Below are 57,671 nucleotides of genomic sequence, written 5' to 3' on the forward strand. Positions count from 1 at the left end.
GAGCCTTCAGCCGGTGAATCGCTTGGCGATCAGGGTGATGTTTTGCCCGCCGAAGCCGAAGCTGTTGGAAAGGGCGATGTCGCAGCGTGCCTCGCGGGCTTGGTTGGGAACGTAGTCCAGATCGCAGTCGGGGTCCGGCTCTTCGTAGTTGATCGTCGGCGGAAGGACGTTGTCCCGGATCGCCAGCAGGCAGATCACCAGTTCGGTTGCGCCCGCGGCGGCGATCAGGTGGCCCATCATGCTCTTCGTGCTCGACACCGGCACCTTGTAGGCGTAGTCGCCGAACACCCGCTTGATGGCCAACGTTTCGACCTTGTCGTTGACCGAGGTGCTCGTACCGTGCGCGTTGATGTAGTCGATGTCTTCGGGGTTCAGGCCGGCATCTTGTAACGCCATTTGCATGCAACTGATCGCGCCGCGGCCTTCCGGGTGGGTGTCGGTGATCCGGAAGGCGTCGGCGGTCGAGCCGTACCCGACGATTTCGCCGTAGATGCGGGCGCCGCGTTTTTGCGCGTGTTCCAGCTCTTCCAGGACAACCATCCCCGCACCTTCACCGAGCACGAAACCGTCGCGCAGGCGATCGAAGGGCCGCGAGGCCTTGTGCGGCGGATCGTTCTGCGTACTCAGCGCGGTCAATAGGTTGAAACCGGTCACGCCGAACGGATGGATCATCGTGTGCGTTCCGCCGGAAAGCATCACGTCGGCCTCGCCGCGACGGATGATTTCGACGGCCTCGCCGATGGCCTGGCTGCTGGCGGCGCAGGCGGTCAGGCAGTTGATGTTGGGGCCTTGCGCGTTGAACAACCCGGCGAGATGCCCCGCAGGCATGTTGGGCTCTTGTTCGAGTTCGGCCACCGGGTGGAGGATTTCAAGGCCCTTTTTGGTGAACTTGACGATGTCGAGTTCACCGTCTTCCAGCGCGGCGACCATCATTTGGGTGAAGCGGTCGAAGTCCTGTTGGCCCTCACCGCTGCCGGTGTACACGCCGAATCGCGTCGGGTCGACGTCGCTTTCCTGAAGCCCCGAATCGGCCCATGCTTTCTTGGCCGCGCCGACGGCGAAATGGGTATGCCGCCCCTGGTATTTCCAGTCGTCCGGGTTCTCGCCCACGTCCGAGAGATCCCAGTCTTTGACCTCGGCCGAGATCTTCGTGGGGAAGTTGCTGGCATCGAACAGGGTCGTGTAGCCGATACCGGATTCACCCGCCAATAGGCGACGCCACACGGTTTCGAGGTCCGCCCCCAACGGTGTGACGAATCCCATTCCGGTGACGACAACTCGGCGTCTCATGTGTGCGACTCCCGCGATCATCCGTTACGTGTCAACGCTGATAGTTCGCGTGCAAGTTAGCTTATCCGCAAATCCGTCGATTGCCCAAGAGGGATCTTGCCTTTTTTGCCCTGCTTTTCGATTTTCCGGCCGTGATCGGGCGGCCCTCAGCTTGTTTGTGGTTCTTCGGTCAGCGGGCTACCATCGGGCTTGTGCCCCACGTCGTACGCCCGCAAGATGCGCATCATGTGCGTCAGGTCGCCTGGGTCGAACAGTTCGCGATCGGCTTCGCCGTTGAGGCACGCGAAGACGAGTTCCAGTTCGGCCTGAAGCTCCTCGCCGCGGTGGCTGGTTGCCGAAACGATGGCGCCGTCGTCGTGAAGACTTTCGATCTGGACCGTGTAGGTCAGCGTGTCGCCGGGACGGGCTTCGAAGTAGAACTTTGCCCGCGGTACTTTTGCCAGCACTACCTTTTGCCGGAACGCATGGTATTCACACACCAGCAGTCCCCCGGTTTGCGCTACGCCTTCGATGATCAACGCCGCGGGCATCAGGGGATAGCTGGGAAAGTGGTCGTGCAGGTGGTCTTCGGCCAACGAAATGTTTTTCACGGCCTTTGCCCGCACACCGCTTTCGAATTCCAGGAAACGATCGATCCAATACCAGCGCATCGAACAGCCCGTATCCAATTGTTGAACGGCGCCCGGAGAGGCTCCCTCACCGGACGATGACCAACGGTATGCCCTTGCGAACCGGAATTCGTGTCGCAAAGGCGCGAATCGGCCGTCGGTCCGCGCACGGGCGGACCGACGGTCCGTGGTGTGTTTGCGATGGCCCGACTACTCGGCCGTATTGAGCTTGCTTTCCACGAAACGGCACATGTCGGCCACGGTCAACAAGTTGGCGAAGTCTTGCACCAACGGATTTTGGGCGAACTGCTCGAGATCGGCAAACGGCATTCGCTTGCGGAGTTCTTCCAAGCCTTTTTCGGTGACTTTGCCGTCTTGCACGTATTCGGGGTTGGTGAGTACGTCTTCGGGGAACAGCTCGCCGCGCGGGATCTTGATATCGAACGCCTTTTCGAGCTTGAACACGATGTCCAGGAAGTCGATGGACTCGGCGCCCAAATCGCCGACCAGGGTGGCCTCGGGCGTGACTTCGTCCTCGTCCACCGCCAGGGCATCGACCAGAACCTCGCGGACTTTTTCGAACACTTCCTCCTTACTCGGCATGTTCTCTTCTCCCTGTGAGTTTGATGGATTGTTCGCGAACTGCCCGTCGGCAATCCGGTTTGTTTGGAACGGCACGATTATCAATCACATTGGAACGATCGATGCCCCCGGGCCTCGAATCGTTACGCAGTTTTCTGTAATTGCCCCGTTTTGCCGATTTAACTTGTTGCGGTGCGGCGGCAGCGAGCAGCTCAGTAACCGCCGAGACTCAGGCCGCCGTCCACGCGGATTACTTGTCCGGTGATGTAGCTTGCCTCGTCGGAAACCAAAAAGGCGACGACCGAGGCGACCTCTTCCGGCACACCGATCCGCTTCAGCGGGATGATCTTCTTGATCTGATCACCGGCGAGCCCGCGGACGGCCTTGCTCATGTCGGTTTCGATCATGCCGGGAGCGACGGCGTTCACGCGCACTTTGCGGGCGGCCAACTCTTTGGCCAACGCCCGCGTCATTCCGTTGATTCCGCCTTTGCTCGCGGCGTAGTTGACTTGACCGCGGGAGGAAAACTCGGCTGCCGTACTCGACAGGTTCACGATGGCCCCGCTGCGCTGTGAGATCATCAAGGGAGCGACCGCCCGGCACCATTGATACGTACCGGTCAGGTTCGTTTGGATGACCTCGTCCCACTGTTCGGGCAACATGGCGCCGAACAGGCCGTCGCGGACGATTCCCGCCGAGTTGACCAAGATGTCGATGCGGCCGTGCTTTTCGCTCAATTCGTCGACGATCTTTTGGGTTTGCTCGGCATCGCGGACATCGGCCTGTCGGGCGTCGACGGTCAGGCCCTTCTCCGCCAGCTCGTCGACCAGCGATTGAGCCGCTTCTTGGTTGCTTTGGTAGGTGAACGTAACGACGGCGCCTTCTTCAGCCAGACGGGCGACGCATGCACGTCCGATGCCGCGGCTGCCGCCGGTGACGATTGCAATCTTGCCTTTGAGGTCCATGACTTCGATTTGCGGTCGTGGGATTCGTGAACAAGCAAACTGGAAACGTAAAGTGTATGGCCCACCCGTGCTCGGGCACACGTGTTCGGAACGGCGGCCTCAGTTCACGGCCACCCCGGCGGCTTCGGCCACATCTTGCGGGCACAAAATGTGAAAAAGCTCGAGGATGTCGTTTTTCAACGAGGCGTCGAGGGCCCGGTTACCGGGCGTGTCGTCGAGGTCGGCCAGGTTGTACCGTTCCAGCGTGAGTCGGGCGCCGACAGTCGTGCGATCGCCGAGGCGGCCATGGGCACGCACCGTGGTGAACCGGTCGTCGTGATCGGTCACTTTGACGGTGACGGTGAGTGTTTGTCCCGGCTCGACGAACTGTCCGTACTTGACGCCACGGGTTTCCCGCAACACCACCATCGTGTGCTGGAAATCGTCGGTGATGCGGACCAGCCATGCGGCGGCCTGGGTCATGGCCTCGAGCATCAGCACGCCCGGCATGACGGGGAAACGGGGGAAGTGATCGCCGAGATACTCCTCGGCCAACGTCAGGGCCTTGATTGCGACCAGCTCCTCGCCGGGACGCACGCTCACGATTCGATCGATCAGGGAAAACCGCATGGATGGCTCGGTGGACTGCTGGAAATGGGCAATCTCTGTCAATGTCGGCGATGCCGACGATCGTGTCGATTTCGTGGAAAATCAAACAACTCAGTATAGTGGGGGCCGGGCCGGGCCACAACCTCGCCCGGCCGGCGTCGGCTGTTGCACGCAGGCTGCGAACGCACAAGGCCGATTGTCAGTCTGATCGGCATCTTTTCCTTGTCCGCTCGAATCGGAGCATCCGCTTTGCGGTGAAACGACGCCGAATCACCGTTCCAATGTTTGAGACAGGGAAGGATGGGGGGGATAAAACGGGTGGTGTCGAATTTTTGAATCCATCGCGGGGCGGTATTCGTGTACCTCTCTGGTCTTCTGTCATTTTGGCAGGTTGGAGCGAATGACCCGGATAGGGGGATTTGCGTCTTAAGTGCTGATCGGTTGGTGGGTTATGTCTATTTTTCGGATGCGGCACGGGCTTTGCACTTTCCGCTTTGACGGTGGACGAGCGAGTCGCCACCTTCGGGGTGATCCGCCGTGATCGTGTCGTGAAAAAAGGCCGATTCGGCGGTGTCGAATAAACGGCGGCGGATTCATTCGCCGAGATACCGCCATCGACGGGTACTTGCGGCTTTCGTAACGGGGACAATGAATAGGGGGAACCGATCATGACTTTCTACGCTTTTCCGAATCGACGGGCTCTCAATGACTTGCGACGCGAAATGGAACGCGTCTTCGCGAACGTCATGCAGGATCTGCCCGATACGCCGTGGGCGGCGCTGCGGCGTGAACGTCTGCCGGTCAATGTGATCGAAACCGACGAGGCCTTTTTGATCGAGTCCGAAATCCCGGGCGTCGCGCCCGAGGGCGTCGACATCTCGGTCGTCGGACGTGAGTTGACGTTGAAGGTCGAGCGTCCCGACGAGGCGGACGAGAAGACCACCTATCATCGTCGCGAACGGCCGGTCGGAACGGTCACCCGCATCGTCCGGCTACCGGCGGATATCGACGCCGACGGTGTCGAGGCCGACCTGAAGCAGGGAGTTCTGACGATCATGGTGCCCAAGGCCAAAGAGGCCAAGCCCAAGAAGATCCGCGTGACGACCCCGGCCGAATGACGGCGGCCGGCCGCACTTTGCGGATCGACGGTGTAAGCGGAACCTCGATCTTTGTGAAAGGAGCCCGAACCATGAAAACGACCGAAAGCAAAACGCCTGCGGAAAATACGCCCGTGGCCGAACATACCCGAAGCGGAGTCTTCTTCCGTCCTGCGGTCGACATCATCGAGCTGGAAGACGAGCTGTTGGTCGTTGCCGATGTTCCCGGTGCCGACCCGAAGAACATCGACGTGAGTTTCGAGGATCACACGCTCACGTTGCACGCCAAGGTCGAACCGCGATGGGGAGAAGACGTGAAATTCGTCGCCCAAGAATACGACGTGGGTGATTTCTACCGCGTGTTCCAGGTGGGCGAGTCGATCGACGCGCAGAAGATTTCGGCCGAGTATCGCAACGGCGTGCTGACGCTGCATTTGCCGAAGGCCGATCTCGCCAAACCGCGGAAGATTCAAGTGAAAACCGAATAACGGCAGATATTCGGCGGCAGGCGCGATCGTCTCGCCGCACGTGGTACCAACCGATTACGGGAGGATCAAGCCATGGGTCTGATTCCGTGGAAAGGCAAACGGGAACCGGTGCGGGTCGACGAGAACCCGTTCGAACAGATTCGCGCCGAGATGGACCGTCTCTTCGAATCCTTTTTTGAGGCACCTGGTCGGATCGGTTGGCCCGAATTGCCGGCCGTTTGGGGCGGCGGGGCCTTCCAGCCGGCACTCGACGTCGCCGAAACCGATCGCGAGGTCGTCGTGCGCGCCGAATTGCCGGGGCTCGACAGTGACGATTTCGAAATCGACATCACCGGCAATCAACTGGTGATCAGCGGCGAGAAACGGGAATCGCACGAAACGCACGACGCCGAACATTGTTACAGCGAGTGTCGGTACGGCCGTTTCGAGCGATCGGTCGCGCTGCCCGAAGGCGTCGATACCGATCGCGCCGAGGCCGAATTTGCCAACGGTGTGCTCACCTTGCGGATTCCGAAACTCAAGTCGGTCCAAGCACGCAAGATCAAAGTGAAGGTGAAGAAGTCGTAAACTGCCGGATCGGCAGTCGTGCATCGTGTTTTCGATTTGAACGCACGTAACAATTCGCCGGACGCCCATTTCGAGGCTATGGAACACCCCCGAGCGATGCCCGGGGGTTTTTTTGTCGAAGTGTCGCCATCTTCGAAGGGGTGAAGCGCCGCTCGAGCGGTCGCCTTGGCGGCGTGGGGGAATCGAAGTATCCTGCGAGAAATACGCTACGCATGCCGTCTTCCCCGGAAGGAGTTCGATGTGGGCGATCCTCTCGCATGGTTGAACGCGGCGCTGGAGGAACGCAAAGCGCAGGATTTGTATCGCAGCCTGCGCGATCGCGGCTCGGCCCAGCGGGCGCAAATCGTGCTCGACGGTCGGCAGCTCGTGAACTTCGGTTCGAACGACTACCTGGGGTTGGCGTGCGACGAACGGGTTTGTCGGGCGGTCGTCGAAGCCGTCGAACGATTCGGTTGGGGGGCGGGAGCCAGCCCGCTGGTCACCGGCCACAGTACGCTTCATCGCCGGTTGGAAGAGAAGCTGGCCGACTTTGAAGATACCGAGGCCGCGTTGGTGTTTCCGTCGGGCTTCGCGGCCAACTGCGGGACGTTGGCTTCGTTGGCATCGCAGGGCGATGTCATCTTCAACGACCGCAAGAACCATGCCTCGCTATGGGACGGCTCCCGGTTGTCGAGGGCGGACGTGCGCGTCTATCCGCACAACGACGTGCGCGCGCTGGCGAAACTGTTGGAGCGGTACGCGGCACGCTATCGGCGGCGGGTGATCGTCACCGACACCGTTTTCAGTATGGACGGCGACTTGGCACCGCTTCCCGAGTTGGCCGAGCTGGCCGAGAAGTACGAAGCGATCTTGGTCGTCGACGAGGCGCACGCGACGGGCGTATTCGGCGAGAAAGGAACCGGCGTCGTCGAACATTTCGGGTTGAAAACCCGCGTTCCCGTACGCATCGGCACGTTGAGTAAGGCGCTCGGATCGCAAGGCGGGTTTGTGGCGGGCGATCGTTGCTTGATCGAGTGGCTCGTGAATCACGCGCGGTCGTACATTTACTCGACGGCCTCACCGGCGGCGGTAGCGGCGGGATCGCTCGCGGCGCTGGAGATCGTTCGCACCGAGCCGCATCGTCGACGTGAATTGCTGGAGTGTGCCGAGGGCTTGCGTCGTGCGCTGCGCGCGCAAGGGTGGCGGTTGGGGCCGAGCGAGAGTCAGATCGTGCCGGTGATCGTGGGGACGCCGGATCGGGCCGTGCGCTTGTCGGCCGCGCTGTACGAACGCGGCTTCTTCGTGCCCGCGATTCGACCTCCGACCGTGCCCGAGGGCGAAGCGTGCCTGCGGATCAGCGTGATTCAACCGCATTGCGAAGAGGCTGTTGCGCGACTGATCGACGCGATGGCATCGCTGCGAAAGACGTTCGGCGATTGACGAGGCGACGGTGCCTTCGGCTCGGCGACGTGTGCAACGGGGGTGTTTCCGGCGAGTGCAGACATGAACTACCTGGCCCACGCGATTTCATTGCTCGATCGGCCCTATTTGGCGGCGGGGACGGCCGTTCCCGATTGGCTGTCGGTGGTCGATCGTCGCGTGCGCCTGCGCCGCCGACATCTGGAGCATGCGATACACGATGAGGATCCCGTCGTTGCCGACATCGCCCGCGGAGTACGCCTGCACCTCGATGAAGATGCCCTCTTTCACCGCACCGAAGCCTTCTCCCAAACCTTGGCCGAAATGACGCGGTTGATTCGCCGGACGCTCGACGGAACGGGAAACGGCGACGGCCGCCTGCCGGCCCAATTCTTGGCGCACTTGTTGACCGAGGTGTTGCTCGATGCGACGCTCGTCGAACGGTTTCCTGAGAAGGTTGAGGCGTACTATCGGCTGCTGGACGAGTTGGACGTGATCCGGTTGGAAGCGGTGGTGACGGATTTGGCACCGCGTCCGCCGCGGGGATTGGGGGCGTTCGTTTCACATTTCTCGCGGGCGCGCATCTTGTGGGACTATCTCGAAGATGCCAAACTGTTATCGCGGATGAATCAAGTGATGGGAAGAGTCGGATTGCCGAAGCTGGCCACGCAGTTTCAAGCGGTGTTTCCCGTGGCCCGGTCGTTGGTGGCCGATCACGCCGGGGCATTGCTCGAAGGGACACTGGCCGCCGATATCCTGGACGGGGTTTGGTGATCCGAGACTCGAACCGCCTTGCCGGTCGTTCGAGGCGATGTGCAACCCGACGAACGACGTTCCCCCCTAACCGAAGGAGACGTGCCATGCGATTCGGAATCAATCTGCTGTTGTGGACCGATACTCTGAACGACGCGTGCCTTCCGTTGTTGGACGACGTGAAGGAATTGGGATTCGACGTGGTCGAGCTGCCGGTGTTCGATCTCGACAACGACGAGAACTACAAAAAATGGGCGGCGAGGATCGAAGAGTTGGGGCTCGGCTGCACGGCGACCGCCGTCCGCGGACCGGAAGAAAACATGATCAGTGCCGACCCCGAGGTCCGCAAGCGGGGCATCGAAGCCAACAAGCGAAACCTCGATTGTTGTGCAATGTTGGGCGCCGAGGTCATGGCCGGACCGTTCCATTCGGCATTGGGGGTATTCAGCGGAAAAGGTCCCACCGAGGACGAATTCAAATGGGGCGTCGATGCCATGCGCGAAGTCGCCGAGCATGCCGAGAAGGTGGGCGTGACGTTGGGCGTCGAGTATCTCAACCGCTTCGAATGCTATTTCCTGAACACGGCGGCCCAAGGGGCGAAGTTCTGCGATGCGGTGGGGCATCCCCGGTGCAAGATGATGTACGACACCTTCCACGCCCACATCGAAGAGAAAAACATTCCCGAGGCGATTCGCACACTCAAGGATCACCTCGTACACGTGCACATTTCGGAGAACGACCGCAGCACGCCCGGCTCGGGGAACGTGCGCTGGGATGCGAATTTCGACACGCTGCACGAGATCGGCTACGACGGCACGATGGTCGTCGAGGCCTTCGGACTGGCACTCGAAAAGCTCGTGCCCGCCACGAAGATTTGGCGGCGGATGTACGAATCGGAAAAACAGTTGGCCGGCGACGCCTTGAACTTCATGAAGGCCGAAGTCGCCAAGCGGTGGGGCTGATCGCATCTCGGGGAACGTTATGATTCGGCGGTGGTTTGTTCCCGCCGAACGCGTTCCACGATCGCCGCAATCTCGCCCGCCTCGAGCGCCCGCTCGAACGATCCCAGGTCGTCGTACAACGCGTGGCTCAAGAACTTGATCGCCCAGTTGTGCCGCATGGGGCTGATCGTCAACACGACGGCCCCATGTTGGTACGCTTCCCACATTTCGATGGCCGTTCCCATCGACGCTTGTGGTACGAATGCCACCAACACGTCGACCGAGCGGCACATGCGGTTGTGGTGGAAGAAGACCTCGCGGCCGGTCATGCGGTCGTAGTCCAACGAGTTGCGGTGATCGGCCAAGGGGTCGTAGATGTCGGCGTCGGCAAAATGCCGCGCCAACGCTTGTTTGAGGCGTTCGCGGTAATCTTGCTCGTGTAGGCCCTTTTCCGTCTTCGAGCCTTGCATGATCCCGGCGAGGAAGAATTTCAGCGACATATGCTTGTCCGTCGAAAACGCGGCTTTCAGGATCGTTCGACGCGATGATCGGCCGCGGGCGATGTTCGATGTCCCGGGCCGAAAACGAGGTAAACCCTCATTCTACCCGCCACGCGACGCGGCAGGGTAGAGGCGTCGGAGACACGCGGGGTGTGCAACACACGTGTTTCGCAGGAAGAAGAGAAGATGATCGAACGGTACTACGCGGCCTGCTGTCAAACGAACTTTCCCAACCCCAAGGATCGCAGCGAAATCCATCGTCGAATCGGCCGGATGATCGAGATGATCCACATGACCCGCGAAGGGTACGAGCCGTTTTTCGACGTGCGGTTGTTCGTGTTTCCCGAGTTCGCCCATGCCGCGCCGGTTTACGAGAATGTCGGCGATTTGCACGACAAGCTGGCCGTCGAGATCCCCGGCGAATTCACCGATCGCTACATCGAAGTCGCCCGCAAGCTCGACGTGTACATCCAAACCGGCAGCTTTCTCGAGCGTGACCCGAAATGGCCGGGGCACGTGTTCAATACGACATGCCTGATCGGTCCGGAGGGAATTCTGCTGAAGTATCGCAAGGTGCATCCGTGGCTGCCGTGGGAACTGCACACCAGCCCGCACGATCTGCCGGGATATTCGGAGCCGATGTACCCCGTCGCCGAAACGCCGATCGGCCGGATCGGGGCGGCGATCTGCTACGACTGGCTGTTTCCCGAGGCGATCCGGCAGTTGGGCCTGGCCGGTGCCGAAGTGCTCGTTCGCGTCTCGGCGTACATGGATCCCTGGGGAACGGCACAGCCGTTGGACTGGTGGACGCTCATCAACCGCACGCGAGCCGTTGAGAACGTGGCTTATGTGGTCGCCTGCAATCAGGCGGCTTCGTTGAAGAACTCTCCGCCGTTCAGTTGGCCGGGCGGCAGCATGGTGGTCGATTACGACGGGCGCATTCTGGCGCAGGCGTCGCCGGGACCGGGGGAACAGGTCGTCGTGGCGCCGATCGATCTGGCCGCGTTGCGGGCCGACCGCCGTCGCCGTCGCGGACACGTGATGCCTGCCCATCTGCGCATGGAGAGCTACCAAGCATACCAACGACCGTGCTATCCCGGTGCGACGTGTCACACGCCGCCGTCGATGCCCGGCCAGGAAGAGCGCACTCGTGAGGGCAAACGCCGCTGGCTGGGTGAACCGGAAGAATCAGTGGAGTGAATTCCCGGAACGGCGACCGATCACGACTCGTTTTCTTCAAGCCCGGCGAGCGGTTCGGCGAGTGAGGCCGGATCGTCCGAGTCGTCGAGCGAGGGTGCCGCGGGCTCACCTTCCGTGGCGGTTTCGGGCAGCCGAAGTTCGGCATGGGCCTCGAACCCCGGCGGTCGGAATTGCGCGTCGGCGATGACGAGCCGGCCCAGGTCGACACTCACCTTGTAGGCGGCGGGATCGTCGCCCAGCCCGATCGTCGCGTGTTCGGCGGCCGCGTCGGTCCGGTCGATGTGATCGACGGAAACGAGGAGTTCCGTGTCGGGACCGGGACGATTGATCGACACGCCGGCCAATACCAGAAAATGCGTCGGCCCGTGCACGGATAGGGTCGTCAATTCTTCAACCGCACGGCGAGCTTGCAGTCGTGCGTTGGCGATCGCGGCGAACAGCAAGCGAACGTCCGGCGATACGGAAGCATCATCGGCGAGCGCGGCCAGGCGAGCGGCTCCCAACGTTTCGCGAAGTTCGGCGGCGGCCGGGATCGGTTCATCGCCGCGCAGCGCCGCGGTCAAGGCGCCGCAACAGGACGATTCTTGGCCGTATCGGGGGAAACGTCCGAAGCGGAATCCGTCGCTCGTTTCGATCACCCCGACATGGGCGTTGATCTTTGCGACGATGACGGTGATACCGTCGTCCTCGGCTGCCGCATAGTGCGACTCGGCCACGGCCAGGGCACCCGGTTCGTACCGACCGCCGAGATTGATCGAACGAAACGGCGCGCGACTTCCGGGCTTCAGGCCCGGCAACATGCGTTCGGCGAACCAGCGTTGGAAGGCGTCGGCACATTCCCACTCGGCTTCGTCGGAGCACGTGACGTGATAGGCGCCGACCCGCGTCGGCTGGAGTCGTCCCACAGCCAGCCGTACGCGATCGAGAATCGTGACCATCGATTCTTCGCGGCCGATCAACTTTTCCAGTTCGTTCACGGGCGGTACCTCCTATTCCGTGTCGGCCTCGAACGGCCAAAGGCCCGAACCATCCATCGAAAAAGGGCCGTTTCCGCAAAGGACGACGGCCCTTGTGTCGTGCGATCGAATTTCACCGTGAACGCGGCGAACCGAGCTTATTGAATCTTGCTGGGATCGAATACGCCCGAGATTCCGGCAAGGAAGCTGTCGGGCGTCATGATGTGCTTGTAGGTCGTCCAGTCGACGTTTTCGTTCAGGATGATGCTGTGGGCATCACAGAAGAATACGATGACCGCGCCTGGGTGATGCGAAGACGGGCGGGCGAACAAGGTTCGCGGATTGCTGACCAGGTCGGGCGGCGCGTTGTCGACGCATTTGTTGATCCGACCCGGTCGCGCCTCGGTGGCGTAATCGCAGGTGTTCGCCGGCGAATCGCTCCAGGTGAAGCACAAGTCGGGTTCCCGCGGGGCGGTCGGACCGGCCGAGCCGATCGGAACCCAACGGGTGGCTTGCAAATTCTCCGATAGCAACAGCGTGTTGCTCGACCCGTCATGAGCACCGAGATAGTCCATGCTCATGTACTTGTAGTAGGCCTTGGGGACGAGGACGCCGGAGGGAAGTATTCCGTTGTTGAAGAATACGCCGTGCTGAAGTCCTTCGGTGTTTGGATTCGTCGGATCGTCCGGAATCCCGCTGTTGACGACGTACGAGCACACCGGTGCGGTCGACGCGTTCGGCCGCGGATCGCTCGGGCATTGCAGGAACTTCAGCGGCACGGCACCGTCGGCTTCCCGTTGCGCGAGCGTTCGCCCGTTGTCTTGCCAAATGCGTTCCAAGTCGTTCCGTTCGAGGTACGACAACAGCGGGATCATCCACGAGACGACGACCGGGTCATCGGCCGTACCGTCGTTGTTGTCGTCCGGATCGATAATCTGGGCGTAGGCCGGAAAGTGACCTTTCGACGATTCATAGTTGACCATCGCCGTCGCCAACTGCTTTTGATTGTTCATGCAGCTTGTGCGGCGACCGGCTTCCCGCGCAGCCTGAACGGCGGGGAACAACAACGCGACCAGCATCCCGATGATGCTGATGACCACCAACAACTCAACGAGGGTAAACCCCTGTCTGCGACGAGATACCATTTGGTTCCTCCCAAGATCCGAAGAGAAGGCACCTTGCCCATCCCTATTTTCACAGATTCTCACACCATTTTCCACCATTTTTGGGCCGAATCGGGGAATTCGACCGGTTGCCGAGGCCGCCCACCCGCTCACAAAGGGTTATTCCAGCAGGGCCTCAAGTGCTGAAATTGCCGATTTTAGGAGTTCCTCGGACGAGTCGGACAGTGCCCGACGGGCTGTTTGCAGTAAGTCGACCTGGCGGGGGGTGAAAGGTACGGGCGCATCGGTGCCCGGCGGATCGGGAATCAGTCGCCGAGCGATCGTTTCCACCAGCCGCTCGATTCCCTCACCTGTTGCGGCGCTGACGGCGCAGTCTCCCTCGATTGAGGCGTTCTCGGGATGGGAGGGGAGATCGATTTTGTTCCACACGAAAAGGGCATCGGGGAAGCGGTTTCGCAACGCGTGGTTGCAGGGTACCGAACGATCCTGAACAAGCAGCGTCAAATCGGCCTCACCGGCAGCCCGCTCCGCCAGTCGGGTCCCGGCCAATTCCAGCGGATCGCCTGTTTCGCGCAGCCCGGCCGTATCGCAAAGCCGGATCCACCAACCGCCCACGGTGGTTTCGGCGGTGACCAGGTCGCGCGTCGTTCCGGGACGCGGATCGGTAATCGCCCGCTCGTATCCGACCAGTGCGTTGATCAACGTGCTCTTGCCGGCATTCGGCGGGCCGATGATGCACACCTGCCACGGTCGTACGAGGTGCAACCCCACAGACGCACGCGCGAGGAGACGTTCGACACGAGCGAGCGCGTGCCCGCTTCGGCCTTCGCTCAAGGCGCCGTGAATCGCCCTCAGCTCGGACCGCAGGGCGCCTCGATATTGAGCCAACAGGATTTTCGCGGCCGAGGGAGTGCGTGCATCGGCAAGCGAGGCCACGGCTTCGGCTTCGATGCGCCCGGACGACCGGCGGGCGAGGGCGTCTTGCCACCGTTCCCGCTGCGCGCCGAGCGCTTCGCAGCGGCCCAAAATGGCTTCCACGATCTGCGGCCCGCCGTGGGAATGAATCTCGTAGCGTGTCGGTTCGAATCGAACGACGACGACCTGTTCCGCGGCACCGTCGTCGGTCAACGGGACGGACGCCGTCAGCGGACGCAGAAGGGGAACCTGCTCGGCCGTCCGGTTGGGAAAGACGACGAGCCGCTCCACGATGCGGACAGCGTCCCTCCCCTCGATCGAAACGACCGCCACACCGCCGCGACCGGGCGGAGTCAGCCGGGCGACAAAGCATTCGCGCTGTGTATCATCGTGCGAGCGCAACGGCGATTGCGAATCGTGCGGGTTCATATCGCCGATTGTCGAGGTCGGGATCGGAAGGAACAAGCGGGGGCGGATGTGCTCGTCCCCGCTCAATTGCGTCCCGCGCCGCGTTGGGCAAAGGCCGGTCTGCCGTTCCCGTTTCGCCCCGAACGGCCGTTGCTTCGCCCGTTACCGCCGACGCTCATGGCAAGCATCCGCACGCTGCCGGGACCGAGGAGTTCCTCGACGCGCCGCCGCATCTCCGGCGAAATGGAGACCTTGAATTCGTCGCAGGTCATCGTGATGACGTGACCGTCCGCCAGCAAAATCGCCAATTGCAGCTCGCAGGTGCCCTCGTAGCCGCGCAGGATCTCATACAGCCGATCGACCGTTTCGGTCGAGTGGACGCCCTCGCGAATTCGTACGGCGATACCGCGGGTGAAGCGGGCGGGCAAGTCCTGCAAGGGGATCAGTTCCTTGACGATCAAAACGGCCTCGTCGCCGGTGCCTCGTTTTTCGACCGTTCCCAAGGCGACCAAGACGGCGTCGTCTTGCAAGAGGTGGCCGAACTGGGCGTAGACGGGCGGCCACATGATGCAGCGCACGATCCCGGTGGTGTCTTCCAGGTCGAACATGCCGAACTTGGTCAGGCCGTCTTCACGCGGTTTGCGGACATGCTTGACGTTGATTGCCGAAATCATCCCCCCCAAGGCGACTTCGCTGCCGTGCGACAAGACGGCCAAGTCGGCGGTCGTCTGCGATACGTACTGTTCGAGAACCTTCGCGTACTGTTGCAGCGGGTGACTGGTCAGGTAGAAGCCGAGGACTTCTTTTTCGCGGGCGAGTTTTTCGCGTTCTTCCCATTCGGGGATGTCGGGTAGTGTCACGCGGGTGTCATTCGGCTGATCTTCTTCATCCTGCAATTCGAACAAACTGCGTTGTCCTCGCCGTTTGTCGGCGGCCGCCGAAGCGCCGGCTTGGATCGCCCGATCGAGGACGGCCATGTATTGGGCTCGATTCCCGCCGAGACTGTCGAATGCCCCCGCCTTGATCAACGATTCGATTGCCGATCGGTTGACCGCCGCCGGATCGACCCGCTCGCAGAAATCGAAGATGTCGGTGTAGGGACCGTTCTTTTCCCGCTCGGCGACGAGGGATTCGGCCGCGGCGCCGCCGCAACCCTTGATGGCCGAAAGCCCGAACAGGATTTTTCCGTCTTGCACCGCGAAATCGACGTGCGACCGGTTGACGTCGGGCGGCAGGACCTCGATGTTCATCCGCTGGCAGTCTTCCAGATGCTCGACCAGCGAATCTTTTTTCGTGAAGTTGCGGTTCGAGATATCGCTCGAAAGCAACGCCGCCATGAACTCGACGGGATAATGTGTCTTCAAGTACGCGGTGATGTACGCGATGCGTGCATAGGCCGTCGAGTGACTCTTGTTGAACCCGTATCCGGCGAACTTTTCGATCATCTCCCAAAGGTGCGCGGCCTTCTTTTCGTCGAGTCCGTTTTCCTGTGCACCCTTGAGGAACTGTTCGCGGTTCTTGGCGATGATTTCCAGCTTTTTCTTGCTGATCGCCTTGATGCAGGTGTAGGCGGCGGCCAGCGGGATGCCGCCGAGGCGATTGAGAATCCGCATCACCTGCTCTTGGTACACCATCACCCCGTGCGTTTCTTCGAGGATTTCTTTCATGACCGGGTGCGGATAGACCGCCTCTTTCCGGCCGTGCTTGACCTCGATGTAGTCGTCGACCATGCCGCCTTCAAGCGGTCCGGGGCGATACAGCGCGTTGACGGCGATCACATCGCGGATGTTGTCGGGCTTCATCCGCTGGAGGAGTTCGCGGATGCCGCCGCTTTCGAGCTGGAACACCCCCTTGGTCTCGCCGCGGCAGAGCAGGGCGTAGGTTTCTTTGTCGTCCAACGGGAGCGAATACGGGTCGATGCGTTCGCCGGTGGTCTGCTCGATCAGATCCATGACCTTCGAAAGGATGGTCAGGTTCCGCAAACCGAGGAAGTCCATCTTCAGCAGCCCGGCGCGTTCGACGTCGCCCATCGACCACTGGGTGATGACTTCTTCTTTGCCCGGCACGTGTTGAAGCGGAACGTATTCGACCAACGGGCGATCGCCGATCACTACGGCCGCCGCGTGGGTACCGACGTTGCGGGCGAGACCTTCGATCTGCTTCGCGTAGTCGAGCAATTCCCGCACTTGCGGATTCGACTCGTACATCTTCCGCAGATCGGGGCTTTCTTCCAACGCTTTCTTGAGCGTGACCTTCGGTCCCTCGGGGACCTTGGCGGTGACCTCGTTGACGAACGCGATCGGCAACCCCAACACGCGGCCCACGTCGCGGATCGCCGCCCGCGCGGCCATCGTGCCGAACGTGCCGATTTGGGCCACCGTATCGTGCCCGTATTTCTCCTTGACGTACTGAATGACCTCGCCGCGGCGCTGCTGGCAAAAGTCGATATCGATATCGGGGGCCTCGCGGCGGTTTTCGTCGAGAAACCGTTCGAACAGCAGGTCGTATTCCAGCGGGCAAACGTGGCTGAGGAACAAAGCGTAGCACACCAGCGATCCCACGCCGGAACCGCGGGCGGTGGCCTCGATGCCCCGCGACCGCGCAAAATTCACGAAGTCCCAAACGATCAAGAAGTAGTTCGGGAATCCCAGCTTGTTGATGACCGACAGCTCTTTGTTCAGCCGCTCCATTACCTCGGGAGCCAACTCGCCGTTCTTGCAACGCCGGGGATCGTTTGCGTAACGCTTTTTCAGCCCCTCGATGCACAGCTCGCGGAGGAATTCTTCGGAACTCTTGCCGTCGGGCGGGGTGTATACCGGGAAGTGCCGCACGCCGAGTTCCAGGTCGATATCGACCATGTCGGCGATCTCTTGGCTTCGCTGCACGGCGTCTTCCAACCCGGAGAATGCCGCGTACATTTCTTCCGGACCGCGCAGATAGAACTCGCTGGTTTCCATCCGCATGCGGTTTTGATCGGTGCGGAACTTTCCCGTGTTCACGCACAAGAGGATGTCTTGCGCTTCGGCATCTTCGGGGTTGACGTAATGAACGTCGCTGGTGGCCACCAACGGAATGCCCATCTTTTTGGCCACGTCGACGGCGCCTTCGGTGGCCAACCGCTGGATGTCGAGGCCGTTGTTTTGGATTTCGATGAAATAGCGATCTCCGAAGATGCTGCGGAACCAGTCGGCGATTTGCTGGGCCTTCTTGACGTCGAGATCGGCCTTGCTCAACAGGGCACGGTTGAACTCACTCGATGCACAGCCCGACAGGCAAATCAAGCCTTCGTTGTATTCGGCGAGCAATTCTTTATCGATGCGGGGACGATAGTAATAGCCCTCCAGGAACGCAGCGCTGGCCAAACGCAACAGATTCTTGAAGCCGGTTCGATTCATCGCCAACAAGGTCAGATGGTAGCTGGCCTCTTTCATGCTCGAGGCGCTCTTCTGGAACCGGCTTTCAGGCGCAACGTAGGCCTCGTAACCGATGATCGGCTTGATGCCGAGATTGTTGGCTTTTTGATAGAACTCGAGGGCCCCGAACAGGTTGCCGTGATCGGTCAGAGCAAGGGCGTTCATCGATTGCTGTTTCGCCCGTTCAAGCAACCGATCGATCGTTCCGGCACCGTCGAGAAGACTGTAGTGGCTGTGGCAATGCAGGTGGACGAAGGGCCGTGAGCTCATCCTTGATTCCCCGAATGTATGGTCAACGAGTCGAAACTCGGCTAGGTTTCCCCCAACTTGCGTATTCTTGCCCGCGGGATGCGACACTCGATGTGAAATATCGGCAGTCTGCGGCAATTGGAGGAGATAAGAAGACTTGCGAATGCCGGGCGAAACCTCAACAGGTTCGGCACGGCGACATGGAATTGTACTCGCGCAAGCAGTGCCTACACAACAACCGACCCGGAGGCTTTGGCCCCCTCGGCACAGGCATGAAGCCGAGGGGAAGGATCGAAAGGACGGCGAACGATTTGCGGATCAGGGGCTATCGTCAGGATTGCCGATTTGTCGCAAATAGTTTGCCAGTCGATCGTAAAGGTCGAGCAGATTCTGCCATTCCCGCTCGCCGATGGTGATGGTGCGGCCGTTCCGCGAGATATCGGCCGAGCGGACGAGCCGGCGAACCTTCGCGTGCAGGTACTGAAAGACCTCGCACAGTTGGGCGGCCTGGCCCGGCGACAGGCGCGGCGGCAACTCCGGCGGATTGCGGAGCTGGAGCGGGCTCAATGCCTCGGCGTGTGCTTCCCACGCCAGCTCCAGGTCGAGTTCGTTCGTCGCGGCCGAAGGGTCGCCGCCGAACAGCTCAGCTTCCTCGTCGATCGACGAGTCGAGTTCTCGAAGTTGGGCCAGACGTCGAGCGATATCGTCCCGCGAGCCGACCAGAATCGTCGATCGGCCGATGCCGATCAAATCGCCCGGCCGAATCAAGGCTACCTGGATGCTTTCGCCGTTGACCTTGGTGCCGTTCGTGCTGGCCAGGTCGGTGATGACCAGGCGTCCTTGATCTTCGAGAATCTTCGCGTGATACCGGCTGACGCGCTCATCGTTGAGTTGGATCACGTTGCCGTCTTCCCGGCCGATGGTGATCGGTGTGGGCAAATTCTCGAAGGTCTTGCCCTGATCCGCACCGTCGAGAACACGCAAGGTAACCAAGGCCATGATCGAGACCGGAGTCGAGTGGCGGTGGAAGCGGACGAAAAACGGCGGCCCGGTGCGGGGTGGGTTCCGCGACACCCCTTGCCCCTTCGGGTTGTAGCATCTGGAGACCGTAACGGTCAAGTTGCGCGACAATCCGACCTCGAAGAAGCCGATTCCTCGGGATCGCTCCGGCACCCGGCCTGCGGGGAATACGGGACGACGCGCGACTACCGGCCGGTTCACCGAATTATAGCGGCGCCTTCGGCAGATTACGGCGATACGGAGGCTCTTCCCGCGGCGGCAGCGGCTGTTTGTACATCGTCGCCCAGGCCTGTCGCTCTTCTTCGCTGGCGTAGTATCGCAGCCAAACTTCGGGATCGCCGTTCGCGAACGCGCAGTCCCAATGCAGGTAGTTGTTTCCAAGGTCGAGTTTCTTTTCGCGCGACGGCAGAATGTCGCGGTAAATCAGCCGATACAGCTCGCGATCGCTCAGATGATCGGTGAATTCCAGGACGATCCGCTTCTCAAAGAGCTTTTGGATCACGTCGTCGAGGATTTCGCGTACCTCGTCGTCGCTGAGGACTTCAGGCCGCGGCAGGCGAAGCTCCGGCTCGAACCAACGATAAATCGGCAAGACGGGGGCCATTTCCCAGGCCAGCATCGATGCCAAATATTCGTTCTCGGCCGCCAAGGGAAGACGGTGGATGTTCACGCGGCTGATCGAGTCGTCGTAGTACGGCTCCAGCTCGGTCCGCAACTCGGCGTTCCGTAGCAAGAGATCGATGTCGTCGGTGTGGTGTCGACCGGTTTCTCCCATCGGCGGTGCAGTCCTCGAACGCGGCAAGACAAAAGCCAATTGCACGTGCGAATCGAGCGCGCATTCCCACGCAGAAGGCACCGCTCGATCACGCTTGGTCCGTCATTGGGGATGGTGTTTCGCAACCCCTAAGATTCGACTGTACCAAGGCCGACTTTAGCCGCAATAAGCAAAACCGACCGATTTCGGTGAAATCTGGAATTCGCCGTCAACACAGCCGGAACAACGCGCAAAACTTCCGCCGTTCGCATCGCTCCGATGGGGGATCGGCGTGAAGGAGGAGAGAAAGCGACAACCCGGCAGTCGGGCCTTTGTGTAACGATCACGTCGATTTTGTGGGCTTCGAGCAGTTCTCTTCTTGAACGGCCCGCTCGATGGCCGCGATCTTCTCGACACGCCGGGCGTGGCGTCCGCCTTCGAAGTCGGTCGTCAACCAGATACGAACGACTTCGTTCATCAGGCGTTCTCCGAGCAGCTCGGCCGACATGCACAGCACGTTGGCATCGTTGTGGCGACGGCTCATCTCGGCGGTCAACTGATCGTGACAGGCAGCCGCCCGCACGCCGGGAATCTTGTTCGCGGCAATCGACATGCCCAACCCGGTACCGCACAGAAGGATACCGCGATCGAATTCTCCGGCGACCACTTTTCGCGCCACGGTTTCGGCGACGTCGGGATAGTCGACCGGCGTTTCGTCGTCGCCGCCGAACAACTCGACTTCGTGGCCCAGCGATTCGACGAACTTGGCCAGACGATTACGAACTTCGAAACCGCGATGATCACTTCCGATGGCTATGCGCATTTGTGTCGTTACCCGGAGGCAGTTGCTCACACAGGAGCTGCCGTTGAACCAGTTTTCGGCACCGACAGGCCCGCGGTCCGTCGGTTTCGCCGTCATTCCTAATGGACATGACGTTGCGGTCGGTCGCGATTCGCCTCGAAACGATCCGGAGATCACTGCGATTCCGCATCCGCAACCGCACTGTCTGACAACAGCGTGCGGGGGCGGGTTCGTCTGTTCGAACGCGAGCCGACGCGCCTGCTGTAAACGAATCGATGATACTGCCGCACGCTTTTACGACGCAAGAATCACCCATCCCGGGGGTATGCGCCGCCTAGTCTCGCGAGGGGATCCGTTGCCGCCGCAAGGCATGGAATTGTACGCGCAACCCGAACGATCACAAGGGGGGAAACAGCCGTGGCGACGCAATTCTTTTGGATTCAGTAGTTTGGGTCGGGAGCTTCGATAATATCGAGAAGCTCGCCGAGTCGTTGCTCGAGCGCCCGATCGATCTGATCGGCACATTGCCGGTATACCTCTTTCGAGCCGCCGATCGGATCGCAGATGTCGGATCCGTCCGGGGCGAGCACGGAGACGCGCGCCTCTACTTCGGGCCAATGCTGGATGATCGCCTGTCGATGGGATCGAGTCATCGTGTAAATGCGATCGCAATAGCGGATCAGGGCGTCACCGGCCTGCTGCGACATGTGCGATTCGAGCGAGAGACCGCGCTCGGCCAGTACCTCGACGGCCTCGGGACTGGCTGCGCCGCCGGGGAAGGCCGACAATCCGGCGGACATCACGATGACGCCGTGCTCGTCCAGCTTATCGGGGGGAACCCCCAACTTTTCGCCCAATTTGTGGCGGCACAAGACCTCGGCCATCGGGCTACGACAGGTATTTCCGGTGCACACGAATAAGATCACCACGGCCGACAGTCGCTTGAGCGTCGCTTCGTTGACGGCCCCGGCCCGCAGAATCTCCAAGCGGCCGTTGCGGGTGATTTTGACGACCGACGAAGGCTCGCCGTACCGACATGGCCCGTCGTCCAGGATGATGTCGATCGACTCGCCCAGGGCGGCATCCACTTCTTCGGCCGAGCGAGCCGGCGGTTCGCCCGACTTGTTGACGCTGGTGAGCACCAGCGGCCCGGGCAACAGTTCGAGGATATCCAAGGCCACGGGATGATCCGGCACGCGAAACCCGATCGTATTGTGCGGACGCACGCGAGGGATGACACGTTCGGGCAAACGCTGCACGAGGCTGTCGGGATGATCGGTCTCGAACACCAGCGTCACCGGACCGGGGAAGGCACGCCGTGCCAGGCGTTCGCCCAGCGGCGGCAGATCGGGGATGAAGTCGCCCACGACGTCGGCACTCCGCACCGCCAAGGCGAAGGGATGGTGCGCGTCGCGGCCTTTGATTTCCACGATGCGTTCGACGGCCTCCGGCGACAAGGCCGAGGCGGCCAGCCCGTACACTGTTTCGGTAGGAATGACGACCAGCTTGCCTTCGACCAATGCCTCCACGGTTCGGTGGACGACATCGCGGGGATCGTCGGTCTTGTCCAAGTCGATGATGACCGGTCGCTGCATGATCGCTCCTAAACCGGGCAAGAATCGGCCTGCGGCCGTCCGCTGAATGTCTACCTCGAGTCGATTGGAATACGCAAGCCCAACAGGCGATCATAGCCGATCGACCGAGATATGGCGATAGAGGCGGGATTACCACACGATCGCGGCGAATCGCAAAGGCCGCGACCCTCCGCCGTGCGGCACACGAGATCAGTAGGCGGTGAAGAATCGGGCACTGGTGCCGTTTTCGCCGACGCGGATACGAACGGGGCGGCAACACCGCGGACAGCGCCCTTCGTAAGCGGTGCCTTTGGCATTCAAGTAGATGCGAACGTACACGTCGCAGCAGGCGAAGTGAATGCCGAGAAAGCGTCGCAACCCTTCTCGACGCCCGGTTTCACCCGACACGTATTCCGGCTCGCTCGATAAATCGAGATGTTCTCCCGGCATGACGCGGCCCACGAAGTCTCCAACACATGACGCTCGATACCGATCACGCCTTAGCAAATCGGTCGGCATCGAGCCAAGAGAGGTTTCCTGATAAAGCCTAGCGGCACCGCTTCTTCGGCACCGTCGCAAGGCAACTTGCCCTTGGGGAAATCGGCCGAGTTTTCGGCGAAGCTTCGGAAGAAAATGACATGTGCCGATTATGCCGTGCGCCCTACGGCTTAGTGGGCTACTTCTTTTAGGGGGTTGATCAAAGAATTTTTGGGATTAGGTAAGGTATTGGTGGTCTGCCGTGGGGCACGAGTGGGCTGAAAAATCACGTGGTCCCGAGACGCATCCTCTCAACTGTATCGATTGGGGTGCCTCATGGCTTTGCTTTCGATTCTCGGCTGGGGCCGTGCTGCGGCGTTTCTCAGCTTTGGATTGGCGATGGCGGTTTGCTTGTCGGCCCCAGCCGCAATGTTTACCGGCTTGGGAGGGTCTGGGCACGCCTACGGCGTTTCAAGCGACGGATCTGTCGTTGTCGGTAGACATTTGGGCCTTCCCGGCCCGCAAGGCTTTCGCTGGACCGCCGCACACGGCATTGAGTTGCTGGGTGACCTTCCTGAAGGGGTTTTTGACAGCTTTGCCAGCGCGGTTTCGGCCGACGGGGAGGTCGTAGTCGGAGCAAGCTCCAGCGAGCGGAGTAGTGACGACTACGAGGCGTTCCGCTGGACGGTTGCCGACGGCATGGCTGGGATAGGCGATCTTCCGGGGGGAGCCTTTTCCAGTCAAGCTCACGGGATATCCGCAGACGGATCCGTCATCGTGGGGTTTGGACGTAGCGACTCGAATGTGCAGGCGTTTCGCTGGACTGCCGAAGGCGGAATGATCGGCTTGGGCGATTTGCCTGGGGGAAACGTTGCCAGCATGGCCGAGGACGTTTCCGCTGATGGGGCGGTGGTTGTCGGAGGCGGCCACAGCGCTTCAGGACGCGAGGCGTTCCGCTGGACATCTACGGACGGCATGGTGGGCTTGGGTGATCTGGAGGGCGGGCTCTTTGGCAGTTGGGCCTACGGCGTTTCTGATAACGGATTAGTTGTCGTCGGCGAAAGCGACAGCGCGAGCGGTGAGGAGGCGTTTCGTTGGACCGCAGCAGAGGGGATGGTCGGATTGGGCGATTTCCCCGGGAGGGAGTTTCGAAGTTACGCCCAAGATGCGTCGAATGACGGTTCGATCATTGTCGGGTTTGGTACCGATGACGAGGGAGTCAACGCTGCCATTTGGGATAACGTGCATGGAATGCGCAAATTGAAAGACGTCCTGATCAATGACTATGGCTTGGAGAGTAGTCTGGATGGTTGGCGCTTGATCGCCGCGACCGATATTTCGCCGGACGGTTTGTATATTGTCGGGTATGGGACCGGTCCTTCCGGCGGTATGGAACCTTGGATTGCGTCGTTGGCGCCCGGCTCTCAGGTGCCGGAACCCGGTTTCTTCGTGCTCTTGGGTTCCGCGGGACTCGGTCTGTCCGTCGGCGGTATCATGCGGCACCTTCGACGCAAGGCTCAGAGATGGCGACGGAGAACGATGTAAGGCGATCGCTGGTAACCAAGCGGGATAGTTCGGCCGCCGGGTGACGGCATTGTTCCAATGTTCGTCCGGCACCGTGTCGCGAGAATTACCCCCGGTTCGCGAGCGGCAGCGGCATCGTGGACGTGTGCGTCTTGACCGGTTGAAGGACGCGGAGTAGAGTTAGGGGGTTGTGTTTACGCTTGTGACAAACGACGCAAAGTGATCGACGTGATGAAGATTTTGCTGTGCGGCCTTTTGGGTTTATTGCTTTTGCCCCTTCCCTAGGGGCCGATGGGTTCGCGCAGCGTTTCAACTGATTCAAAAAAGAAATCAACGAACCCGAGGCCCTGAACCGGTCTCGGGTTTTCGTTTTTGGGTTGTTTCCATGATTTGTGATCGTCGTTCCGTTCGCCGCATCCGTCCTACGAGGGCCTGGTTGGTGTTGCCTCCGCCGACCAAGGGTCGGCATTCGGGCGTTGGTACGTGGATGTAATTCAAGAAACCGCTCGCGATCGCGAACCACGGCATTCCGTCAAGCAGTTCGAAGTTTCCTGTCGGCGGTTCGGCATGCGATCGCGGACGACAATCAGACCTCGAAGGACAGCGGCAGATCATGGCAAACAGTTCATCATCGGCTCTCGACAAATCTCCCCGTCGGATCGTCATCTTCGACACAACCCTGCGGGACGGCGAACAGTCGCCCGGCTGCAGCATGAACCTGGCCGAAAAGCTCGAGGTGGCACAGGCCCTCGTGCAATTGGGCGTCGACGTCATCGAAGCCGGGTTTCCGATCGCCTCGCCCGGCGACTTCGAAGCGGTCAAGGCCGTTTCGGAACAGGTCAAAGGTGTCGTCGTTTGCGGTTTGGCGCGGTGCCGTCCCGAAGATATCGATCGCGCGTGGGAAGCGCTGAAGAAGGCGGAAGAACCGCGCATTCACGTCTTCTTGGCGACCAGCGCCATTCACCGTGAACACAAGCTGCGGATGGGCAAGGAAGAAATCATCGAGCGCGCGGTGGCCGGGGTAAAGCGGGCTGCATCGTACTGCTCGAACATCGAATTTTCGCCCGAAGACGCCGCCCGCACCGAACTCGATTTCCTGTGCCAAGTCGTCGAAGCCGCCATCGATGCGGGGGCGACGACGGTGAACATCCCCGACACGGTCGGGTACGCGACGCCCGCTCACATGCACCATGTGATTTCGACACTGCGGGCACGCGTCAAGAATATCCACAAGGCCGTCATCAGTGTGCACTGTCACAACGACCTGGGCATGGCCGTCGCCAACAGCTTGGCGGCGGTCGAAGCCGGGGCCGGGCAGATCGAATGTACGATCAACGGTATCGGCGAGCGGGCGGGCAACTGCGCCCTGGAAGAGGTCGTCATGGCCCTGCGCGTGCGCCAGGATGTATACCACGCCGATACGAACGTAGTCAGTCAACGCCTTGTGCCGACCAGCCGCCTGGTGGCGGGCATCACCGGCATGCACGTTCAGCGAAACAAGGCGATCGTCGGTCAAAATGCCTTCGCGCACGAAGCCGGCATTCATCAGGACGGCATCCTCAAGGAACGCTCGACCTACGAGATCATGCGGCCGGAGGATGTCGGATTCACCCACAGCGACCTCGTGCTGGGCAAACATAGCGGCCGTGCCGCGTTGGCCGCCCGCGCAAGGGCGCTGGGATACGAACTCACGCCCGAACAGTTGGACGAGGTCTTCAAGCAGTTCAAAGTCCTCGCCGACAAGAAGAAAGAAGTCTACGACGGCGACCTGGCGGCGCTGATCGAGCAGCAATCGCAGATCGTCCCCGATGTGTGGACCCTCGAAGATTACCAGCTCGATTGCGGATTGGGCCGCACGCCCAGAGTTGCCCTGAAACTCCGTCGCGGCGAAACAGTGGAACAAACGGAGCTCGCCGGCGGAGACGGTCCCGTCGACGCGATCTTCCTGGCCATCGAAAAGCTGACCGGGGTGAGCGTCACCTGCCGCGATTTCAACGTGCATAGCGTCACCGTGGGCAAAGACGCCCAAGGCGAAGTGCAAGTTCAGTTGGAACACAAAGGCACGATTTACCGCGGACGCGGTGTTTCGACCGACAGCATCGAGGCTTCGGCCAAGGCGTTTTTGAATGCGATCAACCGCATTTTGGCCGTCGAAAACGGGACGGCCGTCGCCAAGGTCGAGTAACCGTCTCGACGTACCAAGTCACGCCGAAGCGTTGCTTCGGTAAGGCCGAGTGGCGGAATTGGCAGACGCACAGGACTTAAAATCCTGTGGGCCGGAAGGCCCGTGCGGGTTCGATCCCCGCCTCGGCTATTCCCCGCGATCGGAACGTCCGTGTCGGGACGTCACGGCTCGCGCGTGAGGCTGAAATCGCGGAATTCGATCGTCGGTTTGCGGGCGAGCGTCGAATCGGGAAAGACGATCGACACCGCCTGCGTGTCGGCGTGTTCGGGAATCGAGAATCCCACCGAAATCGGTTGAAACCGGTCGTTCAACGAGAAGAAACGCCCAGCGGCTTCCGCCGACGGTTCGCGAGGAACGTTCACCACGATGCCCGCCGCCGGATCGCATCGCGCCTGGAAAGTGAGCGCGTACCTCGTCTCTTTCTCCAGTTCGAGCGATTGCAAGTCGATCGTCAACACCACCGGCTTGGCGTCTTGGAGCTTGGTCGTGTCGAGGCGATAGACGCCGTCGGCATCGAAGCGCGGCTGTTCTTTCGCATACGGCGGATACCAAAGTTGCAGCGTCGGCCGGTGCGGAAACAGATTTCGCGCCGTGTGCGCATCGTCCGGAGGGCAGGAAACGCCGACGGCCAAGATCGACTCGGCGGGCACGAGCAGGTAGTCGCCGGCCGCGCGGGCCGATTCCAGGCGGGAGACGTCCGTCGGCAGTACGGCTTCGGCGGAACATCGCAGGCACGTGACCGCGGCATCCCCTAGTTCCGGCGGCAAATGCAGCAGCAGCGGTTCTCCCCCGCGATGGACGACGAACAGCCGGAGCGCTTCGTCGGCGCGGACGGCGAATCCGCAAAGCGCCGTCGACGAGAACTCCACCGGCACGAAGCGATCGGCGTCGCCGATGGTCGCGCCCAGCAACCGAAAGAAATCCCACGAGGCCGCGCGGCGGACCGTGCCGGACTCTTTGTCGTACGAAACCGTTCCGAACGGCGCACCCCAAATCTGATGGAAGCATGCCGCCGTGATGCGGTCGCGGTGGTCGAACAAGCGGCAAAACGCGCTTCCTAGGAACAAGAGCTCGGCCCCGGTATTCTTGTATCGGCGCAGGGCCGTTTGCCCCAGGTTCCATTCGGTGAACCAGATGGGCCGGTGCGGAAGCAGCGAAGCGAATTCGGCCACGGCGTCGTCGAACATCGCCTCGGGGTGCAACAGGGCCGTTGCCGGAAGGGAGGTTCCGGCTTCCAACGCGATGCCTTGTCCGCCGAAGTACTCGTGGTACACGATCGCGTCGAACCACGTTTCTTTCGCCAGTACGGCGTTCCACTTGGCCCGGTAGTCGGTCGTCTCGCTGTGGACGGGACCGAAGCACGCGCCGATTTCGATGGCCGGATCGTGGGCCTTGAGGGCCTTGGCCAAGGGACGGCACGCCTGAAGGTACTGCCACACGTTGATCAGCGAACGAGGATCCCAGTACGGTTCGTTGCCCATCTCGATGCGCCGGACACGCAGGCCTTCGGCGGCCAAGTGTTCGAGCAACGCGACGGCATCTTCCGGTGACGTTTCGTACACGTTCAACACCCAGATCGGTTCGAATTTGAACCGGCGGCAGGTGTCGATGTAGCCCGGCAGCCCGTAAGGGCGGCCGATCTCGCGGAACAACGTCAATTGCCGGCGGGCCCAACCCGTTCGGTCGCCGACCGGATCCGAAAACCCGTCCTGACGCCAAAGGTAGTTGTTGGCGATCGTGCCGCCGGGGAATCGCAGGCCTGCCGGCTCGATAGACGCGACCAGCCGCCGAAACTCGGGGCTGTCGTAGCCGATTCCGTGCAAGGCGGTGTCGAGCAGCAAGTTCGTGTTGAACGTGTACAACAGGCGAGGAAACGGTTCGGCGCCACCGAGAGTCGTTTCGACCGGTTGCGGAGGGGCGGCTGCCGTGGGACCGCCCAACGAAATGGTGACCACCAGGCCTGAAAGCACGACGGCGGCGGGGCGAAGCATGGCGAAGTTCCGGTAAGGCGTCGGCGATACGAAGAAAACGCAGGGGGCCAATCCATTCTAATTCGCAGACGGTCGTCGCGAAAAACGCCGACAGGGAAAACGCGATCGCCGAACCGCCTGTCCGGCCGTTCGGCTACGGCGCCACGGCATCGGCCGGAAGCTCGGGAGCGTCGATGTCGGCGGGCAGACGCATTCGGCGACCGTCGACGGCCGCACGTCGCATGACCTCTTCGATCTGCCGCAATCGATCGTACTTTTGCTGTTGCAGGCGTTCCCTTTCGGCCAATTGGTATTCCGGCGTCATATCGGGACGCGGCGAGGCGGCCAGGCGGTTCCGCCCTCCTTCGATCAAGGCGAGTGCCTGTTGATACGGCGAATCGGGATCGTCGCTCGGTTCGAGTTTCGTCAGGCAACGGCTCTTTTCGGGACGTGTGAAATCGACCTGGTCGATAAACGGATTTTTCGAGACAGCCACGCCGGTGAGTTGTTCGAGCCGTTGCAGTTCGGCGGCCGTCAGCGGCGATCGGCCGAAGGGGTTATCGCCGTATGCGCCCGCGGCATACTCGGGATAATACGGCGCGTTGATGTCGATCCACGTGAGAATGCGGTCGATGTCCTCGGCAGTGAGGTGAATTTGCGAGTCGACGGCCGGGTCGCCGTGGCCTTCGAGGACGACCTCGGCCAGCCGGCTGGCGTGCGATCCCCACGAGCGCGGCGGTTGCGTTTGCGCCGGTCCTGCTCCGACGACCTTCACATAGCCTTTGCGCCGCAATTCGACGTACGACATGTTGAATACCAGGTTCAGATCACCGCACAGGTTCAGCGTATCGCCCGCCGGACGGTCATAGTTGTGGCATTGAACGCAATGCCGATCGAACACCGGTTGGACTTCGGCGGTATAGCTGAACGTTCGCGGCGGGCCGTACCACGGCGTGAGTTTTTCCGGCGGTCGCTGCATGGCCGACGGCAGTCGATCGGTGAGCACGCTCTCGCGGCGGTCTTCGTGACACCCGACGCACCCGATCCGCTCGCCGGGCTGCACGATCGTGCCGCTTCGCATCGACTGCACCATGCGGCCTTTGTCGTCGACGAGTTGGAAGTAGACGTATTTCAACGCAGGAACGGCGAAGTAGACGCTGCCGTCTTCTTCGACGGGTACCGTGCCGAGAATGCGTTTGTTGTTGAAGTCGTCCCACGCCATGCCGGGGGCTTGTTGGCCCGTTCCGCCGTTCCAGGCAGGTTTGGTCCAAAAACGTTTCTCCGGCGACTCGACGACGCGCAAATACTTGATGCTGCCGCGCGGAATCCGATCCATGCCGAATCCGCGGTACACGTCGACCACGTAGAAGTACCCTTCTTCGGCGGCGAGGTCGTGCGTCGGCGGCAACACCGGCGGACGTGTCCGCGGTGCCAACGGCATCGGATCGAAACAGCCGGGGGCCTCTCGGTAGACGGGGACCTCGTTGCCGAATACATCGACCAAGTACAAGGCCATCTCTTCCCCGTTGCCGGTCATGCGCGAGCACAGGAAGAACTCGGCCGACAGCGGATAGGGATCTTCGTACTTGATCTTCAACCGTTTGAACGTGTCGTAATTACCGACGCCGACCAGGTCGATCGCCTCGGGCGGCCACGTGCGGACGACCGGCTCGCGACCGTCCATACCCAGACGCCGATCGACCAGCGCCAACGCCCCCCACGGACGATCGTGGCACGAGGTAAACACCGAAACGAACAGCGGCGAATCGGGAATCGGTCGCGCGTCGATCACGCCGCCCGGCGAGTTCGTGTTGTTTCCCCAAAACAGTGCGTGGTTCGTGCCGTCGGGACGCACCGTCCACAACCCTTGCGCATCGCCGAAATTGCGATCGACGTATTCCCAGCGGTCGTACAAGATGCGGCCGTCCGGCAGCAGCGCCGCGTGTCCTTCGTGCAGCGTACTGCGACCGATCTGGATGATGTTCGAACCGTCGGCATTCATCACGAACAGGTTGCCCATGATGTGCCGATTGCACATGCAAAACTTCGGTTCGCGGGTCGCGGTAAAGCAAATGCGTCCGTCGGGTAGATAGATCGGATCGATGTCGCTGACGCCCGAGCCGAACGTCAGTTGCCGCGGTGTGTTTTCCCCCAACGTCAACTCGTAGATGTGGTAGTCGTCTTTGATGTTCCGCCGCATCGAGAACAGGATGCGGCGGCCGTCGAACGAGACGTCGGGATCGCGGACGACGCCCTCGGGAAGCTCGATCAACGTTTCGACCCGGCCGGTATCGACGTGCAACAGTCGCATCGCACCGCCGCCGCGGAAGCTCGATTCATTGATTTCGCCGGTTTGGAACATCGTCGCCGTGTTGTGGTGGTCGTTGAGGTATTGTTGCCGCACGACGAACAGAATCGGCGCACGATTGACCAGCGGGTTTTCTCTGACCAAGGCTTCGTACGCCAGCTCGCGGAGCGACTCTTGCAGTGCCGCCGCCTTTTGCTTCGAAGCGTGTTCAGCCTTTTCGGCCAGCTCGCGGGCGCGAGAACGAAACGCCTCGGCAAGGGGATAGTCGCTGCCGAATTTCGCTTCCAGGTGATCGATCGCCGCAATCAACGAATCGATTCCCGCCGGTTGCGCGGCTCGGGCGTTTCCCGTAAATCCCGAAAACAAAACGCCGACCGCCGCCGCGATCGACATGCCGAAAGAAAGTACCGATCGGTTCGCGAGCCGAATGAAGCGTGCAGCACGCATGAATAGCCTCGGAAAATGGGGGTTCATTTCGGGGCAAAGCCTAAGGATGGGAAGACCATTTCCAATTTTACTTTCCTCGTCATAGAGATGACAGGCGATTACGCCGCGCGAGGCGATCGACTCCGGGGTGCGGCAAATTGAAAAAACGTCGCGTCGAGCGTCGGCTTTGCGCATGTTGTGCAGATTGCCGGGTTTATGGCGAATGTTTTCCTCTTGGTCGGGAATCCGAGAAGCTGGTACGATACCACGTGCGGTCCATGTCGGCGCATGGAGGAGAGCGAGCGTTGCGGCATCGGCTGTCCGATGATCTGCTCGTCGCCATATGAGGATCTTGCGCGGCCGATTCGATGCACGGAAGCAAGCAGCACAAGATGTCCGCGTTCCACTTGCCCGCGGGCGTGGTCTGCGCGCTGTGCGTGCTGGTTGTCGGCGGATGCCGCTTGCTGCATCGAGACGACGAAGCCGCCAAGGCCTTGCAGTTCAGCCGGCAATTGACGCAACAAGCCCTCATCGACATGCAGTGCGGCAACTGGGAGGAAGCCGACCGGCAGTTGACCGAGGCGTTGCGACAGGCCCCGAACGATCCCGAGGCACGCCGATATTATGCCGCCGTATTGTGGAAATGCGGCAAAAAGCGTGAAGCCGTCGCCCACATGGAAAGGGCCGTTCGCCTCGATCCCGACAACGCCGAGCTTCGCGTGATCTTGGCCCAATATCTCATCGACCTGGGAGATTTGCGGGAAGCCGATCGGCACGTGTCGCAAGCGGCGCGGATCGATCCGAATCGGGCCGACGTGTGGACGACGCGGGCGATGCTTCTCGATGCATTGGGACGCACCGACGACGCCTTGGCCGATTTGCAGCGAGCGGCGGGTATCGAACCGGAGAATCGCGACATTCTCCTGCGAATCGCCGAGGTGTACGACGCGCTCGGCAAGAACTACATGGCGCTGGCGGCGCGGCAGCGGGTTGCCCGCTCGTACCGCAGTGGTGAGGAGCCGCCCGATCTGCTTTACGACCTGGGGAGAACGTACCTGGCCTGTCGGCGCTATCACGAGGCGGCCGCCCATCTGGCGAAAGCCGTCGAACGCGGAAGAGACGACGCCGACACGCTCTATCTGCTGGCCGCCGCCCGCTGGGCGGAAGGAGACGTCCGGGGCGCGAAATGGGCCGTCGATCGCGCCCGCGCCAAATCCCCGAACGACGAACGCATCGCGCAACTTCAACAACAAATCGCGCCGGTACTGCCCGCCGGTTATTTGCAATCGCCGCCCGAGTCGCAAAGGAACGCCGTCCGGTGATTCGTCCGGTCGGATTGTGCGGAATTTGCGGTGTGTGCGGCGGTTCCGCAGGCGTCTCGACCTCAACGCCGGGAATCACGGCCGGAATCGTCCGAATCGGCGGCAAGCGTGATGTAGATTACAAACGGCAGGTGTCTCCCTTCGGCAACACGCTGCCCGCCGGTAATTCTTCGGCCCGGCCGTTCGTTCGAGGATGGTGAACCATGACCACGGAATCGACGCAACTTCCCGACAGCAATCCTACCGAAGCACCCGTCTTCGTCGATCGCCGAAAGAACGTCGGCGGTACGGCCCCGGGCGGACGGGAACGCCGTCAGTTTGCCGACAGTCACGAGGGGCTGTCTCCTGAGGCCCGCGAATTGGCCTTGGCGATCGACAGCTACAAGGCGACGCACCATCGCCGCTTCATTACCTACGAAGAAATGCTCCAGGTCATCCGGTCGCTGGGGTATCACAAGTAGGGAAATCGAATCCGGAAAGCCGCTTCGATTGGTCGTTGTGAATAGACTTTGGTCATCGGCGGTTTCCCCGGCTTCCTTTTCTGCGTGTCGCGGAGGACTCGGAATCGTCCTCGGTCTCTGCGCAACAAGGCAACCGGCGTGGATGTCGGCCCATTACGGCGGATGGGGGCGCGCTTGCAGAAGGAGCCGAGCCGCCCGACGCGGAACTCGACGAATCACGCCGTCCCGAGGGCTCGCCTTGCCTCGTCGATGATCGGACTGTCGGGACGTCGAGAGCCGAGCAAGCGGCAACACGCGGCCGACAACAACAACGGCCGCAAGTCTTCGGAAACGTGTTCGGCATTTTCCAGGATCGCGTAGCCGTATTTGTAATCGTGGGCGCCGGTCGACTTGTCGATCAGCAGTCGGCGGGCGGCGGCCGCCCAGCTCGAGACGGAACCGCCGTCCTGGAAGTACCGTAGGCTCCGGGCGATCGCCTCGGGAGTTTCGGTTCCCACGAGATCGAAAACGGCCTCCGGCGCGTCGATTCGCTTGTTGCTCGGCCGCAGCTCGTCGATGGACGTAGCCTCCACGCGACCTCGTTGGATCATCGCCTCGCGAAACAGCGGCAGAAAGGCCGCATTCTGCAAGAGCAACAAGTGAGCCGTTTCCGGATCGGTCGTTTGTCGTCGCACGTAGTGCATGGCGTTGGTCGTAGTCACGGCGTGGAGTGCAACGATCCCGTTCTGCCGCAACAGCAGTTCGACAGAGGCCAAGAACAAGGCGTCCCACACCGATTGTTCGGGGGTTCCTCGATTGAGGGCTTCGACGACGATGTCGCAGGCTTCGTCCTCGTTGCACTCGCGGAGCCGAGCGACCAATTGCAGTGCCCGTTGCGGCTGTGGAGCGTTGTCGGACGATCGGCGAATTTCCCGCACGAGGTCCCGGTTGCGACGCCAACTGTGATCGGCTCGGTCTTCTCGGCGGGCGGGGTTGCCGTCCTCGTGCATCAACAGCGCGTAGGCCAGCGACCGAAGCGCCGACTCGGCGGGCGTCCAACCGGTGATTTCGAGCACGCGGTGCGTGTTGGCCACGTCGATGATCTTGTGACCGATCGAGCGGAAGTCGCGGCAACCGAACCGGAAGAACGCTTCCCACAGGGCTGTCGAAGGCCCCTGGCGGGCCCAAACGGCAATCGCGGCGTCGGCTTCCGATTCCTGCCACTGTTCCATGGCGGCCCGGAACGCTTCCTCGGCTTCGTCGGCTTTGGGGAGCCTCTCGGCCGCTACCGGATCCAGGGCCCAACCGCGCTCCCGCGAGTCTTGACGCTGCGTCTCTTTGAAATAATCCAGGCCCCAGAAGAGCGGCAACCACTTGCGATCGCGATCGGCCTGTATGTGTGCTAGGTGGAGCGACTGATTGACCAATACGGTGTGAAACTTGAAGCCGACCGACGGTCGCGGCTCGACATTGCGGACGCCCGCCAGCAGCAAGGCGGCCAGAAGTCTCGGTTCGTCGGGTGTACGGCGTACCTGTTCGGCGAAGACGGGTACGATCCGCTCCCGCGGAGTCTTTTCAATTAGTTGCACCCACGCGGCGTATTCCGCAGGAACGGGCGCTTCGGGAATATCGTCTCCCGGTGCGGCCGTCGACCGGTCCGGTGCGACCCACCAGCTTGTCCCCGCAAGGCTGCCGATCGCCGTTGTTCTGAGGAACCTTCGCCGCGACCAGAATGTTGTTCTTTTCACGACATGCTCCCGCGTGGTAAGAGGCAGGCGAGAAAAACGGCCGATAGTCGTAGGGAATTGTTGCCCGTCACAGGCGCAATGGCAAGGAAAGAAACGGAATACGTCGCTCTTCCGGCCGCGGCACGGCCGGCTTGTTGTGGGGAATCGCACGCTCGCCGGCGCCGTCCATTTTCGCGATGCGCGGTCGGGCAACTGCCGTAAGATCGAGAGTGTGGTAGACGAGATGAGGTCGATGTTGCGCCTTCGGCGGTTGCTCGCCTTGGCGGTATCAGGCCATGTGGACGCCGTCCAACAGCATTTCACGTAGCTCGGCCAGAGCGACCACTCCCAAGGCCACACCGCGTGCGTCGATCACTTGTGCAATCGGGCGGCCTCGATCGTACAAGTGGATCAACGATTCCAGGAAATCCTGCTCGGCGAAGAGTCGCGGCAGCGGCTCGAGGATGTCCCGCAACGAGACGTCGGGAGCCAGCTTGACGGCGTCGATGTATCCGGCCGCCGTGCGGGCATTCGGTTCTTTCACGATCAGAAAGCGGGCGCGTTGCTCGACGGCCGTTCGCGCCGCCTCTTCCGGTGAAATATCGAGTGACGGCAAACAGGGAACGGCACTGAACGGCTTCACGTACTCGGTAATGAGCCGGTCGGCATACTGAAACAGATTGCGGGCGACGCGATATTGCGTTCGATACAACAACCCCGCCTCGCGACCTTCGTCGAGAGCATAGGTCAGCTCGCGGCGGCGCAGCGCCTCGCGGACGCCTTCGGGTTGTCCGCCCACGACCAGTGCCAAGACCCGATTGACGAGCCACAACCCGACCGAAATCGGGGCCAGCAGCACGCTTCCAGTCAACAGGGGAATTCCGGCGGCACGCAACAGACGAAACGGCGCCCTGAGAAACAATCGCTTCGGCAATAGCTCGCAAAGCAGGAACACCACCGGCGATGCCAACAGGGTGACGACCAACTCGGTCACGTGGTTTGGAGCACCGGTCGCCAACTGGATGCTCAGCACGATCGCCAGCGACACGAGATAGTTGGCGATGTTGTTGCCCACCAGAACCGTGGCGACGAACAGCGACGGCCGGTCGGCCAGCCACGTGAGTGCGGCGATGACCCAATCACCGGTACGGGCCGTGACTTCCAGTCGCAGTCGAGCCACGCGGTAAAGACCGGTTTCGGCCCCGCTGAACAGGGCGCTCAGCGCCAATCCCAGCAATCCCAAGGCGGCGACGGCGAAGATCATTCGGCGCCCTCCTTGCCCGGTCGGGGCACCGGACGCCTGACTTCGACCAACGGGACGCCGCGGGGCGACACTTCGAGTACTCGAAAATGTAACGGCCCCCACTCACATTCGTCGCCGACCGCCGGAAGACGTTCCAGCCGCTCTTGGATCAATCCGGCGACGGTGACGCTGACGCTCGCCGGCTTTTCGATGCCGAAGTAGCGGGCGAGGCGACGCAAGTTCGTCAGGCCGTCGACATGCCACACGCCCGGCCCCACCACGCGAATTGCGCGGCGGCGAAGCAGCCAATCACTACGGCCGCCCCACGACGAAAAGACCGTCCGCATCAGGTCTTCCTGGCTCACGATTCCGATCGTTTCGCCGTGTTCGTTGACGACGGCACAGACCGGCGCCCCGGCTTCGCGCAGCTCGTCGAGTACCTTGGCCGCTTCGACGCACCAAGGAACGTAGCGAATCGGGATGACGGCCTCGGCCGGAGAAAGATTGGTGCCGGAAATCAATGATTCGGAAGGGATGTACGCCGTGACTTCTTCCGAATGGGGATCGGCGAGCATGGCAAAATCGGCATCGGGGGCGAGCGACTTTCGCAGCTTTTGCAACCAGGCCGACCACGCCGCAGCATCGTACTCGCCGGAAAAGATCGCCTCGACCGAATCGGGAAGCGTGTGGACGACGAGTGACGGACGAGGCTGCATGACCTCCTCCGCCCGCAATTCCGACAAGTGCACCAGGTTTTGGAGAACGACCTGTTCCTGTTCCAACTGCGCGGCGTTGGTCTCGGACCAGATGACGGCCTGCTCGAGGTCGCGCAACCGCAAGTAAGGTTCCGGTTGAAATCGCGGCCAAATGACCCGTTCGATCAAGACGGCGATTTTGCGCAAGGTGGGCAAGATTGGATCGACGGCCCGCACGGCCCAGGCCAACGGAATCGCGAGGGTGCGGGCGAGGAAGCGGGGGCGAAGGACGGCCAACGTCTTGGGCAAGAGCTCGCTGAAGAAGATCAAACCGCCCAACGAGGCGGCCGCCAAGGCACCGGCCGCCGCCGAATAGCCTTGCGATTCCCAATTGAGCGCCAAAATCGACGACAACGAAAAGTAGACGACGTTGACCGTCAGGTTCCAAAACAAAATGGCGCTGAGAAGACGATCGCTGTCGTCGAGCAAGCGGATGGCCAGTCGTTCGCAGGCCGTTCCCTCGGCCATTTCGCGACGGTCGCGATAGCCGAGGTAGAACATCGCCGCTTCACCGGCCGAAAAGAACCCCGACGCGGCTATCAGGGCCGCCATCGCAGCCAGCCAAGGTGCCGAGTGAATCAACAGCGTCACGGATGCGACTCCCCGGTCGGTCCGATCGGATCATCCCTCCTCGTACGTGGTGCGGCCGGTCGCCACATCGAATTCGTCGATCGCCGGGATCAGCAGCGCGAGCGTCGCAAACCCGTAGCTGAACGCAATCGCCGTGAATACCAGGTGGACCTGATCGAGGAACAGGCTCGTGAGGGCGTAAAACGTGGCCAAGGGACACAAGAACGACGCCACGGCGATCGCCTTCGACGGATTTCGACGTCCGAGTACCCAATACATCGCGGCGCCGCCCCCGATCATGAACGCCAAGAACGGATGCATCTGCGCCTGAAACGTGCCGCTGAAGGCCAGCATCATCCGCATGCACACCCCGACGCCTACGAACAGAAAGAAAACCGTACCCAGGCTCGCTGCTACGGCCGTCCGCGAATTGAAGTAGATCAACCCGAGGTGCAACCCCAGCATGGCCACGAAAATATACAACACGAGCGCTCCGGCGGTCAGATAGATGAAGTCGCCCGTGCTCAGGACTTCGCGATAACGCAAGAACACGGCCAAAGCCAGCGGCAACAGGACCATTTCTTTCGTGTTGTAGAACACGCCGCCCAATTTGCCGAAGACGAATTCCCGCGGCGAAATGTCGCTGACCAACAACAAGTCGAGTGTGCGGCCGTCGCGTTCGCTGGTCACGGCCGTCACGGCTTGGGCGTTCACCAGAACCAGGCTCAGCAGCAACAAGGGCGTCATGACGAAGGCGACGGTCGCGGGCGAAGCCGGTTCTTCTCCCCCGGTCAGCCATACGACGGCCCCTGCCGCCAAGGCGAACAGCAGCAGATACGACAGTCGCAGCAGGAGCATTTTCCGGCCGTAAGCCCAGGTGCACATTTCTCGCCACAAGATCGGGTTGTCCCATACTTCGCGATGCTTGCGGCGACTCGAGGCCGATGCGCTCGTTTCTTGGGGGGACGTCGCGGCCGGATCCGGGGCGGCGTCGCGCGGTTCCGGGACCGAGTCGAGATGGTCGGTATGAAATGTCAGCGCACCTTCGTTTTCGCGGACGGTCTTTCGTGTTTCTTGCGACGGATTCCACACCCGCACCAAAGCAATCGCGATACCGTGGACGATCGCCGTCGCGATCAGGCCGACGACCACGTACACGTATGCCGCGTTGTGCAACAACGGCAGGCGTGGATCGAGGACCGGGAACGGACGTGCCGCTTCGACCGCGGCTCGCCACGGGCTGAGGCCCCGAGCCAATCCGATGGCCGATATGCCGAAGATTTCTTCACCGAGCGCACCGGCGGCGAGAAGTTCGGTCACGGCGAACCACAACACGAGCATCATGATCGTCAACGCGAGAGCCTGAAACGCCTTTTCACGCCAAAAGGCCACGGTCGAGCCGATCGCTCCGCCCAAAACGACCGAAACGAACGTGACCGCGTACGTGCGGACGATTTGTGCCGTATCGATGCCGCCCAACAGGGCAAGAAATGCGAAAAAAGGAATCGACGTTACGAGAACGACCGACAGCGTCAGCAACGAGGCCGCCCACTTTCCGAGCACCAATTCGCTGTTCGACAAGTGCGTCATCAACAGGAGGTCGAGCGTGCCTTTTTCTTTCTCTTGGGCGATGCTGCCGGCGGTCAACAAGGCGGCGATGAACAGGGCCATGACGATTTGCATCGTCGCGGCGATTTGAAACCACGAGGTGCCGAATCGCGCCAGATCGCCCAGGTCGCGCACATATTGAGTGCCCGAGAGCACCAACCAGGCCGTGCACATCAGCACCAGCAGCAACAGCAGGTAAACCGACCGGGCGATGTAAAAACGCGTCCGGCGCGGGGTGATGGCCAATTCGCGGGTAAAGATCGGGCCGACCAGCACGAGCTTGAGTCTCCCAACTCGGTAAGGCGTGAGGAACGATATCGTTTGCCGAGTGTGCCGTGGCAGGACGGCTTCGGCAAAGTTGTCTACCAGGTCATGGTACCTTGGGGGGGCATTCGGGGAAAGCGGCAGGACGAGCGCCCTCGCTCAAGAAATATGGTCGGCGGTTGCCGAAGTGGCCGACAACCGCCGAGGAGGGGTGGGATGGTCATGGTTGTTGCGTCGAGGTCGTGAGAGCGACTCTCAGAAGCGATAGCTGCTCGTGCTGCCTGTCGAAGCCGGCGTCACGTTCGGATCATACGTCGAGTCCGCACCTTGCGACTGCGGAATGTAGCTTTTCGTGCTGCCGGGCCGGTATTCGCCCTCGGGAATCGTGATGCCGCTTGTATCCCCCGATGCCGAGTTCGGCGTGTACGAGTTGTTGATGCTATACGGAGGCTGATAGGTCGGCACGCCCGGAGGATTGTAGCCGGTATTTCCGGGCTGATAGGTACTCGAACCCGGCGGGGTGTCGGACATGCCGGGAACGTACCCGGTGTTTCCCGGTTGATAATCGGTCTGCCCCGGCGTGTAGCCCGTCGGCGAGGCATTTCCGGGCAAGCCCGGAGTCGCACCGGCATCGTACGAAGTCGAAGCGGCCGGTTGGGCACTCGTTCCGTTGTTGAACAAATGGGCATAGCGATCGCCGACCAACGAGGCCGGATTGCCGCTCGTGCCCGAATCATGTGAACCGCCGACCGAGCACACGCCGTTTGCACAATTCGGGCCCGTGCAAGCGCCGGTCGAACTGTCGGGAGTCGAACCGTAGTTGTAGTTACTGCCGACCGGAGCGTTCGGCTGGGCCGGCGAGAGGTTGTACGGCGAGGCAACGTCGTACGGCGAGGTTGCAGGCGGCGATGCGGCACCGGATGCACCGCCGTAGCCGCCGGGATCGTAACCGCCCGCGTACGATGAAGAAGGAGCCCCCTGCGACGACGCACTACCGTACAACTGATCGTAGCCGGAAGCCGCAGGCGTCGCGGGCTGGTAACCGTTCGGATCATAACCGCTTGCCGAGGGCGTGTTGTACGAGTCGCTGCCGACAGTGGCGTAGCCGGGCGTCGAGCCTTGCGCGCTTTGGTAGCCCGTCTGGACGTTGGCAAACTGTTGGCTCGTGTCAGGATAGGACAATGGGGCTTCCGAAACGGCGGCCTCGGCGGCGGCGAGATTCGCGCCTCCGGCGTTCGACGTCCCGGGCGGTGTCGTCGGTGTGGCGAATTCCGAGGGCTTTTGCGGATAAGGCTTCGTTTCGGCGACTTTTTTCGATCCGAACCCGCTGAACGGATTCCACAAACTCCATTTGGAGCCGGACGTACCGGCACAGCCGGAGACCAGCAAGACGGCACTCAGTCCCCAGACCCAAGCGTGACGCACGCGCATGATCGCATCCCTGTCGTTTCGTGTGAGGTCCGATTCGACCGCGAAACATCCCTTTTTCGCTCGACCAGCCGGGAGAACCGCCGCAGCAAGGTGCGGAAACCGTCGATCTGGCCGACACGAAAAGACCAACCTCCGTGTTGCAGGGCGAGAATCGTCTGCTTGCTCGACTCGCTACCCCTCCTGACGCGATCGATCCGGCGATCCGTGCCGAACGACGCGCCGCCTCGTCCAGACAACAGGGTCGGATTATGAAGATGCGTCGCTTGCCGGTCAATATCACTTTTTTCGACAGCCCAAGCCGCCGAAACCATGCGGCGCGACGCATCCCATGCCATGCCGTGATGAGGCGCAGGCGTACCGAATGCAGCTTTCTTCGTACAGAAACTAAGAAAACGGCGGAACGTCCTCGCCTGGAGAACGATCCGCCGAACGGCCCAATGTTCCTATTTTGCCGCGTTGGGGGTTAGTCGGAGGTCAATTCGAGGTTGATCACGTTTGTCCCTTTCTTGACCTCGTATTCCAGTGTGGTGTTCGTGTTGTACTTCGCCGGAATGAGCTCGACGGTTTCCGTCGTGTTCGGGCTTTGCTCCCCGCCGTAGTACGAAGGATCGTCGGAAGAGACGGCTGCGCCGCTGCTATCCGACTTGGGCATGCTTCGGACGGAGACCTTGTGTCGGCCGACGACGGCGCCTTTGCCGCCGGGAAAGACAAGCGTGTAATGCCCGTTTTCATCGGTCGTGCCGGTTGAGCTCATTCCGCCGTCGATCGGCGAAAACGTGACCATTGCGTCGGCCACGGGTTGACCGTCGAGCGTGACGACGCCTTCGACCAGGCCGACGTTCGGCCCGCGGTTGCAACCGATCAACAGCAGCAAGGCGGAAGCGAGCGAAACGAAACGCAACATGCCTGAGACCTCCCTGAAAGATTGATGTCGACAGAAGGCGGGGCCGCCGAGTAGTGCCGACGGCCCACGACGATAAGCACGCGTTCGCCTACGGAAGTTGGACGGTTTCGCCGCCGTCCTTGCTTCCCAAGGCGCCCCAGACACCCCAAGGAGAAGGCCGTCCGCCGGGGGTAGCGACGTCGTCGATCGCCTGATCGCCGGTGTCGATGGTTTCGGTAATGAAGTGGACCGAGGCGTCGGCCATGGCGACGTTCACCCCGCCGGGGTGGAAACTGGAGGCCGTGCCCATGTGCTCGTTGCCGTCGACGCCGCCCCAGTGGCAGCTCGGCCCGTTCGGACGGACCATCGTGGCGAAACCGACGAAGTAGGGACGCCCGTCCCAGGCCCGACCGCCGGTCGGACGGAAGTCTGCACGCACAGGACCGGTGATCTTCTTGGGATTGTTCGGATCGATACGGGCGAGGCACCCGGCCGGATTCCAAGCCTTCATGTTCAGCGCCACCCCGCCGAGTACGTCGTCCGGTTCACCCCCGGCGACCATTTCGCCCAGCATGACGGTGTTCGATGTCCCGTCGGTGATGTCTTTCATCGCCAACCATCGCTCGCACTGGAAGACGCCGCGGTTGTCGCGGTTGCTCTGGTTCGGACGGAAGTGGTTCTGATGGTAGTCGTCGCCCACGCAGCCTTTGTAGTTTAGAATCGAAGGGCTTTCGAGGCGGTTTGTCACCCGCTCGTCGGAAGGACAACGGTAGACGTCCACATCGGTGGTCCAGTACTGGGCGATGAAGGGATATTGCGGGTCGCCTGTGCCGCGATTTTGGGTTGTGGCCCACGGATCGGGGAGTCCGCCGCCGGGAGCCGTGGGCGACGCCTGAGTCTTGATGGCGTCGTACAGCGGTTGCTGTTCGACGTAGGGCAAAATCATCATCGCCCACGAGTAGTACCGGCCCCGCGACATCCGCGATCCCAACGCCGGGAACGCGTTGTTCACGTCATGATAATTGTGCAAGGCCAGCGCGATTTGCTTCATGTTGTTCGTGCAGCGGCTGCGGCGAGCCGCCTCGCGAGCGGCTTGCACGGCGGGCAACAACAGGGCGATCAAAATACCGATGATCGCGATGACGACCAGAAGTTCCACCAGGGTGAAACCCCGGCGCACAAAAGAACGACACACCATGGCACACCTCCTCGATCCCTAGAGGATCGGCATGAAAAAGGAATGACGAAACGCACAACCTCCGCCGTCGAGGTCGTCGAAGGCGGGATTTCAAACGCGGAAGTTTCCTTCCCGGTCGGGCGGACGTGGACCGGAGGGATCCGAGGGAATGTGGATGGGGGGTCGGGGGAACGCGATCCGTGGAACGAATCACCTTGGTGATTGTGGTCTCGTGCTGCGAATAAAGCAAGTAGTTTTCGAGTATTTGTCGAGTCTATTGATATAACTATATCTGCGGAATAATGTGCATGTCAGGATTATTTGGAGCAGGATTGGAGCGAGTGAACGCAAATCTCTTGGCTGCAGTGGGTTGTGTCGTTAGTGGTGCCGGTGATTGGCCTCCGAGGCTCGGCAAGAAGTCGCTGTTTGTCCACCGGTGATGCGTTGTAGTGTGTGGCGGGTATAGTGGGTATACGCAGTGTGCAGCTAGACGGTATAAAGCTTTGGGTGTATCGGGCGAGGTAGCATGGATAACAAGCCCCCGCAATCACAACAAGAAACGCCCGGTCGTGCGGCCGGGATCGATTACGGCGAGGTTCGCATCGGCATCGCGCTGAGCGATCCCGAACGCATCATTGCCAGCCCGTTCGAAACCTACACGCGGCGAAACGAGGTAAAGGACGCCGAATACTTCCGTCGCCTCGTGGAAACGCACGGGATCACGTTGTTCGTCGTGGGCTTGCCGATTCACTGTGACGGCCAAGAAAGTCAACGTTCACAGGCTACGCGACGATTCGCGAAATGGTTGGAAGAAACGACCGGCGTCCCGGTGACGTTCTTCGATGAACGGTTCACCACGCGCTACGCCCGCATCTTGCTGTCCGATGCCGCCGTGCCGCGACGAAAACGCAAGGCCCGGATCGACAAACTGGCGGCGCAAATCCTGCTGCATGCGTTCCTGGAGAACCCGCAGGGGGCGAATTGGCAGCCCGACCCCTTGGATGATCCGCCGGATGACGACGGCGACGACGAGCCGGGAAGTGAATCCTCGGCCTCCTGAGCCGTCGGGCAATGCGGAACGAAACAATGAACACGACGATGCGAGTTCGATGACGACTTCACACGAAACCGCGGCGTCTTCCGGCCCGATGCCACCGTCGCGCCGCTTGATCGTGGGGTGCGGCTACCTTGGTGCGCGAGTGGCCGAACGATTCTTGGCACGCGGCGACCTGGTGTTCGGTCTGTCTCGTCGTCCCGACGCCGCCGGGATCACCCATGAAAATTGGTGTCCACTCTCGGGCGATGTCACTCGGCCCGAGGCCCTTCCGGCGTTGCCACAGGTCGATACGGTCGTGTATGCGGTTTCGTACCGACCGGGCTGCGGCGCTTCGCGCGAGGCACTTTACCGCGACGGACCTCTGGCGATTGCCGAGCGGTTGCCGAACCGCCCGCAGACATTCGCCTTTCTCAGCAGTACCGGCGTATACGGCGACCACGACGGACGGCCGGTCGACGAACGGTCGGCGTGTCGTCCAAGGCGGGAGTCGGCGGTCGCCATGCTGGAGGGCGAGCGGACGCTTCGCGCGTCGCGAATGGGCGAACGGTTGCTCGTGTTTCGGCTGGCGGGATTGTACGGACCGGGACGGCTTCCGCTGGTCGATCGGCTGCGTCGCGGGGAACCGCTTCCAACCGATCCCGAGGCGGTGCTGAATCTCATCCACGTCGATGATGCGGCAAAGTTGATTGCCGCCGGATGCGATTGTTTGGCCCCCCCGGCGGTGTACAACGTGGCCGACGGCTGCCCGGTGTCTCGCCGCCGTTTTTATGAACGATTGGCGGTGCTGATGAAGTTGCCGGCCCCGCAGTTTGCTCTCCCGGCAGAGAATGAAGCCTCCGGCAGGCGTGCCGGCGCCCGCCTGGGGACGAAGCGCGTGGTTGCGGAAAAGATTTTGCGGGAACTTGGGATCGCTTTGGAGTATCCCAACTACGAAGACGCCTTGCGCCGTATCGTCGAGGCCGAAACCGCGTGATTTTTTGGGTCGAATGACCTCAATGGGTGGCTTGAGAGGACCATTCGTGCGTCGGTTTTGGGGAATCGGTCGCGGCGCGGGTATAATAATTGAGTGAGGATCGCCGCTTTTCTTTTCCCCCAAGCGAGTGGGGCGCCGCTCGAACAGGAAGGTGCTGAATGGCCGGCGGAGCGACATCTTTTCCGACCGCAGGCAACCAAGCCGCTTTCGATCCCGACGAACGCCGCGTCTTCGAGCGGGTCGAAGATGCCCGTCGGCGAATCGCGATGGTCGATCTGGCGATCGGCATCGTGGCGTTGCTGGTGGGGTTGGTCGGGGTATTGTTGCTCGGAGCGTTCCTCGACCACTGGCTGTTCGAGGGCGGGATGCCCGGGTTGTTGCGCTGGGGAATTTGGACTCTCGCCGTGGCGTTGGGGGCGTTCTGGATCGTCAAGGCCGTGCTGCCGCCGTTGGTCCGCCGCGTGAACCCGTTGTACGCAGCCAAGGCTTGTGAAGAGATTCGGCCCACGCTGAAGGACGCGTTGATCAACTTTTTGCTGTTGCGAAGTGAACGCGAAGTGATCGAGCGGGATCCGATCGGGCGTCACATCTATCACGGCTTGGCGCACAAGGCGGCCGAAGAAGTCGAACACATTCCTCCGGAGATCGTCGTCGATCGCGCGCCGTTGGTTCGGCTGGGCATCGTGTTGGCGGCGCTGGTCGGATTGACGGCGTTGTACATCGTCGTTTCGCCGAAGAGTCCGTTTCCGAGTTTCGGGCGGGTATTGTTGCCGTGGAGCAGCATTCCCGCACCGACGCGCGTACACATCGACGAGGTCGATCCGGGGACGGCCCAAGTCTTCATGGGTGATCGGGTGACGGTTTCTGCCCGCGTGCGGGGGCGCCGCGACGACGAACCGGTTCGCTTGCGGTATTCGACCGCCGACGGCCAGGCGGTGAACAAGGCGATGCCGATGCAACCGGCCGACGACGGTGATGTGTTCGAGGTCGTCCTGTTCGACGAGATTCGCCAAGACGTTCGGTACTTCATCGAGTGCGGTGATGCCCGCTCGGATGTGTTCACGTTGACCGCGCGGCCGCCCTTGTCGATCGACCTGGATTCGATCGAGCTGCGTTATCCCGACTACACGCTGGAATCGCCCCGGCGAATCGATCACGCCGGCGACATCCGAGCGCTCGAAGGTACGCAGGTGACATTGTTCGTTTCGGCCGGCGAATCGCTGTTGGACTTGCGGCTGGAACCGGACGCGCCTTGGCTTTCTCCGATTCGCGGCCGGGTCGACGGCGCGAAAGGAACGATCCGATTCACGTTGAAGCGCGATCCGAAGACGGCCGCCGAAGCCGAGCCGTCGGTGTTCGGGTTCGTCCTGCGCGGCCACGCCGAAGACGGCCGCGCGAACCGGCATCCCGTACGCTACCGTGTCGAAGTTCTGCCCGACTTGGCTCCCGAGATCACATGGGTCGATCCGCCTGCCGACAACACCCCTGTTGCCGTGTCGCAAGAATTGCCGTTGCGGGTGGTGGCGGAAGACCTGGACTACGCGCTCGACCGGGTAACCGTCCACGTCGAGCGTCAGCAAACGACGGTCGGCTCGCAAGAATTGCTTCCCGACGAAAAGCGGCCCCTTCAAGGGACGTTCGAAGGAACGTTTTCTTTCGTGCCCAAGGCGATGGGCTTGAAGCCGGGGGATCGCGTCGCCTGCCGGGCCGAAGCAGCGGACAATCGCCGACCCGTCGCGAACCGGGCGCAAACGCGTTCTTTGTGGTTCGTCATCGTCGAAGACGCAAAGCAGGCTTCGGGACAGGACGAGACGGGTGATGCCCCGCGTGAACCGCAAAGCCCCTTCGAGGCGCCGCGGGAATCGCAACCGGGCGGTGGAGAGGGCAACGGACCGGTTCAGCCGAACCCCGATAGCCGCGGGAGCGAGACGCCTTCTCCGGCCGAAACCGAATCAGCCGGTGATGCCCCGACGCAAGGTGGCGATGCGCAGATCGGGCCGCCGTCGGACAACGGCCCAAGTGGCGATCAGCAGCCCGCCGGCACAAGCGATGGTGCGCAGGGTGGAACCGCCGACAGCCAAGGTGATGCCGCCACCGAAGCGCCGAGCCCGTCACCGGAGTCGGGAGCGGGCGCGGGAGAACGACCGGAATCGACGCCCGAGACGGCACCGAACGAACAAGGCGACAACCCGCAGGCGTCTCCGCCGGGAACACAGCCTTCCGAAATGCAAAACCCGGCGGCCCAGGGAGAAACCCAAGGCGGCAGCGGCGGGGAAGGCGAGCAATCGGGAACGCAGGCGGGATCGCAAGAGGCCGATCCATCGGCGGCGGGAACCGCACCCGAGAGTCGACAAGACGGCGCGGGCACGGGTGAGCCGAACCCGTCGCCGGGAAATACCGAAAACGGCGGGACGTCCGAGCCCTCCGGCATAGAACCCGGCGACGCAGCAGAACGGCCCGGAGAGAAACCGACAGGCCAAAACCAGGAAAACGCGGGCAATACCGGCGGCCCCGAAAACCCCACCGGCGAGCAAGCGAATCCGGCGTCGGAAACCGGAGCCGAATCGGCGGCCGACGAAGGCAGTCCGTCCGGCAATCAAGACGGGGCGGGCGGCGTGCCGACGCCCCAGAGCGATGCCGGCTCCGGGGAAGCCGCCGGCGGAAGCCGTTCTGCGCAAAGCGGTTCCGATTCGCAGCAAGCGGACGGCAGCGACGGCACGCAAGCTTCCGGCCAAGGGAATGAGCAGCCCGGCACGGGAAGCAAGCCATCTCGTCCCGGCGGCCGGTCGCGGCCCCGTGAAAAACCCGTCGACGGTACGACCGATCCCGGCGAGGTTTTCCAGCAGGTGCTCGAGTTCATGTGGCAAGGAAAGAAGGAAGCGGGACGGGAAGGTGTAGAGGAATCACCGTCGTCGCCGGAGGGACTCGAGAAGGATCGGCCGAAGGGAAGCGGCGATACCGGCGATTCTGTTCGACCCGACCGAAAACCGGGCCGACCACAAGGCGGCGGTTCGACGACCGGTGCCGACGCGCCTTCTCGGCCCACGGGAGGAATGCGCCCCAAGAGCTCCGGCGAAAGCGGGGCCGGATCCCACGCCGATCCGAACCAGGGCGCCGGAAACATCCCGCGAACGGCACGCGGAACCGCTGCACACAGCGAAGGTAGCCACACATCGCAGCTTCCCGATTCGCCGACCACCGACCATCGAGACGACGAATCGACCGGCGACGAACCTCCCCCGACGGCGAATCCGTCCGCCGATCCGAACCGTTCCAAACCATCGACGCAAGAGAGATCGGATACCGCAGGCTTCGAATCGGGCGAAGGAAGCCAAGGCGGCGGGCAGCAGTCAACAAAGCCCGGCTTGGGGAATCCCGGATCCAACATGCCGACCGAAAGCGGTGGGAACCCGCAGCGCGGTCCCGGCAGCGAGCGGACGCCGGAGCCCGGCAGTGAAACCGCAGCGGGGCCGCAAGGCAACGTCCAACAGCCCGGTGGAGGAAACACCGGTTCCGGCGGCGATTCGCATTCCGGCGGTTCCCGCATGATCGAGGCACCGCCCGAGGCGGCCACCGACGCGATGGGACTGGGCGGCGGAGCGAATCACGGGCGGCCAACCGGTATTCCGCCGCAATCCCCCCGCGCCTACGGCCGGGAAACGGCGACCGACGATCCCATTCTCGAGTATGCCAAGCAGCAAAGCGACCTGGCTCTGGAGTACCTCGAAGACCGGATGAAAAAGGGCGAGGTCGATCAAGAGTTGCTCGACCGTTTGGGCTGGACGGAAGCCGACCTGGCCGAGTTCGTCCGACGCTGGCAAGCGATGCGCCGCGCAGCCGAAACGGCTGCCGACGATACTCAGGCTCGCCGCTACCGCGAAATCTTGAAGAGCTTGGGACTTCGGCCGCAGCAAACCAGCATCGAAAGCGATACCGCCGACGATGCCTTGCGGGGAATGCACTCCGGCTCGCAAACGGCGCCGCCGGCGGGCTGGGACGACGCCTTCCGGGCGTATCTGAAATCGCTCGGTCGCGTGCAGTGATCGACCGCACTTGTTGCTTCGGCTTCCGGATCGGAAAACGGTCGGCGGACTTCTGTCGTCGTGATTGAGCGTTCGTTTTTCCGGCTGCGCGCCATTTCAGCAATTGGGGGGGAATGGTGTCGGGAAAGGCAAATGCAGGGAGAAACGACCGTGTTGCGATCATCGGCGGCTGTAGTACTGGGATGTTGTCTGTTGTTCGGGACGGCAACGGCAAACGACCGGCCGAACATCGTGCTGTTCTTCGTCGACGATCTGGGATGGAGCAACCTCGGGTATCGGAGTCCGGAACTGTTTGAGACGCCGAACATCGACCAATTGGCCCGCGAGGGAATGGATTTCGTGCGGTGCTATTCCCCCAGTCCCACGTGCAGTCCCAGTCGTGCGGCATTGGTGACGGGAAAGCATCCGGCACGCCTGAAGATCGTCCGGCACATCACCGACAATCCGCGTGTAGCCAAGACGCTGTACGACGAGCAAGGGCGGCCTTCGCATCATTTGTGGTTGACCGATCCGGCGCAATTTCCGAGCAAGAATTGGCTCGATCTGGAGCACGTCACATACGCCGAAGCCTTGCACGAACTGGGGTATTACAACCTGTTCGTCGGTAAGTGGCACTTGGGACCGAAGGCGTTCCATCCCGTGCATCAGGGATTCGACCGGCAGATCGGCACGACCGACGCCGGTTCACCGTCGAGCTATTACCCCGACTATTTCAAGGAGGAAACCGTCTTCGAGGACGAGACGGAAGCCTATCTGACCGACAAGCTGACCGACGAAACGATCCGCTTTCTCGAATCGTATGATCGCCGCGGTCCCTTCATGATCTCGATGTGGTATTACAACGTTCATTCACCGAACATCGGCCGGAAGGATCTCGTTCCCCGGTTCCAGGGACGGCCGGGATTGGAGGGCAAGCGGGCCGAATTCGCCGCTCAGGTGGCCGCCGTCGACGAGTCGGTCGGACGCATTCGGGAAGCCCTTCGGCGGCGCGGGTTCGATAAGAATACCGTGATTATTCTGACCTCCGATCAAGGCAGCTTGTACGAATGGCCGCCGCTTCGGGGATGCAAACGCAGCGACACGCTGTGCGAGGGCGGGGCGAGGGTTCCGTTGTTGGTCTACTGGCCCGGTGTCACGCAACCGGGAGCGAAAAATGCCTCCATCGTGCAAACGCTGGACCTCTTTCCGACGTTGGTCGAAATCGCCGGAGGCGATCCGAGTCGCTATCCCGAGTTGGACGGTATGTCGCTGCTGCCCGCTCTGCGGGAAAATCGCGTTCTCGAACGCGGTGCGCCGGTATTCGGATATCGGGCGTACGAAGACTTGTACGCTTCGGTCCGCGACGGTCGGTGGAAGCTGTTGGCATATCGCAGCGGGAAGACGGCACTGTACGACGTAGAGAGCGATGTCGGCGAACAAAACGACGTCGCCGCCCGACACCCCGAGATCGTCGGGCGGCTCGTCGATGCGCTAAGGCAGTGGGAACGGCAAATGGGCGTCGAGGCCTATTCGGGCGTTCAATGACGCCCGGCCGCCGGCGGCAGCGGTCCGTTCTTACTGGGTGGGATCACCGTTGAAAGCCGCGACTTCGGCGAACCCGATGTTCAGCGACTTCGGACCCGCCTCGGCAACGGTGATTTTCACCCACTCGACTCTCTTGGGCGGAAAACGCACCTCGGTACCGAAAAACGCTTGATCGGCCAGCGGGCCGGTCGTGTATGCCGTGCCGTCGCTGAATTCGATGCGGGCTGCCGTCACATGGTCCAATCGATTCGGGCGATCGAACAACCACACGCGGTCGATCGTTTGCGGTTCGGACCATGTGAGCTTGACCCACGCCCCGACCTTCTCGCCGTGCGAGGCCCATTCGTGCGCGGCCGCATCGGGATACCCTTCCGCCTTGCCGTCGCAGGCCGCGTTTGCCGTGTAGTCGGGGTGGACGGACGAAGCGGAAACCGCCGCCTCCAGCGCCAGATTGGCGTCGGAATCGAGCGGCGAGTCGACCCGTTCGGAGCGGGGAACCTCCGGGCCCGGATCTTCGGTCAGTAGGCGAACTTCGGCCAAGTCCCACTGGTATTGGCTGCCGTAAGGTTTCGACGCCCAGTTTGTCGGATTCCGACCCAGGTTGGTGAAATTGGCCGAGTACGAAAGCCAGAACGTCTTGCCGTCGTCGCTGATGAATTTCGAAGGGATGTTTACGAAATACCCCTGTTCGCCGAAATCCTTCAGGTAGGTCACCAGTTTCCACGGGCCTTCGACGCGGTCCGATTCGAGAATGTAGGTGCGCATCTTTTCCGTCGTCGGCCAGCCGTCGGTGATGCACATGAAGTATTTTTTCAGCGGGGCGTTGTATGTCATCGTGACGCAGCCGCAATTGTTGTCCCACGTGAAGATCGGCCGGCAGTCTTCGAAATCGGTCGACCACCGCGGATTGCCGTCGGCATCGAAACCGGCGAAGTATTCGTAGCGGCTTTCGTCGTTGATCGCCTCGACGGTCGGCGGAACGCGGCACAGGTAGATTTCATCGCCGGTAATCCAGCTCAAGTTCGCCTTGCGGTCTTCTTCGTCGTACTCCGTCGATCCGTGGCCCACCAGGTAGGCTTTTCCGTCGGGACTGTGTTCCATGTTCTTGCCGAAATCGACGAAGTGGGGCGCCCCGAATTTGACCGGACCTTTGAATTCCTTCGGCTCGGGAAACAGCGCGTTGCCGGGTTCGCACGAAAGCGGCGAAGGCGTCCACGTTTTCCCCCGGTCGGTCGATATGTGAAAACCGCCGCAGGGGCCCATGATCGGCCAGTTCAGACCGTAGGACCCGTACGCCAGCCCGTAGGTCCCGATGAACCACACGCCGTTCACCATCAGGCTGCCGCACGGATAACGTCCGCCGTACGGTGCGGGCGAGGCATGAATCAATCCTTTGTGCACAATCGAGAGGTGTTGCGGATCATCGCCCTCGACGACGGCGAACCCGATGCGGGCTTCTTTTCCGCCCGACCACGATGTCAGCCCGTCGACCGAGCCGTCGGTCCACGGCGTGTACAGGCGATCGTCGTCGCCCCACGACGGATACCACGTGTCGGCTTTCGTGTAGCCCGCGAAACGGCCCGTGAATAGAAGGGCCCGGTACGCTTCGGATCTTGGGACAGGGCAGTCCTTCGGCGGTTGGGTGTCCCACACGAAGGGATGTTTGCGGTAGGAAACCACGGAGCGTTCGGAAAAGTCTTCGCCGCGCACGTTCGCGACCAAGACGGTTCCGACGATCGACAACACGGCGATTCCGCCGCAGATACAAAGCAACCGACGCATGAGAGAACCTCCAGAGTGTTTGGGAAACGCGATGGGCAACGGTCGCTGGGGGGACGAGCTTCGGTTGCGGGGGGAGACTGTCGCCGACGCGGCCGGCGAGGTGATTGACCTTTACCTTAGCTGCCGACTGTCGAAAGGCAACGTTTTCGTCGAAAACTTGCCTGCGCTGCCGAGGTTTTGAGGCGAGTTGAAACGCAAAACGTTGTCCTTTGTCGACCGTGTCCTTCCTTTCGGGGGTAGAGACAGCGGGATAAAATGAACGTTTCAGGTGTCGACCGCTGTTCTTTCGAGGGTGCTGATGATGACCGGCGATCCCATCGGTGATGCCGCACCACGGTATTTGACGACGTTTCATCCCAAACGTATTCCGCACTTCTTCACCGACGTGCTGGTGATCGGCAGCGGTTTGGCGGGATTGCGGGCGGCGCTGGCGGTCGATCCGAAGCTCTCGGTGTTGGTTGTCACCAAGAGTCATCGACGGCAGTCGAACAGCCGGTACGCCCAAGGCGGCATCGCCGCCGTGATGGATGCCGAAGACGACTTCGAGAAGCATATCGCCGATACGCTGACCGCAGGCGGAGCACTGTGCGATCCGGAAGTCGTTCGCCGCGTCGTCGAAGAAGGACCTGCGTGCATCCGCGAATTGATCGAGTGGGGAACTCGTTTCGACGAATATGAGGGGCGATTGGCGCTGGGCCGCGAAGGAGGTCACTCAAAAAATCGCATCGTCCACGCTTTGGGCGATGAAACCGGCAAAGAGATGGTGCGGGCGATCGATGAGCGCATCGCCGCGGCGGAGAACATTGCCGTTTGGGAGAATACCTTCACTGTCGACCTGGTCACTTACGAGAACCGTTGTCGCGGTGCCATCGTGTGGAACGCGGCACACGGACGCACGATGGTGTGGGCGAAACAGACGATCCTGTGTTCCGGCGGGGCGGGCCAACTGTATCGTGAAACGACGAATCCCGACGTGGCTACCGCCGACGGCTGGGCGATGGCCTATCGTGCCGGGGCGGAATTGCGCGACATGGAATTCGTTCAGTTCCATCCGACCGTCTTGTACATCGCCGGTAGTTCTCGGCACCTGATTACCGAGGCGATGCGGGGCGAAGGAGCGTATTTGGTCGATCGCAACGGTTACCGCTTCATGCCCGACTACGATTCTCGCGGCGAACTCGCGCCGCGCGACGTGGTCAGCAGCGCGATCGTCGCCCAGATGGAAAAGACGCGTCATCCGAATGTGTATCTCGACCTGACGCATCTGGACCCGGAACGCATCCGGCGTCGGTTTCCCGGCATCGCGTCGATTTGTGAGGAATTCAAGATCGACATCACGCGAGACCGGATTCCCGTTCGTCCCGGGGCCCATTACATGATGGGCGGTGTGACCGTCGATTGGCAGGGACGGACGACCGTCCCCGGCCTGTGGGCGGCCGGTGAAGTGACCGCAACCGGCCTGCACGGCGCCAACCGCCTGGCGTCGAACAGTCTTCTGGAAGCTCTGGTGTACGGGAAGCGCGCGGGGTTGGGCGCCTCACGCGCGGCTTCGGCCTCGCGGGACGATTTCACCGTGCCGCCGATCGAGAATCCGGCCGTCGAGCCGCCGCACGAGCCGCTCGACCTGATCGACATTCGCAACTCGCTAAAGAGTCTGATGTGGCGAAACGTCGGTGTTCGGCGAAATCGGGAAACCTTGGAAGAAGCGAAGCACGATGTCGATCGTTGGATCAGCTACGTGCTCGCCCGTCAATTTGCCGACCCCGTCGGTTGGGAGTTGCAAAACATGCTTTGTGCCGCCCGATTGATCATCGAGGCGGCTTTGCGCCGTGAAGAGTCGCGGGGATGCCACGTGCGCGAAGATTTTCCGGAGACCGACGACGAACACTGGTTGCGGCACATCACGTTTCGCCGTTCGGCGAACGATCTTGCCTGATTCTTTGGGTGATCTTTCTCTGTTTGCCTGAATTGCCTGTCTTGTTGATTCGCGCCTCACTTGTGCGGTTGCCGCGGAATATTCTTTCAATGCCGGTGGCAACCGATGCCGATGGTGTAACTGATAGAACGAGTCTGCGGGTTTCGCAGGCGAGGGCCGATCAACGATCCGCCGGTTTGCGCGTGCGCCTTGGGAAGAGGCACGAAGACGCCGTGTAGCGCGGGATCGTCGACGCATACACAACCTTCCATCGATACAAGGGGGGAAACGATGATTCGCCGGTTGTTGCTGGCTTGTGTGTTGGGCGCTTTGGTCGTCGGCTGCATCACCGCCGAGGCGAAGGCGCAGCAGGCGTTCGGGCGACAATGGGGACGCACATACGCGACCCAAGATTGGAATCGCTTCTATCACTATCCCTACGTGTTCTATCCGCAGAACTTCTGGGGCCCCGACTATTACCGCAGCTCCGACAACATGTACTACCGGTATCCGCCCGAGATGGGCATTCCGGTTTACAACCGAAACTGGCACAACTATTACCCGCAGGAACGCCGGTACCACCAGGGATTCCACTTCATGTTGGATGTCTTCTGATGATGCCGAGTCGCCTGTCGGCAATCTGAACTGAAAAGGTGTGTGATCGGGTTTCCGATCACGGCGTTTTCCGATTCCGTCTCCTTCGCCCGCGGGTTCGTGCCCGTGGGCGTTGTTTTTGCGCGCAATGTGTGAGTGCAGCGGCTTCAAAGAATAAAAATAGATCGGCTTTTGGATACGCGCGAGCGACGTAACTAAGATAGGAGAGCCGAATCGGCTTCGTCACGTGTTCTTTGACAACACATCGGTTGGAATTCCGTCGGTCTCCGGTACGTATCGGGGTTGTGGGAATCGTTCCGATTCAGGGCAAAAGAGGACGGAAAGGTCGCGAAAACTCGCGGTCCCAAACTGTCGCACGAAGAATTGACCAAATACGAGAGCGGAACACGCGTGGTCGATCCACAGTTCGGCCTTGTCGCCAAGAAATTTTGTGTGCGACTTTTGAGGGGAATCATTCTTCCGGATGGACGGCTCTAGTTGCTACATTCGCATCGAAGCAACAATTTTTGGCGGATTTGATTGCTAGTGTTTGCTTTGTTGATGTTGCGTCGATCGCCGGAGAAATCAACAAACAGACGTTTTGAAGCTAGGCAATCACACCACCCCCGAAATAGGTATTGAGTTTCGCGGATTTCTAACCGATAATCATTTGTGCGTGGGGGATTCTCCCACAGCACAGCCCTTCGTAGGTCTCTGCCCCGCCCGCGAAGGGCACTTTTTTTGCGCTTTCGATCTGGTAGGGTTTTCGCCCTAGTCTTTCGAGACGCTCGGTGCCGCCGCGACGAATCGTGATCTCGGCCGTCGGCGTCGAAGGGGGCGCTTTCCGCGAATGTCGGCCGCGGTCCTCGGCAATGCGGCGTGGGCGTTTTCTCTTCTGCGGTACTGTCTTGCCTGCCTTGTCGCGATCGAACGAATCCCATGCAAATCACTGGATGTGCGCAATGAAGGACCTCGCGGGGTTCGACGAGAGAGGTTGCCGTCGGCGGCGTTTTCTGCCATCTCGTCGCGAATCGACGGCATGAAGTCGGGTGACGGGGCGTCGATCGAGTTTCTCGACGAATCGGCCGGGGATGCTTGTCACGCGCATCACAATGGTGACAATTATTACCGTGCAAATTGATGTAAGGTGAGGCGGGTTCGCGCGGGAATTTTACGGCGATCCATTGCAACGATCGTTGCGTAACGAAAGTGCCATCGTGATCGCCACAGGCGACATTCCCGGATGTGAACCCGACGCTGCAATGCACATTGCCCCGCCTTGCGTCAGTGGGCACTCCGAGTCACCGCACGGTATACGTCGGTGTTTTCGATGCCGGGTTTCGCGGCATCGAGCGCTTCAGTGAACCACGGCTTCCTGACGGCGAGAAGATCTCATGCTGATAGACGTTTCGGCCCTTCCGATCTTTCTGTTGACGGTGCTGTTGGCCGGGCTAGTCGTTGCATTGCTGGTGCTGGGAAATCTTTTCGGGCCTCGACGCAAGACGCCGGTCAAGTCGATGCCGTACGAAAGCGGCATGGATCCGGTTCACGACACGCGACGCCGTTTCGATGTTCGGTTTTACCTGGTCGCGATCGCCTTCTTAGTGTTCGACGTAGAATTACTCTTTCTCTATCCGTGGGCGATCTCGGTTCGAGGGCTGCCCCGCGTCGCGCCGACGGCGGCGACGGCATCCGAGACGACCAAACCCGACGAAGCCGCATCGTCGCAGGTCCGCGGTGACGTGCAGGATGACGCCGAACCTTCAAGGGGCTTGTCGGAAACCTTGGTGCGTCCGCCGTACTTGGCCTCCGGCGGTTTGGTATTCGGCGTGTTGCTGGTGTTGGGGTACGTGTACGACTGGCGTCGAGGAGTGTTTCAATGGCGGTAGACCTGCCCGACAATGTCGTCGTTACGAAGCTCGACCAATTGGTCGCGTGGTGCCGCAAAAACAGCTTGTGGCCGATGCCTTTCGCGACGGCCTGTTGCGGTATCGAATTGATGGCCACCGGGGCCAGTCGTCACGATTTGGCGCGATTCGGGGCCGAAGTGTTCCGGTTTTCGCCGCGTCAGTGCGATTTAATGATCGTGGCCGGCCGGGTCGTGATGAAAATGATGCCGGTTTTGCAGCGGATTTGGCAGCAGATGCACGAGCCGAAATGGTGCATCTCGATGGGGGCGTGTGCCTCGACCGGGGGCGTGTTCGATACGTACAGCGTGGTGCAAGGCATCGATCGCTTCATTCCGGTCGATATGTACGTGCCGGGATGTCCACCGCGGCCCGAGCAACTGTTGCAGGCCATCATCGACTTGCAAGAGAAGATTCAGCGGGAGAACACGGCCTACGGTAAAGAGTTCACCGCGGAGGAACGTCAGCAATTGCCGCGGGCGCTTGTGCGAGAGCCGGGGCCGCGACCCGGTCCGTTGCCGCTGGAACCGTGATCGAATGTTACGGGATCAATCGTCTGGAACGAAACAGGAATATCGGTGATGTCGGAACCCGCCGTCGTTCGCGAATTGCGACAACACTTTCACGACATCGAGTGTGAGACGTTTCGCGACCAATGCCGGGTCGTCGTTCCGGCAGGAATCGTGCACGCGGTACTCGAGTACTTGAAGGAACAGGCGAACTACAAGCTGATCGTCGACATCACCTGCATCGACTACTTGTACTACGAGGGGGCGAAGGATCGTTTCGGCGTCGTGTATCTGCTGTGCAACGTTGATACGAACGAACGTATCACGATCAAGACGTTCGTGAACGATCCCGATCCCGAGTTGCCCACGGTGACCGACTTGTGGGCCGGCGCCGACTGGCTCGAACGCGAGGTGTGGGACATGTTCGGGATCCGCTTCCGCGGTCATCCGGACCTGCGACGCATCTTGCTGCCGGAGAGCTTCGAGTCGCATCCGCTGCGAAAGGATTATCCCTTGCAAGGGATGGGAGAACGGCACAATTTGCCGCGAATCGTGCGGGCGGAAGAACGCTTGCAGACGGTGGAAGACGAAAACGAATCGGACGAGTCGTGACGTGACGAACGAAACGACGCGCCAACCTTCATCGGACGAAAGACGATGCCGCTTGTACCATCGGAATTGACTCGAGACGCCGCACCGGGCGAGCCCAAGGAATACCTGTGGACGCTGAATTTCGGTCCGCAGCATCCGGCCACTCACACCACGTTGCGCCTCGTGTTGAAGCTCGACGGCGAGCGGGTGATCGACGCGACACCCGACATCGGCTATTTGCACTCGGGATTCGAGAAGCTCGCCGAGCATCTCG

47 protein-coding genes and 1 tRNA gene (1 of these 48 running past the window's edge) are annotated in these 57,671 nt (G+C 61.4%); 23 read left to right on the forward strand and 25 right to left on the reverse strand.

From position 1 onward, the window contains the following. Positions 1–6: 6 nt before the first annotated feature. The 5 genes from fabF to ACYQ2I_RS03480 all read right to left on the reverse strand — a co-directional run bounded on the left by fabF (position 7) and on the right by ACYQ2I_RS03480 (position 4,054). The gene (gene fabF, locus ACYQ2I_RS03460; RefSeq protein ID WP_460165598.1) at positions 7–1,290 is read right to left on the reverse strand and encodes a beta-ketoacyl-ACP synthase II; all 1,284 of its coding nucleotides are present in this window, start codon (positions 1,288–1,290) and stop codon (positions 7–9) included. A 146-nt stretch (positions 1,291–1,436) separates the two neighbouring features. Then, positions 1,437–1,940, reverse strand: a complete 504-nt coding sequence (locus ACYQ2I_RS03465) for a 3-hydroxyacyl-ACP dehydratase FabZ family protein (protein WP_460165599.1) — start codon at positions 1,938–1,940, stop codon at positions 1,437–1,439. Between the two features lie 168 nt (positions 1,941–2,108). Further along, positions 2,109–2,501 carry an acyl carrier protein gene (locus tag ACYQ2I_RS03470; protein ID WP_460165600.1) on the reverse strand — a complete coding sequence of 131 codons (393 nt, stop codon included), beginning with the start codon at positions 2,499–2,501 and terminating at the stop codon, positions 2,109–2,111. 191 nt (positions 2,502–2,692) lie between these two features. Then, the gene (locus ACYQ2I_RS03475; RefSeq protein WP_460165601.1) at positions 2,693–3,445 is read right to left on the reverse strand and encodes a 3-oxoacyl-ACP reductase family protein; all 753 of its coding nucleotides are present in this window, start codon (positions 3,443–3,445) and stop codon (positions 2,693–2,695) included. Positions 3,446–3,544: 99 nt separating this feature from the next. Beyond that, the gene (locus tag ACYQ2I_RS03480; RefSeq protein WP_460165602.1) at positions 3,545–4,054 is read right to left on the reverse strand and encodes a 3-hydroxyacyl-ACP dehydratase FabZ family protein; all 510 of its coding nucleotides are present in this window, start codon (positions 4,052–4,054) and stop codon (positions 3,545–3,547) included. 647 nt (positions 4,055–4,701) lie between these two features. On the opposite strand from ACYQ2I_RS03480, the gene ACYQ2I_RS03485 reads away from it, so the two are divergent. The 6 genes from ACYQ2I_RS03485 to ACYQ2I_RS03510 all read left to right on the forward strand — a co-directional run bounded on the left by ACYQ2I_RS03485 (position 4,702) and on the right by ACYQ2I_RS03510 (position 9,298). Next, positions 4,702–5,151 (forward strand): Hsp20/alpha crystallin family protein, encoded by a 450-nt coding sequence (locus ACYQ2I_RS03485; RefSeq protein ID WP_460165603.1) that lies wholly within the window; start codon positions 4,702–4,704, stop codon positions 5,149–5,151. 71 nt (positions 5,152–5,222) lie between these two features. Further along, entirely contained in the window at positions 5,223–5,618 is a 396-nt protein-coding gene (locus tag ACYQ2I_RS03490) for an Hsp20/alpha crystallin family protein (RefSeq protein WP_460165604.1), read from the forward strand. A 72-nt stretch (positions 5,619–5,690) separates the two neighbouring features. Next, positions 5,691–6,185: an Hsp20/alpha crystallin family protein gene (locus ACYQ2I_RS03495; RefSeq protein WP_460165605.1), complete on the forward strand. Its 495-nt coding sequence runs from the start codon at positions 5,691–5,693 to the stop codon at positions 6,183–6,185. Positions 6,186–6,425: 240 nt separating this feature from the next. After that, entirely contained in the window at positions 6,426–7,604 is a 1,179-nt protein-coding gene (gene bioF / locus ACYQ2I_RS03500; RefSeq protein WP_460165606.1) for an 8-amino-7-oxononanoate synthase, read from the forward strand. A gap of 63 nt (positions 7,605–7,667) precedes the next feature. After that, positions 7,668–8,357, forward strand: a complete 690-nt coding sequence (locus ACYQ2I_RS03505) for a hypothetical protein (protein WP_460165607.1) — start codon at positions 7,668–7,670, stop codon at positions 8,355–8,357. An 86-nt stretch (positions 8,358–8,443) separates the two neighbouring features. Further along, complete coding sequence (locus ACYQ2I_RS03510; protein ID WP_460165608.1) at positions 8,444–9,298, forward strand: sugar phosphate isomerase/epimerase family protein; 855 nt, start codon at positions 8,444–8,446, stop codon at positions 9,296–9,298. Positions 9,299–9,315: 17 nt separating this feature from the next. On the opposite strand, the gene ACYQ2I_RS03515 is transcribed toward ACYQ2I_RS03510, so the two are convergent. Further along, a complete protein-coding gene (locus tag ACYQ2I_RS03515) occupies positions 9,316–9,777 on the reverse strand; it encodes a hypothetical protein (protein ID WP_460165609.1) in 462 nt (153 codons plus the stop codon). A 150-nt stretch (positions 9,778–9,927) separates the two neighbouring features. Between ACYQ2I_RS03515 and ACYQ2I_RS03520 the strand changes: the two genes are divergently transcribed. Next, complete coding sequence (locus ACYQ2I_RS03520) at positions 9,928–10,977, forward strand: nitrilase-related carbon-nitrogen hydrolase (protein ID WP_460165610.1); 1,050 nt, start codon at positions 9,928–9,930, stop codon at positions 10,975–10,977. 20 nt (positions 10,978–10,997) lie between these two features. Here the strand turns inward: ACYQ2I_RS03520 and ACYQ2I_RS03525 are convergent, their stop codons facing one another. The 9 genes from ACYQ2I_RS03525 to ACYQ2I_RS03565 all read right to left on the reverse strand — a co-directional run bounded on the left by ACYQ2I_RS03525 (position 10,998) and on the right by ACYQ2I_RS03565 (position 22,654). Beyond that, positions 10,998–11,954 carry a hypothetical protein gene (locus tag ACYQ2I_RS03525; RefSeq protein ID WP_460165611.1) on the reverse strand — a complete coding sequence of 319 codons (957 nt, stop codon included), beginning with the start codon at positions 11,952–11,954 and terminating at the stop codon, positions 10,998–11,000. A 137-nt stretch (positions 11,955–12,091) separates the two neighbouring features. Beyond that, positions 12,092–13,078, reverse strand: coding sequence for a DUF1559 family PulG-like putative transporter (locus ACYQ2I_RS03530; RefSeq protein WP_460165612.1), 987 nt, complete (start codon positions 13,076–13,078; stop codon positions 12,092–12,094). Between the two features lie 138 nt (positions 13,079–13,216). Then, positions 13,217–14,401 (reverse strand): GTPase, encoded by a 1,185-nt coding sequence (locus tag ACYQ2I_RS03535; protein ID WP_460165613.1) that lies wholly within the window; start codon positions 14,399–14,401, stop codon positions 13,217–13,219. Between the two features lie 62 nt (positions 14,402–14,463). Then, positions 14,464–18,063 carry a DNA polymerase III subunit alpha gene (dnaE, locus tag ACYQ2I_RS03540; protein WP_460165614.1) on the reverse strand — a complete coding sequence of 1,200 codons (3,600 nt, stop codon included), beginning with the start codon at positions 18,061–18,063 and terminating at the stop codon, positions 14,464–14,466. Between the two features lie 297 nt (positions 18,064–18,360). Beyond that, positions 18,361–19,116, reverse strand: a complete 756-nt coding sequence (locus ACYQ2I_RS03545; protein ID WP_460165615.1) for an FHA domain-containing protein — start codon at positions 19,114–19,116, stop codon at positions 18,361–18,363. Between the two features lie 151 nt (positions 19,117–19,267). After that, on the reverse strand, positions 19,268–19,837 hold the full coding sequence (locus ACYQ2I_RS03550) for a hypothetical protein (protein ID WP_460165616.1): 570 nt from the start codon (positions 19,835–19,837) through the stop codon (positions 19,268–19,270). A 322-nt stretch (positions 19,838–20,159) separates the two neighbouring features. Next, positions 20,160–20,639 carry a ribose 5-phosphate isomerase B gene (gene rpiB, locus ACYQ2I_RS03555; RefSeq protein WP_460165617.1) on the reverse strand — a complete coding sequence of 160 codons (480 nt, stop codon included), beginning with the start codon at positions 20,637–20,639 and terminating at the stop codon, positions 20,160–20,162. A 419-nt stretch (positions 20,640–21,058) separates the two neighbouring features. Continuing rightward, positions 21,059–22,213: an L-threonylcarbamoyladenylate synthase gene (locus tag ACYQ2I_RS03560; RefSeq protein ID WP_460165618.1), complete on the reverse strand. Its 1,155-nt coding sequence runs from the start codon at positions 22,211–22,213 to the stop codon at positions 21,059–21,061. A gap of 189 nt (positions 22,214–22,402) precedes the next feature. After that, positions 22,403–22,654 (reverse strand): hypothetical protein, encoded by a 252-nt coding sequence (locus tag ACYQ2I_RS03565; RefSeq protein WP_460165619.1) that lies wholly within the window; start codon positions 22,652–22,654, stop codon positions 22,403–22,405. A gap of 351 nt (positions 22,655–23,005) precedes the next feature. Here ACYQ2I_RS03565 and ACYQ2I_RS03570 point away from each other — a divergent pair, with 351 nt between their 5' ends. From ACYQ2I_RS03570 to ACYQ2I_RS03580, 3 genes are all read left to right on the forward strand, one after another. Continuing rightward, a complete protein-coding gene (locus tag ACYQ2I_RS03570) occupies positions 23,006–24,214 on the forward strand; it encodes a hypothetical protein (RefSeq protein WP_460165620.1) in 1,209 nt (402 codons plus the stop codon). Positions 24,215–24,806: 592 nt separating this feature from the next. Then, positions 24,807–26,378: a 2-isopropylmalate synthase gene (locus ACYQ2I_RS03575; protein WP_460165621.1), complete on the forward strand. Its 1,572-nt coding sequence runs from the start codon at positions 24,807–24,809 to the stop codon at positions 26,376–26,378. 43 nt (positions 26,379–26,421) lie between these two features. Further along, positions 26,422–26,507 (forward strand) — tRNA-Leu (locus tag ACYQ2I_RS03580). A gap of 32 nt (positions 26,508–26,539) precedes the next feature. Here ACYQ2I_RS03580 and ACYQ2I_RS03585 read toward each other — a convergent pair. Together ACYQ2I_RS03585 and ACYQ2I_RS03590 are read right to left on the reverse strand one after the other, a co-directional pair. Continuing rightward, the gene (locus ACYQ2I_RS03585) at positions 26,540–28,369 is read right to left on the reverse strand and encodes a hypothetical protein (RefSeq protein ID WP_460165622.1); all 1,830 of its coding nucleotides are present in this window, start codon (positions 28,367–28,369) and stop codon (positions 26,540–26,542) included. 133 nt (positions 28,370–28,502) lie between these two features. Then, positions 28,503–31,103 (reverse strand): HzsA-related protein, encoded by a 2,601-nt coding sequence (locus tag ACYQ2I_RS03590; protein ID WP_460165623.1) that lies wholly within the window; start codon positions 31,101–31,103, stop codon positions 28,503–28,505. A 371-nt stretch (positions 31,104–31,474) separates the two neighbouring features. Here ACYQ2I_RS03590 and ACYQ2I_RS03595 point away from each other — a divergent pair, with 371 nt between their 5' ends. From ACYQ2I_RS03595 to ACYQ2I_RS03605, 3 genes are read left to right on the forward strand one after another with little or no spacing between them, the layout of a single operon-like run. After that, entirely contained in the window at positions 31,475–32,404 is a 930-nt protein-coding gene (locus ACYQ2I_RS03595) for a tetratricopeptide repeat protein (protein ID WP_460165624.1), read from the forward strand. Then, complete coding sequence (locus tag ACYQ2I_RS03600; protein ID WP_460165625.1) at positions 32,401–32,604, forward strand: hypothetical protein; 204 nt, start codon at positions 32,401–32,403, stop codon at positions 32,602–32,604. The genes ACYQ2I_RS03595 and ACYQ2I_RS03600 overlap by 4 nt, the downstream gene beginning before the upstream one ends. A 3-nt stretch (positions 32,605–32,607) precedes the next feature. After that, the gene (locus ACYQ2I_RS03605) at positions 32,608–32,865 is read left to right on the forward strand and encodes a hypothetical protein (RefSeq protein ID WP_460165626.1); all 258 of its coding nucleotides are present in this window, start codon (positions 32,608–32,610) and stop codon (positions 32,863–32,865) included. Positions 32,866–33,080: 215 nt separating this feature from the next. Here the strand turns inward: ACYQ2I_RS03605 and ACYQ2I_RS03610 are convergent, their stop codons facing one another. The 7 genes from ACYQ2I_RS03610 to ACYQ2I_RS03640 all read right to left on the reverse strand — a co-directional run bounded on the left by ACYQ2I_RS03610 (position 33,081) and on the right by ACYQ2I_RS03640 (position 42,523). Then, entirely contained in the window at positions 33,081–34,592 is a 1,512-nt protein-coding gene (locus ACYQ2I_RS03610) for a hypothetical protein (RefSeq protein WP_460165627.1), read from the reverse strand. A 268-nt stretch (positions 34,593–34,860) separates the two neighbouring features. After that, positions 34,861–35,835, reverse strand: coding sequence for a CNNM domain-containing protein (locus ACYQ2I_RS03615; RefSeq protein ID WP_460165628.1), 975 nt, complete (start codon positions 35,833–35,835; stop codon positions 34,861–34,863). Then, on the reverse strand, positions 35,832–37,160 hold the full coding sequence (locus ACYQ2I_RS03620) for a CNNM domain-containing protein (RefSeq protein ID WP_460165629.1): 1,329 nt from the start codon (positions 37,158–37,160) through the stop codon (positions 35,832–35,834). Before ACYQ2I_RS03620 ends, ACYQ2I_RS03615 begins: the two co-directional genes overlap by 4 nt. A 30-nt stretch (positions 37,161–37,190) precedes the next feature. After that, a complete protein-coding gene (locus ACYQ2I_RS03625; protein ID WP_460165630.1) occupies positions 37,191–39,023 on the reverse strand; it encodes an ABC transporter permease subunit in 1,833 nt (610 codons plus the stop codon). Positions 39,024–39,266: 243 nt separating this feature from the next. Further along, a complete protein-coding gene (locus ACYQ2I_RS03630) occupies positions 39,267–40,442 on the reverse strand; it encodes a hypothetical protein (RefSeq protein WP_460165631.1) in 1,176 nt (391 codons plus the stop codon). Between the two features lie 463 nt (positions 40,443–40,905). After that, positions 40,906–41,346 carry a transthyretin-like family protein gene (locus tag ACYQ2I_RS03635; protein ID WP_460165632.1) on the reverse strand — a complete coding sequence of 147 codons (441 nt, stop codon included), beginning with the start codon at positions 41,344–41,346 and terminating at the stop codon, positions 40,906–40,908. Between the two features lie 88 nt (positions 41,347–41,434). Continuing rightward, the gene (locus ACYQ2I_RS03640) at positions 41,435–42,523 is read right to left on the reverse strand and encodes a DUF1559 domain-containing protein (protein ID WP_460165633.1); all 1,089 of its coding nucleotides are present in this window, start codon (positions 42,521–42,523) and stop codon (positions 41,435–41,437) included. 505 nt (positions 42,524–43,028) lie between these two features. Here ACYQ2I_RS03640 and ruvX point away from each other — a divergent pair. From ruvX to ACYQ2I_RS03660, 4 genes are all read left to right on the forward strand, one after another. Beyond that, positions 43,029–43,562 (forward strand): Holliday junction resolvase RuvX, encoded by a 534-nt coding sequence (gene ruvX, locus ACYQ2I_RS03645; RefSeq protein ID WP_460165634.1) that lies wholly within the window; start codon positions 43,029–43,031, stop codon positions 43,560–43,562. Between the two features lie 49 nt (positions 43,563–43,611). Beyond that, entirely contained in the window at positions 43,612–44,532 is a 921-nt protein-coding gene (locus ACYQ2I_RS03650; protein WP_460165635.1) for an NAD-dependent epimerase/dehydratase family protein, read from the forward strand. Positions 44,533–44,690: 158 nt separating this feature from the next. Beyond that, the gene (locus ACYQ2I_RS03655; RefSeq protein WP_460165636.1) at positions 44,691–48,575 is read left to right on the forward strand and encodes a DNA polymerase III subunit gamma/tau domain-containing protein; all 3,885 of its coding nucleotides are present in this window, start codon (positions 44,691–44,693) and stop codon (positions 48,573–48,575) included. A 150-nt stretch (positions 48,576–48,725) separates the two neighbouring features. Further along, on the forward strand, positions 48,726–50,099 hold the full coding sequence (locus tag ACYQ2I_RS03660) for a sulfatase (RefSeq protein ID WP_460165637.1): 1,374 nt from the start codon (positions 48,726–48,728) through the stop codon (positions 50,097–50,099). Between the two features lie 30 nt (positions 50,100–50,129). Here the strand turns inward: ACYQ2I_RS03660 and ACYQ2I_RS03665 are convergent, their stop codons facing one another. Then, a complete protein-coding gene (locus tag ACYQ2I_RS03665) occupies positions 50,130–51,881 on the reverse strand; it encodes a DUF7402 domain-containing protein (protein WP_460165638.1) in 1,752 nt (583 codons plus the stop codon). A 301-nt stretch (positions 51,882–52,182) separates the two neighbouring features. Here ACYQ2I_RS03665 and nadB point away from each other — a divergent pair, with 301 nt between their 5' ends. The 6 genes from nadB to nuoD form a co-directional block, all read left to right on the forward strand. Next, positions 52,183–53,817, forward strand: coding sequence for an L-aspartate oxidase (gene nadB, locus ACYQ2I_RS03670; protein ID WP_460168395.1), 1,635 nt, complete (start codon positions 52,183–52,185; stop codon positions 53,815–53,817). Positions 53,818–54,087: 270 nt separating this feature from the next. Further along, positions 54,088–54,411, forward strand: coding sequence for a calmodulin-binding protein (locus ACYQ2I_RS03675; protein WP_460165639.1), 324 nt, complete (start codon positions 54,088–54,090; stop codon positions 54,409–54,411). 1,373 nt (positions 54,412–55,784) lie between these two features. Continuing rightward, complete coding sequence (locus ACYQ2I_RS03680; RefSeq protein ID WP_460165640.1) at positions 55,785–56,279, forward strand: NADH-quinone oxidoreductase subunit A; 495 nt, start codon at positions 55,785–55,787, stop codon at positions 56,277–56,279. Continuing rightward, complete coding sequence (locus ACYQ2I_RS03685) at positions 56,270–56,830, forward strand: NADH-quinone oxidoreductase subunit B (protein ID WP_460165641.1); 561 nt, start codon at positions 56,270–56,272, stop codon at positions 56,828–56,830. The genes ACYQ2I_RS03680 and ACYQ2I_RS03685 overlap by 10 nt, the downstream gene beginning before the upstream one ends. A 48-nt stretch (positions 56,831–56,878) precedes the next feature. After that, complete coding sequence (locus ACYQ2I_RS03690) at positions 56,879–57,418, forward strand: NADH-quinone oxidoreductase subunit C (protein ID WP_460165642.1); 540 nt, start codon at positions 56,879–56,881, stop codon at positions 57,416–57,418. Positions 57,419–57,463: 45 nt separating this feature from the next. After that, positions 57,464–57,671, forward strand: the beginning of a protein-coding gene (gene nuoD, locus ACYQ2I_RS03695) for an NADH dehydrogenase (quinone) subunit D (protein WP_460165643.1). It continues 1,019 nt past the right edge of the window; the window shows 208 of its 1,227 coding nt (coding positions 1–208); its start codon is at positions 57,464–57,466; its stop codon lies beyond the right edge, outside the window.

Source organism: Thermostilla marina (assembly GCF_054657455.1).

Bases quoted from the DNA above. Each gene is read 5' to 3' on its own strand.
- ACYQ2I_RS03535 (WP_460165613.1), bottom strand. From the start codon at position 14,401: ATGAACCCGCACGATTCGCAATCGCCGTTGCGCTCGCACGATGATACA.
- ruvX (WP_460165634.1), top strand. From the start codon at position 43,029: ATGGATAACAAGCCCCCGCAATCACAACAAGAAACGCCCGGTCGTGCG.
- ACYQ2I_RS03470 (WP_460165600.1), bottom strand. From the start codon at position 2,501: ATGCCGAGTAAGGAGGAAGTGTTCGAAAAAGTCCGCGAGGTTCTGGTC.
- ACYQ2I_RS03480 (WP_460165602.1), bottom strand. From the start codon at position 4,054: ATGCGGTTTTCCCTGATCGATCGAATCGTGAGCGTGCGTCCCGGCGAG.
- ACYQ2I_RS03630 (WP_460165631.1), bottom strand. From the start codon at position 40,442: ATGCGCGTGCGTCACGCTTGGGTCTGGGGACTGAGTGCCGTCTTGCTG.
- ACYQ2I_RS03490 (WP_460165604.1), top strand. From the start codon at position 5,223: ATGAAAACGACCGAAAGCAAAACGCCTGCGGAAAATACGCCCGTGGCC.
- ACYQ2I_RS03465 (WP_460165599.1), bottom strand. From the start codon at position 1,940: ATGCGCTGGTATTGGATCGATCGTTTCCTGGAATTCGAAAGCGGTGTG.
- ACYQ2I_RS03575 (WP_460165621.1), top strand. From the start codon at position 24,807: ATGGCAAACAGTTCATCATCGGCTCTCGACAAATCTCCCCGTCGGATC.
- ACYQ2I_RS03685 (WP_460165641.1), top strand. From the start codon at position 56,270: ATGGCGGTAGACCTGCCCGACAATGTCGTCGTTACGAAGCTCGACCAA.
- ACYQ2I_RS03650 (WP_460165635.1), top strand. From the start codon at position 43,612: ATGACGACTTCACACGAAACCGCGGCGTCTTCCGGCCCGATGCCACCG.
- ACYQ2I_RS03655 (WP_460165636.1), top strand. From the start codon at position 44,691: ATGGCCGGCGGAGCGACATCTTTTCCGACCGCAGGCAACCAAGCCGCT.
- ACYQ2I_RS03615 (WP_460165628.1), bottom strand. From the start codon at position 35,835: ATGATCTTCGCCGTCGCCGCCTTGGGATTGCTGGGATTGGCGCTGAGC.
- ACYQ2I_RS03640 (WP_460165633.1), bottom strand. From the start codon at position 42,523: ATGGTGTGTCGTTCTTTTGTGCGCCGGGGTTTCACCCTGGTGGAACTT.
- ACYQ2I_RS03485 (WP_460165603.1), top strand. From the start codon at position 4,702: ATGACTTTCTACGCTTTTCCGAATCGACGGGCTCTCAATGACTTGCGA.
- dnaE (WP_460165614.1), bottom strand. From the start codon at position 18,063: ATGAGCTCACGGCCCTTCGTCCACCTGCATTGCCACAGCCACTACAGT.
- ACYQ2I_RS03475 (WP_460165601.1), bottom strand. From the start codon at position 3,445: ATGGACCTCAAAGGCAAGATTGCAATCGTCACCGGCGGCAGCCGCGGC.
- ACYQ2I_RS03515 (WP_460165609.1), bottom strand. From the start codon at position 9,777: ATGTCGCTGAAATTCTTCCTCGCCGGGATCATGCAAGGCTCGAAGACG.
- ACYQ2I_RS03605 (WP_460165626.1), top strand. From the start codon at position 32,608: ATGACCACGGAATCGACGCAACTTCCCGACAGCAATCCTACCGAAGCA.
- ACYQ2I_RS03530 (WP_460165612.1), bottom strand. From the start codon at position 13,078: ATGGTATCTCGTCGCAGACAGGGGTTTACCCTCGTTGAGTTGTTGGTG.
- ACYQ2I_RS03505 (WP_460165607.1), top strand. From the start codon at position 7,668: ATGAACTACCTGGCCCACGCGATTTCATTGCTCGATCGGCCCTATTTG.
- ACYQ2I_RS03570 (WP_460165620.1), top strand. From the start codon at position 23,006: ATGGCTTTGCTTTCGATTCTCGGCTGGGGCCGTGCTGCGGCGTTTCTC.
- ACYQ2I_RS03665 (WP_460165638.1), bottom strand. From the start codon at position 51,881: ATGCGTCGGTTGCTTTGTATCTGCGGCGGAATCGCCGTGTTGTCGATC.
- nadB (WP_460168395.1), top strand. From the start codon at position 52,183: ATGACCGGCGATCCCATCGGTGATGCCGCACCACGGTATTTGACGACG.
- ACYQ2I_RS03550 (WP_460165616.1), bottom strand. From the start codon at position 19,837: ATGGGAGAAACCGGTCGACACCACACCGACGACATCGATCTCTTGCTA.
- ACYQ2I_RS03595 (WP_460165624.1), top strand. From the start codon at position 31,475: ATGTCCGCGTTCCACTTGCCCGCGGGCGTGGTCTGCGCGCTGTGCGTG.
- ACYQ2I_RS03680 (WP_460165640.1), top strand. From the start codon at position 55,785: ATGCTGATAGACGTTTCGGCCCTTCCGATCTTTCTGTTGACGGTGCTG.
- ACYQ2I_RS03590 (WP_460165623.1), bottom strand. From the start codon at position 31,103: ATGCGTGCTGCACGCTTCATTCGGCTCGCGAACCGATCGGTACTTTCT.
- ACYQ2I_RS03690 (WP_460165642.1), top strand. From the start codon at position 56,879: ATGTCGGAACCCGCCGTCGTTCGCGAATTGCGACAACACTTTCACGAC.
- ACYQ2I_RS03495 (WP_460165605.1), top strand. From the start codon at position 5,691: ATGGGTCTGATTCCGTGGAAAGGCAAACGGGAACCGGTGCGGGTCGAC.
- rpiB (WP_460165617.1), bottom strand. From the start codon at position 20,639: ATGCGCATAGCCATCGGAAGTGATCATCGCGGTTTCGAAGTTCGTAAT.
- ACYQ2I_RS03560 (WP_460165618.1), bottom strand. From the start codon at position 22,213: ATGCAGCGACCGGTCATCATCGACTTGGACAAGACCGACGATCCCCGC.
- ACYQ2I_RS03585 (WP_460165622.1), bottom strand. From the start codon at position 28,369: ATGCTTCGCCCCGCCGCCGTCGTGCTTTCAGGCCTGGTGGTCACCATT.
- fabF (WP_460165598.1), bottom strand. From the start codon at position 1,290: ATGAGACGCCGAGTTGTCGTCACCGGAATGGGATTCGTCACACCGTTG.
- ACYQ2I_RS03510 (WP_460165608.1), top strand. From the start codon at position 8,444: ATGCGATTCGGAATCAATCTGCTGTTGTGGACCGATACTCTGAACGAC.
- ACYQ2I_RS03675 (WP_460165639.1), top strand. From the start codon at position 54,088: ATGATTCGCCGGTTGTTGCTGGCTTGTGTGTTGGGCGCTTTGGTCGTC.
- ACYQ2I_RS03635 (WP_460165632.1), bottom strand. From the start codon at position 41,346: ATGTTGCGTTTCGTTTCGCTCGCTTCCGCCTTGCTGCTGTTGATCGGT.